General features: G+C 58.7%; 60 protein-coding genes, 1 tRNA gene and 1 pseudogene (2 of these 62 only partly in view). 55 read left to right on the top strand and 7 right to left on the bottom strand.

Annotated elements, in window-relative coordinates:
- The 35 genes from rpoC to bfr all read left to right on the top strand — a co-directional run.
- Positions 1-1954 carry the 3' end of a DNA-directed RNA polymerase subunit beta' gene (gene rpoC, locus WF331_RS13330; protein ID WP_016497743.1) on the top strand. 2246 nt of this gene lie to the left of the window's left edge, so the window shows 1954 of its 4200 coding nt (coding positions 2247-4200); its start codon lies off the left edge, out of view; its stop codon occupies positions 1952-1954.
- Positions 1955-2165: 211 nt separating this feature from the next.
- On the top strand, positions 2166-2537 hold the full coding sequence (gene rpsL, locus WF331_RS13325) for a 30S ribosomal protein S12 (protein WP_003255492.1): 372 nt from the start codon (positions 2166-2168) through the stop codon (positions 2535-2537).
- Between the two features lie 106 nt (positions 2538-2643).
- On the top strand, positions 2644-3114 hold the full coding sequence (gene rpsG, locus WF331_RS13320; RefSeq protein ID WP_008089143.1) for a 30S ribosomal protein S7: 471 nt from the start codon (positions 2644-2646) through the stop codon (positions 3112-3114).
- 30 nt (positions 3115-3144) lie between these two features.
- Positions 3145-5289: an elongation factor G gene (fusA, locus tag WF331_RS13315; protein ID WP_016484652.1), complete on the top strand. Its 2145-nt coding sequence runs from the start codon at positions 3145-3147 to the stop codon at positions 5287-5289.
- Between the two features lie 27 nt (positions 5290-5316).
- Positions 5317-6510 (top strand): elongation factor Tu, encoded by a 1194-nt coding sequence (gene tuf, locus WF331_RS13310; protein WP_016497741.1) that lies wholly within the window; start codon positions 5317-5319, stop codon positions 6508-6510.
- 142 nt (positions 6511-6652) lie between these two features.
- On the top strand, positions 6653-6964 hold the full coding sequence (gene rpsJ, locus WF331_RS13305; protein WP_003186070.1) for a 30S ribosomal protein S10: 312 nt from the start codon (positions 6653-6655) through the stop codon (positions 6962-6964).
- Between the two features lie 80 nt (positions 6965-7044).
- A complete protein-coding gene (gene rplC, locus WF331_RS13300) occupies positions 7045-7680 on the top strand; it encodes a 50S ribosomal protein L3 (RefSeq protein ID WP_003257089.1) in 636 nt (211 codons plus the stop codon).
- A 12-nt stretch (positions 7681-7692) separates the two neighbouring features.
- Complete coding sequence (gene rplD / locus WF331_RS13295; protein ID WP_003255485.1) at positions 7693-8295, top strand: 50S ribosomal protein L4; 603 nt, start codon at positions 7693-7695, stop codon at positions 8293-8295.
- A complete protein-coding gene (rplW, locus tag WF331_RS13290; RefSeq protein WP_003255484.1) occupies positions 8292-8591 on the top strand; it encodes a 50S ribosomal protein L23 in 300 nt (99 codons plus the stop codon). The genes rplD and rplW overlap by 4 nt, the downstream gene beginning before the upstream one ends.
- A 14-nt stretch (positions 8592-8605) precedes the next feature.
- On the top strand, positions 8606-9430 hold the full coding sequence (gene rplB, locus WF331_RS13285) for a 50S ribosomal protein L2 (RefSeq protein WP_008089816.1): 825 nt from the start codon (positions 8606-8608) through the stop codon (positions 9428-9430).
- A 16-nt stretch (positions 9431-9446) separates the two neighbouring features.
- A complete protein-coding gene (rpsS, locus tag WF331_RS13280) occupies positions 9447-9722 on the top strand; it encodes a 30S ribosomal protein S19 (protein WP_003255482.1) in 276 nt (91 codons plus the stop codon).
- Between the two features lie 11 nt (positions 9723-9733).
- Positions 9734-10066 (top strand): 50S ribosomal protein L22, encoded by a 333-nt coding sequence (rplV, locus tag WF331_RS13275; protein ID WP_003103908.1) that lies wholly within the window; start codon positions 9734-9736, stop codon positions 10064-10066.
- Positions 10067-10079: 13 nt separating this feature from the next.
- Entirely contained in the window at positions 10080-10766 is a 687-nt protein-coding gene (rpsC, locus tag WF331_RS13270; RefSeq protein WP_003255481.1) for a 30S ribosomal protein S3, read from the top strand.
- 12 nt (positions 10767-10778) lie between these two features.
- Positions 10779-11192 (top strand): 50S ribosomal protein L16, encoded by a 414-nt coding sequence (gene rplP / locus WF331_RS13265; RefSeq protein ID WP_003255479.1) that lies wholly within the window; start codon positions 10779-10781, stop codon positions 11190-11192.
- Positions 11192-11383, top strand: coding sequence for a 50S ribosomal protein L29 (gene rpmC / locus WF331_RS13260; protein WP_002555481.1), 192 nt, complete (start codon positions 11192-11194; stop codon positions 11381-11383). Before rplP ends, rpmC begins: the two co-directional genes overlap by 1 nt.
- Before the next feature lie 2 nt (positions 11384-11385).
- On the top strand, positions 11386-11652 hold the full coding sequence (rpsQ, locus tag WF331_RS13255; protein ID WP_023534981.1) for a 30S ribosomal protein S17: 267 nt from the start codon (positions 11386-11388) through the stop codon (positions 11650-11652).
- A gap of 23 nt (positions 11653-11675) precedes the next feature.
- Positions 11676-12044, top strand: a complete 369-nt coding sequence (gene rplN / locus WF331_RS13250; protein ID WP_002555479.1) for a 50S ribosomal protein L14 — start codon at positions 11676-11678, stop codon at positions 12042-12044.
- 11 nt (positions 12045-12055) lie between these two features.
- Positions 12056-12370: a 50S ribosomal protein L24 gene (rplX, locus tag WF331_RS13245; protein ID WP_003255476.1), complete on the top strand. Its 315-nt coding sequence runs from the start codon at positions 12056-12058 to the stop codon at positions 12368-12370.
- 20 nt (positions 12371-12390) lie between these two features.
- Positions 12391-12930: a 50S ribosomal protein L5 gene (gene rplE, locus WF331_RS13240; RefSeq protein WP_003255474.1), complete on the top strand. Its 540-nt coding sequence runs from the start codon at positions 12391-12393 to the stop codon at positions 12928-12930.
- Positions 12931-12943: 13 nt separating this feature from the next.
- Positions 12944-13249 carry a 30S ribosomal protein S14 gene (gene rpsN, locus WF331_RS13235; protein ID WP_009681970.1) on the top strand — a complete coding sequence of 102 codons (306 nt, stop codon included), beginning with the start codon at positions 12944-12946 and terminating at the stop codon, positions 13247-13249.
- Positions 13250-13458: 209 nt separating this feature from the next.
- Positions 13459-13851 (top strand): 30S ribosomal protein S8, encoded by a 393-nt coding sequence (rpsH, locus tag WF331_RS13230; protein WP_003255471.1) that lies wholly within the window; start codon positions 13459-13461, stop codon positions 13849-13851.
- Between the two features lie 12 nt (positions 13852-13863).
- Positions 13864-14397 carry a 50S ribosomal protein L6 gene (gene rplF / locus WF331_RS13225; RefSeq protein ID WP_003255469.1) on the top strand — a complete coding sequence of 178 codons (534 nt, stop codon included), beginning with the start codon at positions 13864-13866 and terminating at the stop codon, positions 14395-14397.
- Positions 14398-14407: 10 nt separating this feature from the next.
- Positions 14408-14758: a 50S ribosomal protein L18 gene (rplR, locus tag WF331_RS13220; RefSeq protein ID WP_003255467.1), complete on the top strand. Its 351-nt coding sequence runs from the start codon at positions 14408-14410 to the stop codon at positions 14756-14758.
- Between the two features lie 3 nt (positions 14759-14761).
- Positions 14762-15262 (top strand): 30S ribosomal protein S5, encoded by a 501-nt coding sequence (rpsE, locus tag WF331_RS13215; protein WP_003255465.1) that lies wholly within the window; start codon positions 14762-14764, stop codon positions 15260-15262.
- A gap of 2 nt (positions 15263-15264) precedes the next feature.
- Entirely contained in the window at positions 15265-15441 is a 177-nt protein-coding gene (gene rpmD, locus WF331_RS13210; RefSeq protein WP_016497744.1) for a 50S ribosomal protein L30, read from the top strand.
- A 3-nt stretch (positions 15442-15444) separates the two neighbouring features.
- Positions 15445-15879, top strand: a complete 435-nt coding sequence (rplO, locus tag WF331_RS13205; protein WP_003255461.1) for a 50S ribosomal protein L15 — start codon at positions 15445-15447, stop codon at positions 15877-15879.
- On the top strand, positions 15880-17211 hold the full coding sequence (secY, locus tag WF331_RS13200; protein ID WP_003255459.1) for a preprotein translocase subunit SecY: 1332 nt from the start codon (positions 15880-15882) through the stop codon (positions 17209-17211).
- A gap of 28 nt (positions 17212-17239) precedes the next feature.
- The gene (gene rpmJ, locus WF331_RS13195) at positions 17240-17356 is read left to right on the top strand and encodes a 50S ribosomal protein L36 (protein ID WP_002555468.1); all 117 of its coding nucleotides are present in this window, start codon (positions 17240-17242) and stop codon (positions 17354-17356) included.
- A 131-nt stretch (positions 17357-17487) separates the two neighbouring features.
- Positions 17488-17844, top strand: coding sequence for a 30S ribosomal protein S13 (gene rpsM / locus WF331_RS13190; RefSeq protein WP_003255457.1), 357 nt, complete (start codon positions 17488-17490; stop codon positions 17842-17844).
- 18 nt (positions 17845-17862) lie between these two features.
- Positions 17863-18252 carry a 30S ribosomal protein S11 gene (gene rpsK, locus WF331_RS13185; protein ID WP_003255454.1) on the top strand — a complete coding sequence of 130 codons (390 nt, stop codon included), beginning with the start codon at positions 17863-17865 and terminating at the stop codon, positions 18250-18252.
- Between the two features lie 15 nt (positions 18253-18267).
- The gene (gene rpsD, locus WF331_RS13180; protein ID WP_012270238.1) at positions 18268-18888 is read left to right on the top strand and encodes a 30S ribosomal protein S4; all 621 of its coding nucleotides are present in this window, start codon (positions 18268-18270) and stop codon (positions 18886-18888) included.
- Between the two features lie 22 nt (positions 18889-18910).
- Positions 18911-19912, top strand: coding sequence for a DNA-directed RNA polymerase subunit alpha (locus WF331_RS13175; protein ID WP_003255452.1), 1002 nt, complete (start codon positions 18911-18913; stop codon positions 19910-19912).
- 42 nt (positions 19913-19954) lie between these two features.
- A complete protein-coding gene (gene rplQ, locus WF331_RS13170) occupies positions 19955-20341 on the top strand; it encodes a 50S ribosomal protein L17 (protein ID WP_003255451.1) in 387 nt (128 codons plus the stop codon).
- Positions 20342-20512: 171 nt separating this feature from the next.
- Positions 20513-21952 carry a catalase gene (locus WF331_RS13165; protein WP_340622991.1) on the top strand — a complete coding sequence of 480 codons (1440 nt, stop codon included), beginning with the start codon at positions 20513-20515 and terminating at the stop codon, positions 21950-21952.
- Between the two features lie 163 nt (positions 21953-22115).
- Complete coding sequence (gene bfr, locus WF331_RS13160) at positions 22116-22580, top strand: bacterioferritin (protein WP_003255449.1); 465 nt, start codon at positions 22116-22118, stop codon at positions 22578-22580.
- Positions 22581-22649: 69 nt separating this feature from the next.
- Here the strand turns inward: bfr and uvrA are convergent, their stop codons facing one another.
- A complete protein-coding gene (gene uvrA, locus WF331_RS13155; RefSeq protein WP_241799887.1) occupies positions 22650-25484 on the bottom strand; it encodes an excinuclease ABC subunit UvrA in 2835 nt (944 codons plus the stop codon).
- A 129-nt stretch (positions 25485-25613) separates the two neighbouring features.
- On the opposite strand from uvrA, the gene WF331_RS13150 reads away from it, so the two are divergent.
- The 8 genes from WF331_RS13150 to WF331_RS13115 all read left to right on the top strand — a co-directional run bounded on the left by WF331_RS13150 (position 25614) and on the right by WF331_RS13115 (position 35617).
- Positions 25614-27008, top strand: coding sequence for an MFS transporter (locus WF331_RS13150; protein ID WP_016497748.1), 1395 nt, complete (start codon positions 25614-25616; stop codon positions 27006-27008).
- Positions 27009-27017: 9 nt separating this feature from the next.
- Positions 27018-27569 (top strand): single-stranded DNA-binding protein, encoded by a 552-nt coding sequence (locus tag WF331_RS13145; protein ID WP_016497749.1) that lies wholly within the window; start codon positions 27018-27020, stop codon positions 27567-27569.
- A 143-nt stretch (positions 27570-27712) separates the two neighbouring features.
- Positions 27713-28930: a site-specific integrase gene (locus tag WF331_RS13140; RefSeq protein WP_181098065.1), complete on the top strand. Its 1218-nt coding sequence runs from the start codon at positions 27713-27715 to the stop codon at positions 28928-28930.
- Complete coding sequence (locus WF331_RS13135; RefSeq protein WP_340622990.1) at positions 28920-30473, top strand: site-specific integrase; 1554 nt, start codon at positions 28920-28922, stop codon at positions 30471-30473. The genes WF331_RS13140 and WF331_RS13135 overlap by 11 nt, the downstream gene beginning before the upstream one ends.
- Positions 30466-32481 (top strand): integrase, encoded by a 2016-nt coding sequence (locus WF331_RS13130; protein WP_181098067.1) that lies wholly within the window; start codon positions 30466-30468, stop codon positions 32479-32481. The genes WF331_RS13135 and WF331_RS13130 overlap by 8 nt, the downstream gene beginning before the upstream one ends.
- 3 nt (positions 32482-32484) lie before the next feature.
- A complete protein-coding gene (locus WF331_RS13125) occupies positions 32485-32898 on the top strand; it encodes a hypothetical protein (protein ID WP_181098068.1) in 414 nt (137 codons plus the stop codon).
- Entirely contained in the window at positions 32898-33338 is a 441-nt protein-coding gene (locus tag WF331_RS13120) for a VPA1267 family protein (RefSeq protein ID WP_181098069.1), read from the top strand. The genes WF331_RS13125 and WF331_RS13120 overlap by 1 nt, the downstream gene beginning before the upstream one ends.
- Positions 33335-35617 (top strand): AAA family ATPase, encoded by a 2283-nt coding sequence (locus WF331_RS13115; RefSeq protein WP_340622989.1) that lies wholly within the window; start codon positions 33335-33337, stop codon positions 35615-35617. Before WF331_RS13120 ends, WF331_RS13115 begins: the two co-directional genes overlap by 4 nt.
- A gap of 467 nt (positions 35618-36084) precedes the next feature.
- Here WF331_RS13115 and WF331_RS13110 read toward each other — a convergent pair whose 3' ends face one another.
- Positions 36085-37479, bottom strand: coding sequence for an aminotransferase-like domain-containing protein (locus WF331_RS13110; RefSeq protein ID WP_340622988.1), 1395 nt, complete (start codon positions 37477-37479; stop codon positions 36085-36087).
- A gap of 410 nt (positions 37480-37889) precedes the next feature.
- On the opposite strand from WF331_RS13110, the gene WF331_RS13105 reads away from it, so the two are divergent.
- The 10 genes from WF331_RS13105 (at position 37890) to WF331_RS13060 (ending at position 49819) form a co-directional block, all read left to right on the top strand.
- Positions 37890-38915, top strand: a complete 1026-nt coding sequence (locus WF331_RS13105) for a TauD/TfdA family dioxygenase (protein WP_016497751.1) — start codon at positions 37890-37892, stop codon at positions 38913-38915.
- 31 nt (positions 38916-38946) lie between these two features.
- Positions 38947-39732 (top strand): sulfite exporter TauE/SafE family protein, encoded by a 786-nt coding sequence (locus WF331_RS13100; protein WP_016484669.1) that lies wholly within the window; start codon positions 38947-38949, stop codon positions 39730-39732.
- 24 nt (positions 39733-39756) lie between these two features.
- On the top strand, positions 39757-40518 hold the full coding sequence (locus WF331_RS13095) for an SDR family NAD(P)-dependent oxidoreductase (RefSeq protein ID WP_016497752.1): 762 nt from the start codon (positions 39757-39759) through the stop codon (positions 40516-40518).
- 128 nt (positions 40519-40646) lie between these two features.
- Entirely contained in the window at positions 40647-43715 is a 3069-nt protein-coding gene (gene fdnG / locus WF331_RS13090) for a formate dehydrogenase-N subunit alpha (RefSeq protein ID WP_340622987.1), read from the top strand.
- Positions 43715-44665, top strand: coding sequence for a formate dehydrogenase subunit beta (fdxH, locus tag WF331_RS13085; protein WP_016497754.1), 951 nt, complete (start codon positions 43715-43717; stop codon positions 44663-44665). Before fdnG ends, fdxH begins: the two co-directional genes overlap by 1 nt.
- A complete protein-coding gene (locus WF331_RS13080; protein ID WP_016497755.1) occupies positions 44662-45318 on the top strand; it encodes a formate dehydrogenase subunit gamma in 657 nt (218 codons plus the stop codon). Before fdxH ends, WF331_RS13080 begins: the two co-directional genes overlap by 4 nt.
- Positions 45319-45322: 4 nt before the next feature.
- Entirely contained in the window at positions 45323-46249 is a 927-nt protein-coding gene (fdhE, locus tag WF331_RS13075; RefSeq protein WP_340622986.1) for a formate dehydrogenase accessory protein FdhE, read from the top strand.
- A gap of 121 nt (positions 46250-46370) precedes the next feature.
- Positions 46371-47798: an L-seryl-tRNA(Sec) selenium transferase gene (gene selA / locus WF331_RS13070; RefSeq protein WP_016497757.1), complete on the top strand. Its 1428-nt coding sequence runs from the start codon at positions 46371-46373 to the stop codon at positions 47796-47798.
- Entirely contained in the window at positions 47795-49717 is a 1923-nt protein-coding gene (selB, locus tag WF331_RS13065) for a selenocysteine-specific translation elongation factor (RefSeq protein WP_284364990.1), read from the top strand. The genes selA and selB overlap by 4 nt, the downstream gene beginning before the upstream one ends.
- A 6-nt stretch (positions 49718-49723) precedes the next feature.
- A tRNA-Sec gene (locus WF331_RS13060) sits at positions 49724-49819 on the top strand.
- A 106-nt stretch (positions 49820-49925) separates the two neighbouring features.
- On the opposite strand, the gene WF331_RS13055 is transcribed toward WF331_RS13060, so the two are convergent.
- Together WF331_RS13055 and WF331_RS13050 are read right to left on the bottom strand one after the other, a co-directional pair.
- Positions 49926-50915: an asparaginase gene (locus tag WF331_RS13055; RefSeq protein WP_445324666.1), complete on the bottom strand. Its 990-nt coding sequence runs from the start codon at positions 50913-50915 to the stop codon at positions 49926-49928.
- Positions 50916-50987: 72 nt separating this feature from the next.
- Entirely contained in the window at positions 50988-52430 is a 1443-nt protein-coding gene (locus WF331_RS13050; protein WP_061202630.1) for an alanine/glycine:cation symporter family protein, read from the bottom strand.
- A gap of 178 nt (positions 52431-52608) precedes the next feature.
- On the opposite strand from WF331_RS13050, the gene WF331_RS13045 reads away from it, so the two are divergent.
- Positions 52609-53418 (top strand): helix-turn-helix domain-containing protein, encoded by an 810-nt coding sequence (locus WF331_RS13045; RefSeq protein ID WP_016497761.1) that lies wholly within the window; start codon positions 52609-52611, stop codon positions 53416-53418.
- A gap of 11 nt (positions 53419-53429) precedes the next feature.
- Here WF331_RS13045 and WF331_RS13040 read toward each other — a convergent pair whose 3' ends face one another.
- From WF331_RS13040 to WF331_RS13030, 3 genes and pseudogenes are all read right to left on the bottom strand, one after another.
- The gene (locus WF331_RS13040) at positions 53430-54275 is read right to left on the bottom strand and encodes an alpha/beta hydrolase (RefSeq protein ID WP_284364999.1); all 846 of its coding nucleotides are present in this window, start codon (positions 54273-54275) and stop codon (positions 53430-53432) included.
- Between the two features lie 8 nt (positions 54276-54283).
- Positions 54284-55074, bottom strand: a pseudogene (locus WF331_RS13035) (TSUP family transporter).
- A 149-nt stretch (positions 55075-55223) separates the two neighbouring features.
- Complete coding sequence (locus WF331_RS13030) at positions 55224-55586, bottom strand: hypothetical protein (RefSeq protein ID WP_340622984.1); 363 nt, start codon at positions 55584-55586, stop codon at positions 55224-55226.
- Positions 55587-55848: 262 nt separating this feature from the next.
- Here WF331_RS13030 and WF331_RS13025 point away from each other — a divergent pair, with 262 nt between their 5' ends.
- Positions 55849-56291: the 5' portion of a sugar nucleotide-binding protein gene (locus WF331_RS13025; protein ID WP_340622983.1), read on the top strand. The gene runs 442 nt beyond the window's last position; 443 of the gene's 885 nt are visible here — the first part of the coding sequence; its start codon is at positions 55849-55851; its stop codon lies off the right edge, out of view.

Here is a 56291-nt window from a genome sequence, read left to right as displayed (position 1 = left end):
GCCGGACGGCTCGATCATCGAGACGCCGATCACCGCGAACTTCCGTGAAGGTCTGAGCGTACTTCAGTACTTCATCTCGACTCACGGTGCTCGTAAAGGTCTGGCGGATACCGCCTTGAAGACTGCGAACTCCGGTTACCTGACCCGTCGTCTGGTAGACGTTGCGCAAGACCTGGTTGTGACCGAGATCGACTGCGGTACCGACCAGGGCTTGCTGATGACTCCGCACATTGAAGGCGGTGACGTTGTAGAGCCGTTGGGTGAGCGTGTACTGGGCCGTGTCATCGCCCGTGACGTGTTCAAGCCAGGCACCGAGGACGTCATCGTTCCTGCCGGTACCCTGGTAGACGAGCAGTGGGTCGAGTTCATCGAGCTGAACAGCATCGACGAAGTTATCGTGCGTTCGCCGATCAACTGCGAAACCCGCTTCGGTATCTGCGCCAAGTGCTACGGTCGTGACCTGGCGCGTGGTCACCAGGTGAACATCGGTGAAGCTGTCGGCGTTATCGCTGCACAGTCGATCGGTGAGCCAGGTACCCAGCTGACCATGCGTACGTTCCACATCGGTGGTGCTGCAAGCCGTACTTCGGCTGCCGACAGCGTCCAGGTGAAGAACGGCGGTATGGTACGTCTGCACAACCTGAAGCATGTCGTGCGCGCCGATGGCAACCTGGTAGCTGTTTCGCGTTCCGGTGAGCTGGCCATTGCCGACGAATTCGGTCGTGAGCGTGAGCGTTACAAGCTGCCTTACGGTGCGGTGATTTCGGTCAAGGAAGGTGAAAAGGTCGAAGCTGGCGCCATCGTCGCCAAGTGGGACCCGCACACCCACCCGATCGTTACCGAGCTGAAAGGTACCGTGACCTTCGTGGGCATGGAAGAAAACATCACCATCAAGCGTCAGACAGACGAACTGACCGGCCTGACCAACATTGAAGTACTGGACGTCAAGGATCGCCCTGCCGCAGGCAAGGAAATCCGTCCGGCAATCAAGATGGTCGACGCCAATGGCAAGGACCTGTACCTGCCAGGTACTGACGTACCGGCGCAGTACTTCCTGCCGGCCAACGCCTTGGTGGGTGTTGCTGACGGTGCCCAGATCGGTGTTGGTGACGTTATTGCGCGTATCCCGCAAGAAACGTCGAAGACCCGTGACATCACCGGTGGTCTGCCACGCGTAGCTGACTTGTTCGAAGCGCGTCGTCCGAAAGAAGCCTCGATTCTGGCTGAAGTCAGCGGTACCATCGCGTTCGGTAAAGAGACCAAGGGCAAGCGTCGTCTGGTCATCACTCCGACCGACGGTAGCGATCCGTACGAAGAGCTGATTCCGAAGTGGCGCCACCTGAACGTCTTCGAAGGCGAACAGGTAAACCGCGGCGAAGTTATCTCCGACGGCCCGAGCGATCCGCACGACATCCTGCGTCTGCTGGGTGTGAGCGCGCTGGCGAAGTACATCGTCAACGAGATCCAGGACGTTTACCGTCTGCAAGGCGTTAAGATCAACGACAAGCACATCGAGACCATCCTGCGTCAGATGCTGCGCAAGGTCGAGATCTCGGAGTCGGGCGATTCCAGCTTCATCAAGGGCGACCAGATGGAACTGACTCACGTACTGGTCGAGAACGAGCGTCTCGCCGGCGAAGACAAGTTCATCTCGAAGTTCACTCGCGTGCTGCTGGGTATCACCAAGGCGTCGCTGTCGACCGAGTCGTTCATTTCCGCGGCTTCCTTCCAGGAAACTACCCGCGTACTGACCGAAGCGGCGGTAACCGGCAAGCGCGACTACCTGCGCGGCCTGAAAGAGAACGTCGTCGTGGGTCGTCTGATCCCGGCGGGTACTGGTCTGGCCTACCACAGCGAGCGCAAGCGTCGCCGTGAAGCCGACAAACCGCTGCGTGTAAGCGCCAGTGAGGTGGAAGCCGCACTGACCGAAGCGCTGAACTCCAGCGGTAACTAAGTACAGGGCAGGGCCCCGGCAAGCCTCGCTCGGCCATCGGTGACATGAATTGTTGCCGATGATCGGGCGAGGAGGGCCGGGGCCTTGTCTTGACTGGGTGCAAGATCCTCCGTAGACTTTTGTACCCTTAAATTTGGTGAGGCTCCGTCTCGCCAATTTTTGGCTTTCTTGCAAGACAATAGAGTCGCAAGACAATCAGTGGAGCTAGTAGATGGCAACTATCAACCAGCTGGTACGTCAGCCGCGTAAGCGTTCGGTCGAGAAATCCGACGTTCCTGCGCTGCAGAACTGCCCGCAACGTCGTGGCGTGTGCACCCGTGTGTACACCACCACGCCGAAAAAACCTAACTCGGCACTGCGTAAAGTATGCCGTGTGCGTCTGACCAACGGTTTCGAGGTTTCCTCGTACATCGGCGGTGAAGGCCACAACCTGCAAGAGCACAGCGTCGTCCTGATCCGTGGCGGCCGTGTAAAAGACTTGCCAGGTGTTCGTTACCACACCGTTCGCGGCTCTCTGGATACTTCGGGCGTTAAAGGCCGTAACCAGGGTCGTTCGAAGTACGGTACCAAGCGTCCGAAGTAATCGGCCGTTTGCACATATCCATTTTTTTGAGTCGATAAGAGTAAGGTCGGGCAGGGGTCGTAGACCCGCGTCCCGGGCTAACCTGAAGACCGTTTGAGGGCTTATCATGCCAAGACGTCGTGTAGCAGCAAAACGTGAGATTCTGGACGATCCTAAATACGGATCCCAAATCCTCGCCAAGTTCATGAACCACGTGATGGAAAGCGGCAAGAAGGCCGTGGCCGAGCGCATCGTTTACGGTGCACTGGACAAGGTCAAAGAGCGCAAGAACAGCGACCCCCTGGAAATCTTCGAGAAAGCTCTCGACGCCATCGCTCCGCTGGTCGAAGTAAAGTCCCGTCGTGTCGGCGGTGCCACTTACCAGGTTCCGGTTGAAGTTCGTCCATCCCGTCGTAATGCTCTGGCAATGCGCTGGCTCGTAGACTACGCCCGCAAGCGTGGCGAGAAGTCGATGGCTCTGCGCCTGGCTGGCGAGCTGCTGGATGCCGCTGAAGGCAAAGGTGCTGCAGTCAAGAAGCGTGAAGACGTTCACCGTATGGCTGAAGCCAACAAAGCGTTCTCGCACTACCGCTTCTAATTCAGGCATCAATCATTCTGCGAGGGCTTTATGGCTCGTACTACAGCAATTAACCGCTACCGTAACATTGGTATCTGTGCCCACGTTGACGCGGGCAAGACCACCACTACCGAGCGGATCCTGTTCTACACAGGCCTGAGCCACAAGATGGGCGAGGTGCATGATGGCGCCGCGACCACCGACTGGATGGTGCAGGAGCAGGAGCGGGGTATCACCATTACCTCCGCTGCCGTTACCACCTTCTGGAAAGGTTCTGTTGGTCAGTATGACAACTACCGTGTAAACGTTATCGATACCCCCGGCCACGTTGACTTCACCATTGAAGTAGAGCGTTCGCTGCGCGTACTCGACGGCGCGGTCGTTGTGTTCTGCGGTACCTCCGGCGTCGAGCCTCAGTCCGAAACCGTATGGCGTCAGGCCAACAAGTACGGCGTTCCACGTGTTGTCTACGTGAACAAGATGGACCGTGCCGGTGCTAACTTCCTGCGCGTCGTAGGTCAGATCAAGAACCGTCTGGGTCACACCCCGGTTCCTGTTCAGCTGGCCATCGGTTCGGAAGATAACTTCCAGGGTCAGGTCGACCTGATCAAGATGAAGGCTATCTACTGGAACGACGACGACAAAGGCACCACTTATCGCGAGGAAGAAATTCCTGCCGATATGCTGGAGCTGGCTCAAGAGTGGCGCTCCAACATGGTTGAAGCGGCTGCCGAGTCCAGCGAAGAGCTGATGAACAAGTACCTGGAAGGCGAAGAGCTGACCGTCGAAGAGATCAAAGCCGGTCTGCGCGCGCGCACCCTGGCCAGCGAGATCGTACCGGCTGTCTGCGGTTCGTCGTTCAAGAACAAGGGTGTTCCCCTGGTTCTCGACGCCGTCATCGACTACCTGCCTGCTCCGACCGAGATCCCTGCAATCCAGGGTATCAACCCGGACGACAAGGAGCTGGACAAAGAAGATCCGGCTGTTCGTAAAGACGTGCGTCACGCTGACGACGACGAGCCGTTCTCGGCTCTGGCGTTCAAGATCGCGACTGACCCGTTCGTGGGTACTCTGACCTTCGTTCGCGTCTACTCGGGCGTTCTGACCTCCGGTGACTCCGTCATCAACTCGGTCAAGGGCAAGAAAGAGCGCGTTGGTCGTATGGTGCAGATGCACGCCAACCAGCGTGAAGAGATCAAGGAAGTGCGCGCTGGCGACATCGCTGCACTGATCGGCATGAAAGACGTGACCACGGGCGAAACCCTGTGCAACGCCGACAAGCCAATCATCCTTGAGCGTATGGACTTCCCAGAGCCGGTCATTTCGCTCTCCGTTGAGCCGAAAACCAAGGCTGACCAGGAGAAGATGGGTATTGCACTGGGCAAGCTGGCCCAGGAAGACCCGTCGTTCCGCGTCAAGACCGACGAAGAGACTGGTCAGACCATCATCTCGGGCATGGGTGAGCTGCACCTGGACATCCTCGTTGACCGCATGAAGCGCGAGTTCAACGTCGAAGCCAACATCGGCAAGCCGCAGGTTTCGTACCGCGAGAAGATCACCAAGTCCAACGTCGAGATCGAAGGCAAGTTCGTTCGTCAGTCGGGCGGTCGTGGTCAGTTCGGTCACTGCTGGATCCGTTTCTCGGAGCCAGATCAGGACGAAAAAGGCAACATCACCGAAGGTCTGGTGTTCTCCAACGAAGTCGTTGGTGGTGTGATTCCTAAGGAATTCATCGCCCCGATCCAGAAGGGTATCGAAGAGCAGATGAAGAACGGCGTTGTTGCCGGCTATCCTCTGATCGGCCTGAAGGCCGCGGTATTCGATGGTTCGTATCACGACGTCGACTCCAACGAAATGGCGTTCAAAATCGCCGCTTCGATGGCGACCAAGCAACTGGCCCAGAAGGGCGGTGGCGTGGTTCTCGAGCCGATCATGAAGGTTGAAGTTGTAACCCCGGAAGACTACCTGGGTGACGTGATGGGTGACCTGAACCGTCGTCGTGGTCTGGTCCAGGGTATGGATGAATCGGTCTCTGGCCGTGTCGTCCGCGCTGAAGTACCGCTCGGAGAGATGTTCGGTTACGCAACCGACGTTCGTTCCATGTCTCAGGGTCGCGCAAGCTACTCCATGGAATTCTCCAAATACGCCGAAGCTCCGTCGAACATCGTCGAAGCACTCGTTAAAAAACAAGGCTAATCCCCTTTAGGCAAGAGGTTCACTGTCGTGGCTAAAGAAAAATTTGATCGTTCCCTTCCCCACGTTAACGTCGGCACTATCGGCCACGTTGACCACGGTAAGACCACTCTGACCGCAGCTCTGACTCGCGTCTGCTCCGAAGTTTTCGGTTCGGCAGTCGTTGAGTTCGACAAGATCGACTCGGCTCCGGAAGAAAAAGCGCGCGGTATCACCATCAACACCGCTCACGTCGAGTACAACTCGAACATTCGTCACTACGCTCACGTTGACTGCCCAGGTCACGCTGACTACGTGAAGAACATGATCACCGGTGCTGCCCAGATGGACGGCGCGATCCTGGTTTGCTCGGCCGCCGATGGTCCGATGCCACAAACCCGTGAGCACATCCTGCTGTCCCGTCAGGTTGGCGTTCCGTACATCGTGGTCTTCCTGAACAAGGCTGACCTGGTAGACGACGCTGAGCTGCTGGAACTGGTCGAGATGGAAGTTCGCGACCTGCTGTCCACCTATGACTTCCCAGGCGACGACACTCCGATCATCATCGGTTCGGCTCGTATGGCGCTGGAAGGCAAAGACGACAACGAAATGGGCACCACCGCTGTCAAGCGTCTGGTTGAAACTCTGGACAGCTACATCCCAGAGCCAGAGCGCGCTATCGACAAGCCGTTCCTGATGCCAATCGAAGACGTATTCTCGATCTCGGGTCGTGGTACCGTTGTTACCGGCCGTATCGAGCGTGGTATCGTCCGCGTTCAGGATCCGCTGGAAATCGTTGGTCTGCGTGACACCACCACCACCACCTGCACCGGTGTTGAGATGTTCCGCAAGCTGCTGGACGAAGGTCGTGCTGGCGAGAACTGCGGCGTTCTGCTGCGTGGTACCAAGCGTGACGACGTTGAGCGTGGCCAGGTTCTGGTCAAGCCAGGTTCGGTCAAGCCGCACACCAAGTTCACCGCAGAAGTCTACGTCCTGTCGAAGGAAGAAGGCGGTCGTCACACTCCGTTCTTCAAAGGCTACCGTCCTCAGTTCTACTTCCGTACCACTGACGTGACCGGTAACTGCGAACTGCCGGAAGGCGTTGAAATGGTAATGCCAGGTGACAACATTCAGATGACTGTTACCCTGATCAAGACCATCGCAATGGAAGACGGTCTGCGCTTCGCTATCCGTGAAGGCGGTCGTACCGTCGGCGCCGGCGTCGTAGCCAAAATCATCGAGTAATCACTCGACCGATTGAAAAAGGCCTCCGCTCAGCGGGGGCTTTTTTTATTGGGTTGACACTAAATTGGGGCGTCTATAGAATCACGCCTCCTTTTAGCGGGCGTAGTGCGTCCGTTGGGAACAGCCTGGAGTCTGAAATCCAATGCAAAATCAGCAAATCCGTATCAGGTTGAAGGCTTTCGACCATCGCCTGATCGACCAATCCACCCAGGAAATCGTGGAAACCGCGAAACGTACTGGTGCACAAGTGCGTGGTCCGATTCCACTGCCTACCCGCAAAGAGCGTTTCACCGTTCTGGTCTCCCCGCACGTCAACAAAGACGCGCGTGACCAGTACGAGATTCGCACTCATAAGCGTGTTCTGGACATCGTCCAGCCAACGGATAAAACCGTTGACGCGCTGATGAAGCTTGATCTGGCGGCAGGTGTGGAAGTTCAGATCAGCCTCGGCTAAGACTTCGGTCTAGTCGTGTAACGCTCTGAAATGGGCGGCCATAGCGGGTGAAAGCCCCGTACACTCATGAGGTTTACAACATGACTATTGGTGTAATCGGTCGCAAATGCGGTATGACCCGCATTTTCACCGAAGAAGGTGTCTCCATTCCGGTCACGGTCATTGAGATCGAACCGAATCGCGTCACCCAGTTCAAAACTGAGGAAACCGATGGCTACCGTGCAGTGCAAGTCACTGTCGGCGAGCGTCGTGCTTCGCGTGTGACTGCCGCTCAGGCAGGCCACTTCGCCAAGGCTAACGTTGCCGCTGGTCGCGGTGTTTGGGAGTTCCGTCTTGAAGAAGGCGATTTCCAGGCTGGCGATCTGATCAAAGCTGAACTCTTCACTGCAGGCCAGCTGGTAGACGTTACTGGTCAGTCCAAAGGTAAAGGCTTCGCCGGTACCATCAAGCGCTGGAACTTCCGTGGTCAGGACAACACCCACGGTAACTCCGTGTCGCACCGTGTGCCTGGTTCCATCGGCCAGTGCCAGACTCCTGGTCGTGTGTTCAAGGGCAAGAAAATGTCCGGTCACATGGGCGCCGAGCGCGTGACTGTTCAGTCCCTGGAAGTAGTTCGCGTAGACGCTGAACGCAACCTGCTGCTCGTCAAGGGTGCCGTTCCTGGCGCTACTGGCGGCGACGTGGTTGTACGTCCAGCTGTCAAGGCTCGCGGTTAAGGGGAAACTGACATGCAACTCAATGTAAATGACGCTCAGGCGATCGAAGTTTCCGAACTGACTTTCGGTGGCGAATTCAACGAGACGCTGGTTCACCAAGCAGTCGTGGCCTACATGGCCGGCGGCCGTCAGGGCACCAAGCAGCAAAAGACCCGTTCCGACGTGGCTGGTGGCGGTAAGCGCCCATGGCGTCAGAAGGGTACTGGTCGTGCTCGTGCTGGTACCACTCGTGGTCCGATCTGGCGTGGCGGTGGTGTAACCTTCGCAGCTCGCCCTCAAGATCACTCGCAGAAGCTCAACAAGAAGATGTACCGCGCAGCTCTGCGCTCCATCCTCGCTGAGCTGGTGCGTAGCGACCGTCTGGTCGTGGTTCAGGACTTCGCTGTTGAAGCACCGAAAACCAAAGATCTGCTGAACAAGCTGAACGGCATGGGTCTGAGCGACGTACTGATCGTCTCCGACGCTGTTGATCAGAACCTGTACCTGGCTGCTCGCAACCTGCCGCACGTCGATGTACGTGACGTACAGGGTTCCGACCCGGTCAGTCTGATCGCATACGAGAAAGTGTTGATCACTGTCTCGGCCGTGAAGAAATTCGAGGAGCTGCTGGGATGAACCAGGAACGCGTATTTAAAGTCCTCCTTGGCCCGCACGTTTCCGAGAAGGCTACCGTTCTGGCTGAGAAAAAAGGCCAGTTCGTATTCAAGGTTGCTACCGATGCAACCAAGCTGGAAATCAAGAAAGCTGTCGAAGGCCTGTTCAACGTAAAAGTTGAAAACGTGTCGACTGTTAACGTTCTGGGTAAAACCAAGCGTACCGCACGTGGTCTGGGCAAGCGCAATGACTGGAAGAAGGCGATCGTCTCCCTTCAGCCAGGCCAAGATCTCGATTTCAGCAGCAGTGCTGAGTAAGGAAGGGGTGCATCATGGCAATCGTTAAATGCAAACCGACTTCCCCTGGCCGCCGTTTCGTGGTCAAGGTGGTCAACAAGGAGCTGCACAAAGGCGCTCCTCACGCACCGCTGCTCGAGAAGAAATCGAAGTCTGGTGGTCGTAACAACAATGGCCGTATTACCACTCGTCACGTTGGTGGTGGTCATAAGCAGCATTACCGTCTGGTCGACTTCCGTCGCAACGACAAAGATGGCATCCCAGCCACTGTCGAGCGTATCGAATACGATCCAAACCGTACTGCTCACATCGCCCTGCTGTGCTACGCAGACGGTGAGCGTCGCTACATCATCGCCCCTAAAGGCGTGAGCGCTGGCGACCAGCTGATCGCAGGTGCCCTGGCCCCAATCAAGGCCGGTAACTCCCTGCAGCTGCGCAACATCCCAGTAGGTAGCACCATTCACGGCGTCGAACTGAAGCCGGGTAAAGGTGCTCAGATCGCTCGTTCCGCTGGTGCTTCGGCTCAGCTGATCGCTCGTGACGGCGTATACGTGACTCTGCGTCTGCGTTCCGGTGAAATGCGTAAAGTGCTGGCTGAGTGCCGTGCGACCCTGGGCGAAGTCTCGAACTCCGAGCACAGCCTGCGTTCGCTGGGTAAAGCAGGTGCCAAACGCTGGCGCGGCGTTCGCCCAACCGTTCGTGGCGTTGCCATGAACCCGGTTGACCACCCACATGGTGGTGGTGAAGGTCGTACCTCCGGTGGTCGTCATCCGGTATCGCCATGGGGCTTCCCAACCAAGGGTGCTAAAACCCGTGGTAATAAGCGTACCGACAACATGATCGTCCGTCGTCGCAAGTAACTAGAGGGATACGACAGTGCCACGTTCTCTGAAAAAAGGTCCTTTTATCGATCTTCACCTGTTGAAGAAGGTCGAAGTGGCGGTGGAGAAGAACGATCGCAAGCCAGTTAAAACCTGGTCGCGTCGCTCGATGATCCTGCCACAAATGGTCGGTCTGACCATCGCGGTTCACAACGGTCGCCAGCATGTTCCAGTTCTCGTGAACGAAGACATGGTCGGCCACAAACTGGGCGAGTTCGCCGGTACCCGCACCTATCGCGGGCACGTGGCTGACAAGAAAGCCAAGCGTTAAGGGGTAAGGAAATGGAAGTAGCCGCTAAGTTGTCGGGCGCTCGCATCTCCGCCCAGAAAGCCCGCTTGGTCGCCGACCAGATCCGCGGGAAGAAGGTGGGCGAAGCGCTCAACCTGTTGGCCTTCAGCAGCAAAAAAGCCGCTGAAATCATGAAGAAAGTCCTCGAGTCGGCCGTAGCCAACGCCGAACACAACGAAGGCGCAGACGTTGATGACCTGAAGGTCTCCACCGTCTTCGTCAACGAAGGGCGTTCGCTGAAGCGTATCATGCCACGTGCCAAAGGCCGTGCTGATCGCATCGTCAAGCGGTCTTGCCATATCACTGTCAAGGTTGCGGACAAGTAACGGAGTCGATCAGATGGGTCAGAAAGTACATCCCACTGGCATTCGCCTGGGAATCGTCAAGGAGCACACCTCCGTCTGGTACGCAGACGGTGCTACTTACGCAGATTACCTCTTGAAGGATCTGAAAACGCGTGAGTACCTCCAAGACAAACTAAAAAGCGCGTCCGTAAGCCGTATCGATATTCATCGTCCGGCTCAAACTGCACGCATCACCATCCACACTGCTCGTCCCGGTATCGTTATCGGCAAGAAAGGTGAAGATGTTGAGAAGCTGCGTCAGGACCTGACCAAGCAGATGGGTGTGCCTGTGCACATCAACATCGAAGAGATCCGCAAGCCGGAACTCGACGCTATGCTGGTTGCGCAGAGCGTAGCTCAGCAGCTGGAACGCCGCGTAATGTTCCGTCGCGCCATGAAGCGCGCCGTACAGAACGCCATGCGTATTGGTGCCAAGGGCATCAAGATCCAGGTGAGCGGTCGTCTCGGCGGTGCCGAGATTGCTCGTACCGAGTGGTATCGCGAAGGTCGTGTGCCTCTGCACACCCTGCGTGCCGATATCGACTACAACACCTACGAAGCTCACACCACTTACGGTGTGATCGGTGTGAAGGTTTGGATCTTCAAAGGCGAAGTTATTGGTGGTCGCCAAGAAGAACTGAAACCACAAGCACCAGCGCCTCGTAAAAAAGCTGCTAAGTAAGGGGTACGCCAAATGTTGCAACCAAAGCGTACAAAATTCCGCAAGCAGATGACCGGCCACAACCGTGGTCTGGCACTGCGCGGTAGCAAAGTCAGCTTCGGCGAATTCGCCCTGAAAGCTGTTGCTCGCGGTCGCCTCACCGCTCGCCAGATCGAGTCCGCACGTCGTGCGCTGACCCGTCACGTTAAACGTGGCGGCAAGATCTGGATCCGTGTGTTCCCGGACAAGCCGATCTCCAAGAAGCCTCTCGAGGTTCGTATGGGTAAAGGTAAGGGCTCCGTGGAATACTGGGTTGCCCAGATCCAGCCAGGCAAAGTCCTGTACGAGATCGAGGGTGTTTCTGAAGAGCTGGCGCGCGAAGCTTTCGCCCTGGCTGCTGCAAAGCTGCCTCTCGCCACCTCCTTTGTTAAGCGGACGGTGATGTGATGAAAGCGAATGAACTTCGTGAAAAATCGGCACAGCAGCTGAACGAGCAACTGCTCGGCTTGCTGCGTGACCAGTTCAATCTGCGTATGCAGAAAGCAACTGGCCAGTTGGGGCAGTCGCACCTGCTCTCGCAAGTTAAGCGTGACATCGCTCGCGTGAAAACTGTGCTCAACCAGCAGGCAGGTAAGTGATCATGGCTGAAGCTGAAAAAACCGTCCGTACGCTGACTGGCCGTGTCGTCAGCGACAAAATGGACAAGACCATCACCGTTCTGATCGAGCGTCGCGTAAAGCACCCGATCTACGGTAAATACGTTAAGCGTTCGACTAAGCTGCACGCGCACGACGAAACCAACCAGTGCAAGATCGGCGACAAGGTTTCGATTACCGAAACCCGTCCGCTGGCCAAGACCAAGTCCTGGGCACTGGTTGAAGTCCTCGAACGCGCTGTTGAAGTCTAAGGGCTAGGGGTCGGAGAAATTTTATGATTCAGACTCAATCCATGCTCGATGTGGCCGATAACAGCGGCGCTCGTCGCGTCATGTGCATCAAGGTGCTCGGCGGCTCGCACCGTCGTTATGCCGGCATCGGTGACATCATCAAGGTTACTGTCAAGGAAGCAATTCCGCGCGGTAAGGTCAAAAAAGGCCAAGTGATGACCGCTGTTGTCGTGCGCACCCGTCACGGTGTTCGTCGCGCTGACGGTTCCATCATTCGTTTCGACGGCAACGCTGCTGTTCTGCTGAACAACAAGCAAGAGCCGATCGGCACTCGCATCTTCGGGCCAGTGACCCGTGAACTTCGTACTGAGAAGTTCATGAAGATCGTCTCGCTCGCCCCTGAAGTGCTGTAAGGAGATCCGACATGCAAAAGATTCGTCGTGACGACGAGATCATCGTGATCGCCGGCAAAGACAAAGGTAAGCGCGGTAAGGTGCTGAAGGTTCTCGCTGATGACCGTCTGGTCATCGGTGGTGTGAACCTGGTCAAGCGTCATACCAAGCCTAACCCGATGGCGGGCGTTCAGGGCGGTATCGTCGAGAAAGAAGCGCCTCTGCACGCTTCCAACGTTGCCATCTTCAACGGCGAAACCAACAAGGCTGACCGCGTTGGTTTCAAAGTAGAAGACGGTAAGAAAATTCGTGTCTTCAAGTCGACCCAAAAAGCGGTTGATGCTTGAACACTGCTAGGTAGAAGACCATGGCACGACTGAAAGAGATTTACCGGAACGAAATCGCTCCTAAGCTTAAGGAAGAACTTAAGCTGTCGAACGTGATGGAAGTTCCGCGCGTTACCAAAATCACCCTGAACATGGGTCTGGGCGAAGCGATCGGCGACAAGAAAGTCATCGAGCACGCAGTAGCTGACCTGGAAAAGATCACCGGTCAAAAGCCGGTCGTGACTTTCGCTCGCAAATCCATCGCTGGCTTCAAAGTCCGCGAAGGGTGGCCGATCGGTGTCAAGGTGACCCTGCGTAGCGACAAGATGTACGAATTCCTGGACCGCCTGCTGGCGATCTCCCTGCCTCGGGTTCGCGACTTCCGCGGCCTGAATGCCAAGTCCTTCGATGGCCGTGGCAACTACAGCATGGGCGTGAAAGAGCAGATCATCTTCCCGGAAATCGATTACGACAAGATCGATGCTCTGCGCGGTTTGGACATCACCCTGACCACCACTGCTCGTTCGGACGACGAAGGCCGCGCTCTGCTGCGTGCTTTCAAGTTCCCGTTCCGCAACTGATTGGAGTAGGAAAATGGCCAAGAAGAGCATGAAAAACCGTGAGCTGAAGCGTCAGCTGACGGTAGCCAAGTTCGCTAAGAAGCGTGCTGAGCTGAAAGCGACCATCGTCAACGTTAATGCCTCTCCAGAAGAGCGTTTCGCTGCCGTTGTCGCTCTGCAGAAGCAGCCACGTGACGCTAGCGCCTCGCGCCTGCGCAACCGTTGCCGCCTGACCGGTCGTCCTCACGGTGTATACCGTAAGTTCGGCCTGGGCCGTAACATGCTGCGTCAAGCTGCAATGCGCGGCGACGTACCAGGTCTGGTCAAGGCCTCCTGGTAATCGCTGTCGGTGTGATCCCGGTGGAAGGGGAGCAATCTTCCGACCGCCGGTGACCTCGCCAAGAAACAAGCCCCTATATGGGGCTTGTTTCGTTTCTGCCTTGTGTCTAGAATGACCGGCTCACCCGAGCCTGGGTTTTTTACCGAATCCGCTCAGGTGGTTGTCATAGCCGCAAGGCTAATAATTCTTGTATCAGGAGCATCTAGCCCATGAGTATGCAGGACCCGTTAGCGGACATGCTAACTCGCATCCGTAATGCCCAGATGGCTGAAAAGTCCGTCGTAAGCATGCCTTCTTCTACCCTGAAGGTCGCGGTTGCCAAAGTTCTGAAGGACGAAGGTTACATCGCTGGCTACCAGGTAACTGGTGAAGCCAAGCCTTCCCTGTCGATCGAACTGAAGTACTTCGAAGGCCGTCCGGTCATCGAGGAACTGAAGCGCTCCAGCCGTCCAGGCCTGCGCCAGTACAAGGCCGTCACCGATCTGCCGAAAGTACGTGGCGGTCTGGGCGTGTCTATTGTCTCCACCAACAAAGGTGTGATGACTGATCGCGCTGCGCGCGCTGCCGGTGTCGGCGGCGAAGTTCTGTGCACAGTGTTCTAAGGGGGGATAGACATGTCTCGCGTCGCTAAGAACCCCGTTAAGCTGCCGTCCGGTGTCGAAGTCAAATTCGCAGGTCAGCAGCTTTCGGTGAAGGGTGCCAAGGGCACTCTCGAACTGAACGTTCACTCGTCTGTTGAAGTTACCGAAGAGTCTGGTGAGCTGCGTTTCGTCGCTCGCAATGGTGACCAGCAAGCTCGTGCCATGGCCGGTACCACCCGCGCTCTGGTTAACAACATGGTCCAGGGCGTAAGCCAAGGCTTCGAGCGTAAGCTCCAGCTGGTCGGTGTTGGTTACAAGGCACAGGCTAAAGGCACCGTCCTGAACCTGGCCCTGGGCTTCTCTCACCCAGTGGACTACGAACTGCCAGCCGGTATCACCGCTGAAACGCCTAGCCAGACCGACATCCTGATCAAGGGTATCGACAAGCAGCTGGTAGGTCAGGTGGCCGCTGAAATCCGCGACTTCCGTCCGCCAGAGCCTTACAAAGGCAAAGGTGTGCGTTACGCGGACGAAGTAGTCCGTCGTAAAGAAGCCAAGAAGAAGTAGGGCCTAGTAAATGACCGACAAAAAAGTTATTCGACTGCGTCGCGCTCGCAAAGCACGTCTCAAGATGCACGAACTCGAAGTCGTGCGCCTGTGCGTGTTCCGCTCCTCGCAGCACATCTACGCCCAGGTCATTTCGGCCGACGGCAGCAAGGTTCTGGCAAGCGCCTCGACCTTGGACAAAGACCTGCGTGATGGCGCCACTGGCAACATCGACGCGGCCACTAAGGTTGGCAAGCTGGTAGCTGAGCGTGCGAAAGCCGCCGGTGTATCTCAAGTTGCCTTTGACCGTTCCGGCTTCAAGTACCATGGCCGCGTCAAAGCGCTGGCTGATGCTGCTCGTGAAGGCGGGCTGGAGTTCTAAGTTATGGCAAATAACGATCAAAAGCGCGACGAAGGCTACATCGAGAAGCTGGTTCAGGTTAACCGCGTTGCCAAGACCGTAAAAGGCGGCCGTATCTTCACCTTCACCGCGTTGACCGTGGTTGGTGATGGTAAAGGTCGTGTGGGCTTCGGCCGTGGCAAATCGCGCGAAGTACCTGCTGCGATTCAGAAAGCCATGGAAGCTGCTCGCCGCAACATGATCCAGGTAGACCTGAAGGGCACCACCCTGCAGTACGCCACCAAGGCTGCCCACGGCGCCTCGAAGGTTTACATGCAGCCTGCCTCGGAAGGTACCGGTATCATCGCTGGTGGCGCAATGCGTGCTGTCCTGGAAGTTGCTGGTGTTCAGAACGTTCTGGCCAAGTGCTACGGTTCGACCAACCCAGTGAACGTGGTTTACGCCACTTTCAAGGGTCTGAAAGCCATGCAATCTCCTGAATCCATTGCTGCCAAGCGCGGCAAGAGCGTCGAGGAGATCTTCTGATCATGGCAACCGTAAAAGTAACGCTGATCAAGAGCGTCTCGGGCCGTCTGCCTAACCACAAACTGTGTGTTAAGGGCCTGGGTCTGCGTCGCATCGGTCACACTGTAGAAGTCCTGGATACTCCCGAGAATCGCGGGATGATCAACAAGGCTTACTACATGCTGCGCGTCGAGGGTTAATCGATGAAACTCAATGATCTGAGTCCAGCGCCGGGTTCCCGTCGCGAGAAGCATCGTCCGGGTCGTGGTATCGGTAGCGGTCTGGGTAAGACCGGCGGCCGTGGCCACAAAGGTCAGACCTCCCGTTCGGGTGGTTCGATCGCTCCGGGCTTCGAAGGCGGTCAACAGCCGCTGCACCGTCGTCTGCCGAAATTCGGCTTCGTTTCCCTGAAAGCCATGGATCGCGCAGAAGTGCGTCTGTCCGAGCTGGCCAAAGTGGAAGGCGACGTGATCTCCGTGCAATCCTTGAAGGATGCCAACGTGATCAACCAGCACATTCAGCGTGTGAAAATCATGCTGTCTGGCGAAGTTACTCGCGCAGTCACCATCAAGGGCATCGCAGCCACCAAGGGTGCGCGTGCGGCTATCGAAGCAGCTGGCGGCAAATTCGAGGAATAAATGGCTAAGCAAGGTGCTCTCTCTTCGCTCGGTAAGGGCGGGATGTCGGAACTCTGGGCTCGTCTGCGCTTTCTGTTCATGGCGATCATCGTCTATCGGATAGGTGCGCATATCCCGGTTCCTGGCATCAATCCGGACCGTCTGGCGGATCTGTTTCGGCAGAATGAGGGGACCATTCTTAGCTTGTTCAACATGTTTTCCGGTGGCGCGCTTGAGCGCATGAGCATCTTTGCACTGGGGATCATGCCGTACATTTCGGCATCGATCATCATGCAGCTGATGACGGCGGTCAGCCCGCAACTGGAGCAGTTGAAGAAGGAAGGTGAAGCTGGCCGTCGCAAGATCAGCCAGTACACCCGCTACGGCACCGTTATCCTGGCACTGGTTCAAGCCATTGGCATGTCCATTGGCCTGGCCAACCAGGGCGTGGCGTTTTCTGCGGGCCTGGGCTTCCATGTCGTTGCCGTCTCCACTTTCGTGGCAGGCGCGATGTTCATGATGTGGCTGGGCGAGCAGATCACCGAGCGCGGTGTGGGCAACGGTATCTCGATGTTGATCTTCGCAGGTATCGTTGCCGGTCTTCCGAGAGCAATCGGGCAGTCTTTCGAGTCTGCACGCACAGGCGATATCAACATTTTCGCCCTGGTCGCAATCGGTTTGCTGGCAGTAGCGATTATCGGTTTTGTGGTGTTCATTGAGCGTGGTCAGCGTCGTATCGCCGTTCACTACGCCAAGCGTCAGCAGGGCCGTAAGGTCTTTGCTGCGCAGACCAGCCACTTGCCGCTGAAAGTGAACATGGCGGGGGTTATCCCGGCCATTTTCGCGAGCAGCATTTTGCTGTTCCCGGCTTCGCTGGGTGCCTGGTTCGGTCAGTCCGAAGGTATGGGCTGGCTGCAGGACATCTCGCAGTCGATCGCTCCTGGTCAGCCGTTGAACATTTTGCTGTTTAGTGCAGGGATCATTTTCTTCTGCTTCTTCTACACAGCGTTGATGTTCAATCCGAAAGACGTAGCGGAAAACCTGAAGAAGTCCGGTGCCTTTATTCCGGGTATCCGTCCTGGTGAGCAGTCTGCGCGCTACATTGATGGCGTTCTGACTCGTTTGACCATGTTCGGTGCTCTTTACATGATGGCCGTCTGCCTTCTGCCCCAGTTCCTGGTGGTGGCAGCAAATGTGCCGTTCTACCTTGGCGGGACCTCGTTGCTGATTGTGGTAGTGGTTGTGATGGACTTCATGTCCCAAGTACAATCGCACCTCGTTTCGCACCAGTACGAATCCCTGATGAAGAAAGCCAACCTGAAAGGCTACGGCGGCAGCGGTTTGCTGCGTTGATACGCCCCTAAGGTTCGAGGAGTCGGTAATGAAAGTTCGTGCATCGGTGAAAAAGCTGTGCCGTAACTGCAAGATCATCCGTCGCGAAGGCGTCGTTCGAGTGATCTGCAGCGCGGAACCGCGTCACAAACAGCGCCAAGGCTGAGTGTGATCTGCGCTTCAAACCCAGCAGCTAGTGTGCTGCTGGGTTGATTATTCGTTTCTACAGCGATATTATCTCGCGCCCTATTTCTTGGCTTCCGGGGCGTAGGTAGCTGTCAATTGGAGTCCCACTGAATGGCCCGTATTGCAGGCGTCAACATTCCAGATAACAAGCATACTGTTATCTCGCTGACCTACATCTATGGTGTCGGTCGCACAACTGCACAGAAGATTTGTGCAGACGCTGGTGTAAACCCAGCCGCTAAGATCAAGGATCTGAGCGACGAGCAAATCGAAACCCTGCGTGGCGAAGTTGCGAAGTTCACCACCGAAGGTGACCTGCGTCGTGACATCAACATGAAGATCAAGCGCTTGATGGACCTGGGTTGCTACCGCGGCCTGCGTCATCGTAAAGGTCTGCCGGTTCGCGGTCAGCGCACCAAGACCAACGCACGCACCCGTAAGGGCCCGCGTAAGCCGATCCGCAAGTAACCGCCCAGGAATATAGACATGGCAAAACCTGCTGCTCGTCCTCGTAAGAAAGTCAAAAAGACAGTGGTTGATGGCATCGCCCACATCCACGCTTCTTTCAACAACACCATCGTGACCATCACCGACCGTCAGGGCAATGCTTTGTCCTGGGCGACCTCCGGTGGTTCGGGTTTCCGTGGTTCGCGCAAATCCACTCCGTTCGCAGCCCAGATTGCTGCTGAACGTGCTGGTCAAGCTGCGCTGGAATACGGCCTGAAGAACCTCGACGTCAACGTCAAGGGTCCAGGTCCGGGTCGTGAATCCGCCGTTCGTGCACTGAACAGCTGCGGCTACAAGATCGCCAGCATCACCGACGTGACGCCAATCCCGCATAACGGGTGCCGTCCGCCGAAGAAGCGTCGCGTGTAATCAGGAGACAGAAGAATGGCACGTTACATTGGTCCAAAATGCAAACTGTCTCGTCGTGAAGGCACCGATCTGTTCCTGAAGAGCGGCGTTCGCGCTCTGGAATCGAAGTGCAACATCGAAGCAGCCCCAGGTATCCACGGCCAGCGCCGTGGCCGTCAGTCCGACTACGGTACCCAGCTGCGCGAGAAACAAAAAGTCCGTCGTATCTACGGTGTTCTGGAGCGTCAGTTCCGCGGTTACTACCAAGCTGCAGCCTCGAAAAAAGGCGCAACCGGTGAGAACCTGCTGCAACTGCTCGAGTGCCGTCTGGATAACGTCGTCTACCGTATGGGCTTCGGTTCGACTCGTTCCGAATCCCGTCAGCTGGTTTCGCACAAAGCGATCAGCGTCAACGGTAAGACTGTAAACATTCCATCCTACCAAGTTCGTCCGGGTGACGTGGTCGCGGTCCGCGAGAAGTCGCTGGCCCAGCTGCGCATTGTTCAAGCCCTTGAACTGTGCGCCCAGCGTGGCCGCGTTGAGTGGGTTGACGTGGATGCTGCTAAAAAGTCGGGCGTTTTCAAGAACGTTCCTGCTCGCAGCGACCTGTCTGCCGACATCAACGAAAACCTGATTGTCGAGCTCTACTCCAAGTAAGGGCTAGAAAATAGGTGCATCCATGCAGATTTCGGTAAATGAGTTCCTGACTCCCCGCCACATTGATGTGCAGGTAGTCAGTCCGACCCGCGCCAAGATTACGCTCGAGCCTCTCGAGCGTGGTTTCGGCCATACCCTGGGCAACGCGCTGCGCCGCATCCTGTTGTCCTCCATGCCTGGCTGTGCAGTAGTCGAGGCCGAGATCGATGGCGTACTCCACGAGTACTCCGCGATCGAAGGTGTACAGGAAGACGTAATTGAAATCCTGTTGAACCTGAAAGGCCTGGCTATCAAACTGCACGGTCGTGACGAAGTTACGCTGACCTTGTCGAAAAAGGGTTCGGGGGTGGTTACCGCTGCCGATATTCAGCTGGATCACGATGTCGAGATCGTCAACCCCGATCACGTAATCGCGAACCTGGCGTCGAACGGCGCCCTGAACATGAAGCTCACTGTAGCTCGTGGTCGCGGTTACGAGCCGGCTGACTCCCGTCAAACCGACGAAGACGAAAGCCGTAGCATTGGCCGTCTGCAGTTGGACGCTTCGTTCAGCCCGGTGCGTCGTATCGCCTATGTGGTCGAAAACGCCCGTGTTGAACAGCGTACCAACTTGGACAAGCTGGTCATTGATCTGGAAACCAACGGTACCCTGGATCCTGAAGAGGCTATCCGCCGCGCTGCGACCATCCTGCAACAGCAGTTGGCCGCGTTCGTCGACCTCAAAGGTGACAGTGAGCCCGTCGTAGTCGAGCAGGAAGACGAGATCGATCCGATCCTGCTGCGTCCGGTTGACGACCTGGAACTGACTGTACGTTCGGCCAACTGCCTCAAGGCGGAGAACATCTACTACATCGGCGACCTGATTCAGCGTACCGAAGTAGAGCTGTTGAAGACTCCTAACCTGGGCAAGAAGTCCCTGACTGAAATCAAGGACGTCCTGGCCTCTCGTGGTCTGTCTCTCGGCATGCGCCTCGACAACTGGCCGCCTGCAAGTCTTAAGAAAGACGACAAGGCGACCGCCTGATCGTCGTAATCACCGAACGTAGTGTTTGGTAAGGAATGAATCATGCGTCATCGTAAAAGTGGACGTCACCTGAGCCGTACCAGCTCTCACCGCAAGGCTATGTTCCAGAACATGGCAGTGTCGCTGATCGAGCACGAGCTGATCAAAACCACCCTGCCGAAAGCCAAGGAACTGCGCCGCGTTGCCGAGCCGCTGATCACCCTGGCCAAGGAAGACAGCGTTGCTAACCGTCGTCTGGCCTTCGACCGTACCCGTTCGAAGTCCGCTGTTGGCAAACTGTTCAACGACCTGGGCAAGCGCTACGCCACCCGTCAGGGCGGCTACCTGCGCATCCTGAAGTGCGGTTTCCGCGCTGGCGACAACGCGCCTATGGCGTACGTCGAGCTGGTTGATCGTCCGGTCGGCGGTGCTGTAGAAGCTGCTGAGTAAGACGTTCTGTCTGCTACAAAAAACCGGGCCTAGTGCCCGGTTTTTTGTGTCTGCCTGTATTGTTAATTTCTATTGATACAAGTCATGTAATGAATTTGTCCCTGTGACCTTGCTCGTCAATACTCTCTCCAAGCCGATTAGCCGGCGCTTGAAGACCGATAAGGAGAGCCCATGAGCAAGATTCTTACCACCGCCAGCGGTGCACCAGTAGCCGACAACCAGAACTCCCGTTCCGCCGGCCCGCGTGGCCCGCTGTTGCTCGAGGACTTCCACCTGATCGAGAAGCTCGCACATTTCAACCGCGAGAACATTCCTGAGCGCCGCGTACACGCCAAAGGCTCGGGCGCCTATGGCACCTTTACCGTCAACCGCGATATAACCCACTACACCAGCGCAAAGCTGTTTGAGCAGATCGGCAAGCAAACAGATACCTTCCTGCGGTTCTCCACTGTTGGCGGTGAACGTGGCTCTGCAGATACCGAGCGAGATCCTCGTGGCTTTGCCGTCAAGTTCTACACCGAGGAAGGCAACTGGGACATCGTGGGTAACAACACGCCAGTGTTCTTCATTCGCGACCCGCTGAAGTTTCCGGACTTTATCCACACCCAGAAGCGCCATCCGCAATCCAACCTGAAGAACGCCCAGATGATGTGGGATTTCTGGTCGCACTCGCCCGAGGCGCTGCACCAGGTCACCATCCTGTTCTCGGACCGTGGTATTCCGGACGGCTATCGCCATATGCACGGCTTCGGCAGCCACACGTACAGCTTGATCAACGCCAAGGACGAGCGTACCTGGGTCAAATGGCATTTCAAGACCCAGCAAGGTATCAAGAACCTCGCGCCGGCAGATGCTGCACGCCTGGCGGGTACTGACCCGGACTACGCCCAGCGCGACCTGTTCGAAGCCATTGAACGTGGCGACTACCCGCGTTGGACCGTATGCATTCAGGTCATGAGCGAAGCCGAGGCAGCCAGCCGCTACGAGAACCCCTTCGACGTCACCAAGACCTGGTCGCAGAAGGATTATCCGTTGATAGAGGTGGGCGTGCTGGAGCTCAACCGTAATCCGCTCAACTACTTCGCCGAAGTCGAGCAGGCTGCGTTCGGGCCGAGCAACATGGTGCCAGGGGTTGGCCTGTCGCCGGACCGCATGCTGCAGGGCCGTGTATTCGCTTACGCAGACGCACACCGCTACCGTGTGGGCACCAACCACCAGCACTTGCCGGTGAATGCCCCACGCTGCGCAGTCAACAGCTACCAGCGCGACGGCTCCATGGCCACTGGCAGTTACGGCAGTGCACCGAACTACGAGCCCAACAGCTACGCTGAGGCACCGAAGCAGTCGCCACGCCATGCTGAACCCGCGCTGGCCCTGAACGGTTCGGCAGACCGTTACGATCACCGTGAGGACACCGACTACTTCAGTCACGCCGGCGCGTTGTTCCGCCTGATGAGCGATGAGCAGAAGGCACTGCTGATCAGCAACATTGCCGGCACCATGGCAGGTGTCAGCGAAGACGTGATCCAGCGCCAGTTGCAGTACTTCTTCAAGGCTGACCCGGCCTATGGCGAAGGGATTGCCAAGGCGTTGGGCATCAACCTGGCCTGACTCTAAGTGATAAGCAGAACCGCCCTCATTTGGGCGGTTTTTCAATGAATATCACTACTGTTTAACCGATTTTTTGCTTCTGATTGCGGGTTTTTCAGTGACCGCAGGCAAAAGCTGGTTCACACTATGTGGCATAGACGTTTTCACATGGAGAACCAGGGCGATGCAAGGCCACCCAGATGTAATCAACTACCTCGTCACGCTGCTGAAGGGCGAACTGGCGGCACGCGACCAGTACTTCATTCATTCGCGCATGTACGAAGACTGGGGCCTGTCCAAGCTCTACGAACGCATCAACCACGAGATGGAAGAAGAGACGCAGCACGCCGATGCCCTGATGCGTCGCATCCTCATGCTCGAAGGCACCCCCGACATGCGTGCGGACGACCTTGAGGTCGGCAGCACCGTGCCGGAGATGATCGAGGCTGACCTCAAGCTCGAGTACAAAGTGCGTGGCGCCCTGTGCAAAGGCATCGAGCTGTGTGAGCTGCACAAGGACTACGTGAGCCGTGACATCCTCCGTGCGCAATTGGCGGATACCGAAGAAGATCACACCTACTGGCTGGAGAAGCAGCAAGGGTTGATCAAGGCCATTGGCCTGGAAAACTACCTGCAGTCGCAGATGTAAGTTACCCACAACTCAAAAAAGCCCCTGGCACCAACGGTACCTGGGGCTTTTTCATTGCAGTCGCAACACTCAGGCCCGATCCCGCTCCAGCAGCGGTTTCAGGTAATGCCCGGTATACGATTGTTTCATCCCGCTCAGCTCTTCAGGTGTACCGCAGGCAATGATCTGGCCACCTTTGGAGCCACCCTCCGGCCCCAGGTCTACCAACCAGTCGGCGGTCTTGATCACATCCAGGTTGTGCTCGATCACCACCACGGTGTTGCCGTGGTCGCGCAGGCGATGAAGGACGTCCAGCAGCTGCTGGATATCAGCAAAGTGCAGGCCTGTGGTCGGTTCATCGAGGATGTACAGGGTCTTGCCGGTATCGCGCTTGGATAGCTCGCGTGACAGCTTTACCCGCTGCGCTTCACCGCCAGACAGTGTGGTCGCCGACTGCCCCAGCTTGATGTACGAAAGCCCCACATCCATCAGCGTTTGCAGCTTGCGCGCCAGCGCCGGTACCGCGTCGAAGAACTCGCGGGCATCCTCGATGGTCATTTCCAGCACCTCGTGGATGTTCTTGCCCTTGTACTTGATCTCCAGGGTTTCGCGGTTGTAGCGCTTGCTCTTGCACACGTCGCACGGCACGTAGATGTCTGGCAGGAAGTGCATCTCCACCTTGATCAGGCCGTCCCCCTGGCAAGCCTCGCAGCGGCCACCCTTGACGTTGAACGAGAAGCGCCCGGGGCCGTAGCCGCGTGAGCGCGATTCCGGCACGCCGGAGAACAGCTCGCGGATCGGCGTGAAGATGCCGGTGTAGGTCGCCGGGTTCGAGCGCGGGGTGCGGCCGATCGGGCTCTGGTCGATATCCACCACCTTGTCCAGGTGCTGCAAGCCGTCCATGCTGCTGTACGGGGCCGCCTCCAGGGTGCTTGCTCCATTGAGGGCAGTGGCTGCCAGCGGGAACAGGGTGTTGTTGATCAGCGTCGACTTGCCCGAGCCGGATACCCCGGTTACACAGGTCAGCAGCCCGATCGGGACTTCCAGGTCGACGTTCTGCAGGTTGTTGCCGCGCGCGCCTTTGAGCTTTAGCTGCAGCTTCTTGTTGCGCGGTGTGCGCTTGGCTGGCACGACAATCTTCTTGCGCCCGGACAGGTACTTGCCGGTCAGCGAGTCAGGGTGGTCCATGACCTCCTGCGGCGTGCCCTCGGCGACGATCTGGCCGCCGTGCACCCCGGCACCCGGGCCAATGTCGACCACGTAGTCGGCCAGGCGAATGGCGTCCTCGTCATGCTCCACCACAATCACCGTGTTACCCAGGTCGCGCAGGTGGTTGAGGGTGGCCAGCAGGCGGTCGTTGTCGCGTTGATGAAGGCCGATGGACGGTTCATCGAGGATGTACATCACCCCGACCAGGCCGGCGCCGATCTGGCTGGCCAGACGAATACGCTGCGCTTCGCCACCGGACAGGGTATCGGCGCTGCGGTCGAGGGTGAGGTAGTCGAGGCCGACGTTGACCAGGAACTGCAAGCGTTCGCAGATTTCCTTGAGAATTTTTGAGGCAATCTCGCCGCGGCGGCCGGTGAGGGTCAGCTCGCCGAAATAGTTGCTGGCTTCACCGATCGGCAGGTTGGTCACCGCTGGCAGGGTCTTTTCGCCAACCCATACATGCCGCGCCTCGCGGCGCAGGCGGGTGCCGCGGCAATCCGGGCAGGGCTGGGTGCCGAGGAACTTCGCCAGCTCTTCACGCACAGTGGCCGATTCGGTCTCGCGGTAGCGGCGCTCAAGGTTTGGCACGATGCCTTCGAACGGGTGCGAGCGCTTGACGATGTCGCCACGGTCGTTGAGGTACTTGAAGTCGACAGTCTGCTTGCCACTGCCTTGCAGGATGACCTTCTGGTGCTCGGCCGACAGCTCGCCGAACGGTTCTTCCAGGCTGAAGCCGTAATGCGCGGCCAGCGAGCCAAGCATCTGGAAATAGTACACGTTGCGCCGGTCCCAGCCACGGATCGCGCCTTCGGCCAAGGTGAGTTCGGCATTGACCAGGCGCTTGGTGTCGAAGAACTGTTTGACCCCCAGGCCATCACAGGTCGGGCAGGCGCCAGCCGGGTTGTTGAAGGAGAACAGCTTCGGTTCCAGCTCGCTGATGGCATGGCCGCAGACCGGGCAGGCGAAGCGGGCGGAGAAAATCATCTCTTCGCCTTCTTCGTCGTCCATTGGCGCTACCAGGGCGATGCCGTCAGCCAGCTTGAGTGCGGTCTCGAACGATTCGGCCAGGCGCTGCTGCAGGTCGGCGCGGACCTTGAAGCGGTCCACTACCACATCGATGCTGTGCTTCTTCTGCTTGTCCAGCTTCGGCAGTTCATCAAGCTCGTAAAGCTTGCCGTTTACCCGTGCGCGGACGAAGCCCTGTGCGCGCAGCTCGTCGAACACCGCCAGGTGCTCACCCTTGCGCTCGCGCACCACCGGTGCCAGCAGCATCAGCTTGCTGCCTTCCGGGCGCTCCAGCACCAGGTCGACCATCTGGCTGATCGTTTGCGCCTCCAGCGGGATATCGTGGTCCGGGCAACGAGGGGTGCCGACGCGGGCATAGAGCAGCCGCAGGTAGTCGTAGATTTCGGTGATGGTGCCAACCGTGGAGCGTGGGTTGTGCGAGGTCGATTTCTGCTCGATGGAAATGGCCGGCGACAGGCCTTCGATGGTGTCGACGTCGGGCTTTTCCATCATCGACAGGAACTGCCGGGCGTAGGCCGACAGCGACTCCACGTAGCGGCGCTGGCCTTCGGCGTACAAGGTATCGAACGCCAGGGACGACTTGCCGGAACCGGACAGGCCGGTGATCACGATCAGCTTGTCCCGGGGCAGGGTCAGGTCGATGTTCTTCAGGTTGTGGGTACGTGCCCCACGAATCAGGATCTTGTCCACTGCGGCCTCGCTTGGCGGGCATAAACAAGGAAGTATACGGCGCGCCAGTATGACGCGGCAAAGCGTCGCGTAGATGCCGTCAAGCTGTCGGACTGATAGAATCGCCGCCGGTTCACACGAGGTTAATCCATGCACGACACCCACAACGAGCGCATGAGTGGCGGCGAAACCCGCGCCGCTGGCGGCCTTGCCCTGGTCTTTGCCTTTCGTATGCTGGGCATGTTCATGGTCTTGCCGGTGCTGGCCACCTACGGCATGGACCTGGCCGGCGCCACGCCAGCGCTGATCGGCCTGGCCATCGGTGCCTATGGCCTGACCCAGGCGGTATTGCAGATCCCGTTCGGCATGATTTCCGACCGCATCGGCCGTCGGCCGGTGATTTACCTGGGGCTGGTGATCTTTGCCTTGGGCAGCGTGCTGGCGGCCCAGGCCGATTCCATCTGGGGGGTGATCGCCGGGCGTATCCTGCAGGGCGCGGGGGCGATTTCTGCCGCAGTCATGGCGCTGCTGTCCGACCTCACTCGCGAGCAACACCGGACCAAGGCCATGGCCATGATCGGCATGAGCATCGGCCTGTCGTTCGCGGTCGCCATGGTCGTCGGCCCATTGCTGACAAGTGCCTTTGGTTTGTCAGGATTGTTCCTGGCCACGGCGGGTCTTGCCCTGGTCGGCATCCTCTTGGTCGCGTTTGTCGTGCCCAACTCGCACAGCATCCTGCAGCACCGCGAGTCGGGTGTAGCGCGCCAGGCCATCGGCCCGACCCTGCGCCATCCGGACCTTCTGCGCCTGGACGTGGGCATTTTTGTGCTGCACGCCATTCTCATGGCCAGCTTCGTCGCATTGCCACTGGCCTTCGTCGAGCGCGGGGGCCTGCCCAAAGAGCAACACTGGTGGGTGTACCTGACCGCGTTGTTCATCTCATTTTTTGCAATGGTCCCGTTCATCATCTACGGCGAAAAGAAGCGCAAGATGAAACGTGTGTTGGCCGGTGCGGTCAGTGTCCTGCTGCTGACAGAGATATACTTCTGGGAGTGGGCTGACGGTTTGCGCGGACTGGTGATTGGCACCGTGGTATTCTTTACCGCATTCAACCTGCTGGAGGCTTCGCTGCCTTCGCTGGTCAGCAAGGTGTCGCCTGCCGGTGGCAAGGGGACGGCAATGGGGGTTTATTCCACTAGCCAGTTCCTTGGCGCTGCCTTGGGAGGAATCCTCGGTGGCTGGTTGTTCCAGCACGGCGGGCTGAACATGGTGTTCCTCGGTTGTGCGGTACTGTGTGCCATCTGGCTGGTCGTCGCGCTTCGCATGAACGAGCCGCCCTATGTGACCAGCCTGCGCATGCCGCTGACGCCAGAGGCAGTCCGGGAAGCCGGCCTGACCGAGCGCCTGATGGCCGTGCCGGGTGTGACCGACGCCGTTGTGGTGGCTGAAGAAGCCGCCATCTATATCAAACTGGATACGAAAATTTTGGACCGTACGACCCTCGAGCGCCTGGTTAACCCGGCCTCTTCGGCGTGCGAAGCCTAGGAGAACGTTATGGCCCGTGGGGTTAACAAAGTCATTCTGGTCGGCACCTGTGGCCAGGATCCCGAAGTCCGCTACCTGCCCAACGGTAACGCCGTGACCAACCTGAGCCTGGCCACCAGCGAGCAGTGGACCGACAAACAGTCGGGCCAGAAGGTCGAGCGTACCGAGTGGCACCGTGTGTCGCTGTTCGGCAAGGTTGCCGAAATTGCCGGCGAGTACCTGCGCAAGGGTTCGCAGTGCTACATCGAAGGCAAGCTGCAGACCCGCGAGTGGGAAAAAGACGGTATCAAGCGCTACACCACCGAGATCATCGTCGACATCAACGGCACCATGCAGCTGCTTGGCGGCCGTCCGCAAGGCCAGCAGCAAGGCGGCGACCCGTACAACCAGGGTGGCGGCAACTACAACCAGGGTGGCGGCCAGCAGCAACAGTACAACCAGGCACCGCCTCGCCAGCAGGCCCAGCGTCCGCAACAGGCCCCTCAGCGCCCAGCGCCCCAGCAGCCTGCACCGCAGCCGGCCGCTGACTTCGACAGCTTCGATGACGATATTCCGTTCTAATTACCACCAGAGACCTTTTTGTTAGGTTTCTCCCCAAAGCCCCCGCCATGCGGGGGCTTTGTCGTTTTGGTGCCGTAAAAAAATTCTTGACGCTATTTCTCAACAATCCTACCTTGAATTTACGTTAGAAATTCGAGGTGAACATGGAGTTAGCGATCAGACGCTTTAAGGGGGAGGCAGGAGAGAGGTTTTCGATCCTGGTCGATGAGTCCGGCATGCCTCTCTACTACCCCGCGCTCTACGCTACCGCCGAACTCAGGGGAGCATCTCTGTCGATCAACACCATCCATAGCGCTCTGCATGCGATCAAGGCGATCTACGCTTGGCAGGAATACTACGGCATCGATTTGGAATCGCGCTTTAAGCGAAGCGAGCTGCTTCAGGCCCATGAAGTCCATTCATTGAGGGACTTCATGCAGAAACCCATGGATAGCATGCTGCCCGAAGTAGAAACGGTGGTAGCGATCAATCGTCAGGTCAAGAGGGTGTCTAAGGATACTCAGTACAACCGTATGACCATCGGTGCAGAGTATCTGGGGTTTCTCGCCGGGAGGCTGCTACCGACGACTTCGAACAGCGCCAAAGAAATCGCTGCCATGGTCTCTCAGGTCAAGGCTAATCGTCCTAAATTTGGCGACAAGACCGAAAAGGATCGTTCGGCTGCCACCTTGGATGACAACGTACTTGATGCGCTTGAGGAGATGCTTGCTCCAGGTAATCTGTCAAACCCGGTAGCGGATATCGGCTTGCAGTATAGAAACGCACTGATGTTCATCATCCTTCGCGTGACCGGGATGCGGCGCGGGGAATTACTGAATCTGAAAATTGAAGACTTCGATTTCGCTAGGAATACGGTCAAGGTTGTGCGTCGGGCTGACTCTGGTGGTGATCCGAGGACTTATCAACCGCTTACAAAGACGAAGGAACGAACTATTCCACTGATTCCTGAGTTGATGGATAAGATTCACAGCTACGTCACCAAGTATCGAAATGGAGTGCCGGGAGCTCGTAAGCATGGATATCTCTTTGTCGTTCACCGTCCTGGTAGAACTTTAGGGTGGCCTCTCTCAAATTCGGGCTTCGGTAAGTTTATTGAAATGGTATCCGGCCTGATTGATGACACTACTGGATTGCATGCTCATGCTCTTCGTCATCAGTGGAACTACGTTTTCTCGAAGAAGTGCGAAGCTAGTGGTTGGACGCCTGAGAAGATAGAGAAAATGCGATCTTATATCATGGGTTGGAGTGAGACCTCCGGCACTGCTCAGACATATAACAAGAAATATGTCAGAGAGGCTGCTGATAAGGCTGTGGTGGCTATGCAAGAAAAATATTTGAGGGCAGATTCTAATGGTCGCTGATGAGAGCCAGGCACTTGCGCAGGTAGTCGTTGTTGAGAGTCAGGAACCCGTAAAATATCAGCGGCAAGCTTTTCTCTCGAAAGATGGTTACGAAGTTTCTATTTATTCAGGCTATTGGCGGTTGAATAAAGACACTGCGTTTAACTTTGAAATTCCTGTTTGGATAGGCGATGATCTCGATGATTCATTTCGTCAGATTCTTGCGTTTTATGGTGAGACTTGTTCGGCTCAATATGTCGCTAGTATCTATGGTCGCTTCAGGAACTACATGGGGAATACGGCTGGCGGAATTCTCTTTAGCCCAGAGTCGCTGATTTCCTACCGGGATGCGTTAGGTAAGAAAAATGAGTGGCAACTTAGTTCAATGCGAGCCTTTATTAGGACTTGGATTGCTCTCGGGTATTCAGGGATTCCTTCTGAAACACTTTCAATGCTTGAGAAGTGGCGAATCAAAGGAAACGAAAAGGGCTATGCAGTTCAATCTATGTGCCCAGAAAGTGGCCCTTTCACTGACATTGAGATGAATGGAATTGTAGCCGGTGTGCTCGACTCCTATGCGAGGGGAACACTGGGGCTGCGAGATGCGTGCTATGCAATGACTCTTGCCATGACTGGTCGTCGCCCAATTCAGTTGGTCTCATTGAAGGTGAAGGATTTGGTTGTCGTAGGGGGGAAGTATTATATCAACTTCCCTCGCGGCAAGCAGAAGCATGCGGAGTTTCGCTCCGAATTTAAAAAATTTGAGATTGTTGAAGACCTCTGGGTTCTTCTCCAGTCTCAAGCCAATGCTGTGAAACTGATTTTTGAAGAGCGGCTTGGCGAAGAGCTTTCAGTAGACCTTGTTGGTGAGTTACCACTTTTTCACTCGCTCCACAGGTACGACGCTTCAGAGAAGCTGAAGTCTCAATTGGAAGGTGACTTCTTGCACGCCAGAGTGCTGGAAGTTAACGAGACGATGAGATCTGTGAAAAAGGTCATCAACGTCGTCAGTGAACGTACAGGGGCGATTACGCACTTGAATGCCTATCGCTTCCGTTACACCTTGGGCACAAACCTAGCTCGCGAGGGTAAAGGTGAATACATAATCGCAGAGGCGCTTGATCACTCAGATATTCAGAATGCTGGTGTTTATGTGAAGAACATACCCGACATCGTGAAGCGCATCGATAAAGCTGTTGCTTTGCAATTGGCTCCGATTGCACAAGCCTTCCTGGGTGTAGTTGTCGTAGACGAGACAAAGGCTCGCCGTGGCAGTGATCCTTGCAGCCGCGTGTGCAGTGCCGGTGGGAACGTCGGCACATGTGGTAGTTACGGTTTTTGCGGGGCTCTCGCACCGATTGCCTGTTACACCTGCGCTCACTTTCAGCCCTGGCTGGACGGCCCACATGAGCTTGTATTGGATGATCTAATTCGTGAGCGCGACAACGTCTGCGGTGCCACTGGCGATCTGAAAATCGCCTCTGTCAATGACCGGCTCATTCTTGCCGTGAGCAATGTCGTCACTCGGTGCAACGCTATGAAGAGAGACCTTTTGAATGTCTAACGTCTTCCTATTTGTACCCAAGGCTGAGCTCACCAGCCGGAAAAAATTGGAGGAGTTCATTCTCATGTGCCGTGACCGGCTCACCGTGTTTGGTGATGACCTAGATTGGTACAGTCACGCTTGGCCAGGTGTCGGTAACTTCACCAAAAAAGGCGCTCCAGCTCGCGGGTACACACAAGAACAATTGCTGGATCAAGAAATCATTCCCTTCGCGAAAGCGTTTGTTCGATATCAGCAAGGTCACAACCCGAGCAAGCTTAAGAATGAGTTCAAAGCCATCAGGTGTATTGAGGCTGCACTCTTGGAAATCAAAGGCCGCGCTGACATCACTCTGACTGACATCAGCGTTTTGAACGAGGCAGTGCAGGTCGCACGCTCCTATGAAGCCACGGCATATCAGGCGGGTATCAGTCTGGTGAGGCTTGTCGAATTTCTGAATGAAAGTGGCATCGTTCAAACGCCAATCATTTGGAAAAATCCGATCAAGAAGCCATTGGAGATTCACCGCACTGACGCAGCGGGCAAAGAGCGACGCCAGGCGAAAATGCCCGAAAACTACTTGCTCGACTCGATGGCGGAGATTTTTGGCAACGATCTACTTGGCGCACGAGATCGCTTCACTTCATCGATATTTGCTCTATGCATGTGCGCGCCGTCGAGGATCACGGAGGTACAGGATCTCCCAGTTAACTGTTTGTATCGGGCAGCCGACAGTGAAGGAACGATGCGCCTTGGGCTGAGATATTATGGCGGCAAAGGGTTCGAGTCCGATATCAAATGGCTTCCTACTCCAATGGAGCAGGTCGCTGAAGAGGCCGTGCGCCGCCTTACAGAAATGTCCGAACCAGGTCGCAAACTCGCGAAATGGTTGGAGACCAACCCAGCAGAATTCTACCGCCATGAAAACTGCCCGGATGTAGGTGAAGATCAGCCACTCACAAATGAGCAGGCCTGCTTGGCTATGGGGTTTGATCCTGGTGAAAGGCCTTCAGATGCAACCTTCCGGTTGAAGAGTGGCATGAAGTCATACAAGCCCATTTCAGCCTTCTATGCCGAGAACGGGTACGTGACGCTGCGGCTCCTAAACGACTACATGCATAGCAAGCTTCCCAAGGGGTGGCCGTGGTTGAATGAAGAGCGGCACATCAAATATTCTGAAGCACTGTGCTGTTTCCGACAGAACGAACTCCGCATGGATATGCCACCTCGACCGATCATCGTATGGGCACCAGGTAAAAGTACGTTCACAACTGACATCAACTACATCAGCGGTCAGGAACACAGCATCTGGGAGCGCAACGGCTACAAAAACCCGGACGGTAGTCCTATCTCGATGTCGTCACACCAGATTCGCCACTACCTAAACACTTTGGCTCAGCGCGGTGCGATGGGGCAGTTGGACGTTGCGAAATGGTCGGCTCGAGCGAATATCCATCAGAACGCTACCTACAACCATATGACTGACGACGAGCACGTTGAGATGGCTCGGGAGGTTGGGGTTGGGGTCGCATTGACCAAGATCCGAGAAAACTCTCCAGTCACGCTGGCGGATCTCGACGCTGCAGGTGAGGGAATCGCTCACATCACTATTTTTGGCTTCTGTGTGCATGATTATTCGATGCTGCCATGCCAGAAGCACCGGGATTGCCTCAACTGCACAGAGCAAGTCTGTGTGAAAGGCGATGACAGCAAGCTTCAACGGCTCAAGAGCCATCGTGACGCGATTCGTGCTCAACTCGCAAAGGCGCAGGCCGCAAACCAAGACGGTATCTATGGGGCTGATCGCTGGAGCCAGCATCAGATCAAGACCCTGGAGCGGGCTGATCAACTAATCCAAATCCTTGAAGCGAAAGACACTCCAGACGGCACGATCATCCGCCTTAGCAATGACCAGGAGTTCAGCCCACTGAAGCGCGCCATTGCTGCCCGTTCAACAGCGCCGAGTTTGCCTGCGCCGAAAAAGGACGAGCCGGATATGGATGAACTCCGCGCTCTGATGGGGATGTAGTTGATGGCTAAGCATCTGAATGAAAGAGATGTAGAACTGGTTGTTGGCCTCATTGACAGCTGGGAGGGCAAACTCACCTGGGATGCTCTCAGTGACGCTGCTGAGCCTTTGATCGGAACACGTCCAGTAAGGCAAACGCTGGCTCAGCAGGAGAAAATCAGGAGCGCTTTCGATCACCAGAAGGAAAGATTGAAGTCGGGCTTTGTTAAGTCAAAGCCCCCGGCGAGCCTTAGAATCGCGGAGCAGCGGATTCGTCGACTGGAGGCTGAGAATTCCCGCCTGGAACGTGAGAACGAGCGGCTGCTCGAGCGATTTATTCGCTGGCAGTACAACGCCCATAAATTCAACGTTTCGGCTGAGAAGCTCGATGCCCCACTGCCGTTCGTGGATCGCGAATCGTCCGAGGAGAAGTCCTGATGGCTAATGGACAACAGGACGGCAAGGAGAACTATGCCGCCTTCATGGCCTGGACAACCTCAAAGTCAGATGACGACTTTCGTGAGTACGTTCACCGGGGCAAGCTGAAACGATCTGAGATCGCGGCGGAGTGTGGATTCTGTAAAAGCTCTATCACACAGAACCCAGCGATTCGAGCAGCCTTGGAAGGACTTGAGAACGAGCTCCGGGGCGCCGGGATACTGCCCCCACTGACCACCTCGCTACCTGCCGGTCAAAAGCCTGAACCGGCACTGCGGGATGCTGATGCAAAGCAGCGCCGTATGGATGGGCAACGCCTGAACTCCTTGGAACAAGAGAATGCAGCTCTCCGTGCAGAGCTCCAGGCGGCAAAGCAGATGCTGGATCGTCATGCCCTGATCACTGAGTTTTTGGTTGAAACTGGACGGATGCCACGATGAACACCATCGCTCCTGCTCTCATCAGTGTCAGCGTTCGGATCACGAGCATCCGCTCATCCAACAGAAAAGGGTGCATCGCCTTCGGCCACCGAATGGACGCAGCTCTTGGTATCAATGATCGCTCAAGCCCGGTGGTGATTAGGGTTCCGGATGCCATTGCCAAGCTTTCTGACATCGCAGTAGGGGCGATCTTTGAGGTTTATGGTGAGGCAAGTACCGTTCTGCGCGCTCACGGTGCTTTTTCGATCAACGAATTAACTGTGGATGCCCAGGATATCCGGCTTGTGCGCCCTAGTGGGTCGCAAGTCATCCAGTGGCTTGGGGATAACGTTAAGGGTGTTGGAGAGGTGAAGGCCACCCGTCTGTGGGACGCCCTGGGAGAGCGTCTATACGAAGCCCTCGATCAGGCTGATCATCAGGCGGTCGAGCTGATCATTCCGTCAGAAGATGTTCGCAATGGGATGTTCGGGCGGTGGGCTCAGGACGGTGACGCTAAGACCTTGCGATTTGTCCAGGACAGGCAGATCCCACTGGACATCGCTCGTAAGGCGATCCGCTTTCACAAGAAAAACACGATCTCCGCCCTCACCAGTGATCCCTATCGGCTGCTCAGCTTCACGGGTACGTGGGACTGTGTTGACGGCATCGCTAGGCACAGCTTTGGCCTTGGCCTCGATGACCCACGACGGCTGACTGCAGCACTGGAAGAGACCCTGTACCGTGTCTCTGAAAAAGGCCATACATGCAGCTCGTTGAATGACCTACAGGCTTCCGTTACCGCACTCATCAGGCCGCATTCGGCTCCGACCTCTGCGCTTTCAAAAGCGTTGATGGTCGGTTCGCAGGCTGGTCAGTTTGTCTTCAAGGATCTGCCTGAGCTGGGGCCAGTGCTATTCGCTCCTGGTACTTGGTTGATGGAGCGGCGCTGCGCTCAGTTCATTAGAGACTTGATCCTCACTCCATCAATACAGCCGTCCTTGTTTAAGGTGGATGTCGATGAGGTGATCTCGAGTTTCGAGGGCAGGGAACGTACCCATCTTGGCTTGCCAGCTTTTTGTTTGAACCAAGCCCAGCGGGATGCCGTTGCCACATCGTTCTCGGCAAGATTCAGTGTGATCACCGGTGGAGCGGGAGTCGGGAAGACCACCGTGCTCAAGGCGCTCTATGAAGCCCTGGATACGACGGGGCGCCCTCGCTTCCAAATGGCTTTATCAGGCCGAGCTACCGCTCGAATGATCGAGGCTACCGGCCAGGAGGCTAAGACAATCGCAGGATTTCTGCGGACTGTGACGGACAAGGATATGGGGCAGGCGCCGGTCATCGTCATCGACGAGGCCTCTATGCTCGACCTGGTGACATTCTACCGCCTGGTTCAGAAGCTGCCGCCTCAATGCCAGGTCATCCTTGTAGGCGACCCCTACCAGCTACCCCCCATTGGTGCTGGGCTCATCCTGCATGTCCTGTGCAACTTGATCGGTATCCCGAAGACAGAACTGATTGAGGTCAAACGCCAGGCCAAAGACTCGGCTATCCCTGCTGTGTCCCGGCAGATCAGGAACGGCGATGTACCCGCTTTCAGCTCAGATGAGACGGACGATGTGGTCTTTCTGGCGTGTGCCGATGAAGACATCATTCCGACTGTAATCAGGCTCTACGAGCAGGACAGGGCCAATACCCAAATCTTGTCTGCAACCAGATCATGCCGACACGCAGGTGTTGATGCCCTCAATCGTATCTGCCACACCAAATACGCTGACCACAGTAAGCAGTTGTTCGTGGAAAACCCCGAGACGGGTGAGATCGAGTCCACTGGACTGTGCGTAGGTGACTTGGTCATGTACACCGCGAATGATTGGGTTCGCGACCTTCAAAACGGCTCGCTTGGACGTATTGACGATATCTTTGATACCCCCAGAACTGTCGACGTCGGCGACGAGGAAAGGCCACGTGTCTGCACCGCCGTAGGCATGGCAACGTTCGATGGTGTGCGGCACTACCTGTTGGACAGCGATGTGGACTCGCTTGAGCTCGCCTACTCAATCACTGTGCATAAGGCTCAGGGCTCTCAGTTCAAGCGCGTCATCATCCCAGTGCGTCAGTCCCGCATCCTCGACCGTACTTTCGTCTACACGGCAGCAACCAGGGCACAGGTGCAGGTAGTACTGGTAGGCGACATGAAAGCTGTTCAGGACGCTATCAGGCTTCCGCCGAAAGCATTTTCAAGGCGGGTTGGCCTATCGGCGCTGCTGGAAGCAGAGCTAGCTGGGGAGGTGGCCTGAGCCACCGCACCTTGAAGGCGAGAGCTTGGCATGACCGTTCGTCGGCTTTTGTGCTGGGCTCAAGCCATCTGCACAGATCGGTCACCTGCTACGTTTTTGTTAGGTTTTCAGCCGCCATCAGCAGTGGCCTGAAGGAAATCTAACAAAAAACCGAACGGTTTCTGTGGCAGTTTTGAGTACCTTGTGATCCTTACCCAATGAAATGAAGGGTTTCACTCACTCACTCGCTCAGCCAGTCGACTTTTCGGTGTTTATAACCGTTCTGATTCGAGCGGTCACGCGTCCGCTACATCGAAAACCCAGGGCATTACCCTGGGTTTTTTTATGCGCGCCCACTCCGATACTGAGCGGGCGCCGCGCCCCGCCGCCGAGGCAAGCTTCATGTTGAGGACTCGGCGTTGCGCCACTGAAGCCAATGCCGCCGGCGTGTCAGCGGATTCGAGAGCATCCGTCGGCCTCGCTCATTGCTAGTAGAAAAGCCGTGGTTCGGATGAATCCAGCAAGCTGGCGAGCTTGGTCAAGGCAAAGCTGAGTTCGGCGCGGCTTGGCGTCATCAGGGCGATACGCACGCCACAGCTGGTGGGTGTGCGCTCAGGCAGAAACTGGCTGCCGCTGACCACGGTGACGCCATTGTTGCGCGCCAGGTTGGCGAATTCATCGCTGGTCCATGGTTCAGGGAGTTCCAGCCAAATATGGAAACTGTTGGGCTGGCTGCGAATCTTGTACCTGCCAAGGATTTCCTGTGCCATAAGCTGCCGTGCGGCGGCTTCTTCCTGCTGCTCCCGCACCAGCTGATCGGCCGTACCGCTGTTGATCAGGTTGCTGGCCAACTGAGCCATCAGCGGGGAGGGCATCCAGACGCTGCTGCGCACCATGGACGACAACCGTGACAGCGTTTGTGGCGGCGCGTAGAGGTAGCCGATACGCAGGGCCGGCAGCACGCTCTTGGACAGGCTGGTCAGGTACACCGAGCGCTCAGGTGCGTAGGCGGCCAAGGGTTTGTAGTCAGGCGCCGGTTCGAGGAAACCGTAGATATCGTCATCCACGATAAACAGGTCGAACTCGCGGGCAATCTGCGCGATAGCCTCGCGACGCGCGTGCGGCATTACCGAGTTGGTCGGGTTTTGGTGAGTGGTCACACACACCAGCAGCGACGGGCGGTGCTCCTGGCAGGCGGCCCGCAAGGCCTCGGGAATCAGACCGTGCTCGTCCATGGCTACCCCGCGCAAACGGCGGCCCATGCTGTGGGCAAGGGAAATGATGCCGGGGTAGCAGAGCGACTCGCAGAGGATCACATCATCGCCTTTCGACAAGCTGCTGATGGCCACCAGCAGCCCATGTTGAGCGCCGGAGGTCAGCACCACCTGTTGCGCGCGAGCGTCGGGCAGCCAGCGCTGAATCCAGGTAGCGCCAGCCTGCTTGTGCGTCGCATGGCCACCGTCAGTAACGTAGTCGAGCACTTGGTCAAGGTCGGGGGATGACGCCAGCTCGGTAATTGCTCTGCGCAGCCAGTCGGCCATGTGCGCATCGTTGGGCTTGATGATCGAAAGGTCAATCTGGCCGCTTTCATGCTTGAGCGCTGCGGGCCGCAAAGGTGCGGTGGGGGCAGGCGCAGGCGCCGGCCGTTGCTGCAGGACGAAAGTACCCCGGCCAACCTCGCCAACCACCAAACCCCGTTTGGCGGCTTCGTCATAGGCGCGTCCGATAGTGCCAGGCGTCACCTGCAATGACTCGGCGAGATCCTTGAGTGTTGGCAGGCGGTCGCCTGGCGCCAGACGGCCGTTGCCAATGTCCTGTTCAAGAGCATCGGCAATCATCAGGTAGACCGGCTGCGCCAGGTCGCTGTAGTGAGGAACCCACATGGAAATGGCACCAGAATCTGCAAGAACGCGGAAGCCTAGCACGAAAGCTCTTATCGGGGTAATCGCGTTTCCGATGTGTGGATTAACTCTATTGATGCGAATCGGCGCGTATCACTGCGGGCTCGCTTTGGCACGGTGCGCACGCGCGTGATCACGCGTTAAAAGCGCTGCTCAAAGAAATCTTTTGAAATCAATAAGTTGATTAAGTCGATTCAATGATGATGGCAATCGGCCAATTAAAACAATTGAATCGAGCTTATTTTTGTAATTACAATGATTGAGTCGATGCAATGTGGTGGTGCCTGGAGTGGCACCTCGCGCTCGTATCGCCCAAGTGTGAACGGTTTCAAAAACTGCCGCGTCTGCCCGGCATAGCAAGACACCGAATGGCCAATGGAATAGCACCTGAAATGGAAAGCGCACACCTGCAACAAGCAGCCGAGCCTCAGACCTCACTCGAAATCCGCCTGCCCTGGGTTGTCTCCAGCGCCTGGCAAACCTTGCTGAGCAATACGCCGCTCGATTTCGAAACCAGCAAAGAGCTTTACCCGCAACTCAAGGAGCAGGCTCAAGAGGTCCTGGGTAAAGCACTGTGCCAGCAAATCCGGGGTTTCGTTGAGGATCCGCAACTGACCAGCATGATTGTGCGTAATTGCCCACGCGATCGCGATGTGCCTCCGACCCCTTACTCTGGTGTGCTCAGCCCGCGCAGCACGCCGATTGCCTGTCTGGTCAGCCTGACCATGCAGAACCTGATGGGCATCAACCCGGTTGTCTACGAGGGTGAAAATGACGGGCGTCTGTTTCGCCATGTAATCCCGGCCCGTACATCATCCAGCCAAAAGAGTTCGCATGGCTCGCGGCTGCGCTTCTCCTATCACGTCGACAATCCCGACCTGCCATTGTCCTCCGAGCCGCTGGGTAGTGTTTCCTGCTGCCCGGAATACCTGTCGTTCTTCGGCATGCGCTGTGATCCGCGTATCAGTACCACCTTGGTCAACCTTGACGCAGTGATCGCGTCGCTGCCCTTGGCCACCGTGCGTGAACTGTGCGAAGCGCAGTTCGAAATCCGCCGCCCTGATTCGTTCACCGGTAACCGCCGTTGCACCGCTGAGTTGCCAGTGCTGGTGCGCGGCCATTCAGGCGAGTGGCTGTGCCGCTTCGACAGCGAGAACACCCACGGGCTGAACCTGCGAGCCGAGCAGGCCTTGGCCACCCTGCGCGTTCTGTTGGAAACCCGGCGTTTCGATGAGCCTCACCTGCTGCTGCCAGGCGATTTCATGATCTTCAAGAACCAGCGCGTGCTGCATGCCCGCGATGGTTTCGAGCCGCAGAACGACGGTGCTGACCGTTGGCTGCTACGGGTGTTCGCGGTCAACGACCTGAACCGGGTGCGCTTTGCCCGGGCCGATCACCTTTACGAAGTGCTCTCCTGATCTCTCTTCATTTTTCGACGGAATTACTGCTATGGAACTGTTAGGCGCTTACTGGGCGGAACACTGGCTGCTGGCGATCCTGCTGCTGGGCGCCATTGCCTTTGTCGCGGGCTTTGTGGACAGCATTGCCGGGGGCGGCGGGTTGTTTTTGGTGCCAGGGTTTTTGCTGGTGGGCATGCCGCCTCAGGTAGCGCTGGGGCAGGAGAAACTGGTAAGTACGCTGGGTACGCTGGCTGCCATCCGCAACTTCCTGGCCAACAGCAAGATGGTCTGGCAGGTGGCACTGGTTGGCGTACCTTTCTCACTGCTCGGCGCCTATCTGGGGGCGCACCTGATTGTCTCGATCTCTCAGGAAACCGTGGGCAAGATCATCCTGGCATTGATCCCTTTCGGCATTCTGATTTTCCTCACTCCCAAGGACCGCCCGATAGAGGAGCGAGTGCTGTCGGCGCGGATGCTCTACACCGTCGTGCCGTTGACCTGTCTGGCCATCGGCTTTTACGACGGCTTCTTCGGCCCAGGTACCGGCAGCATGTTCATCATCGCTTTTCACTACCTGCTGCGCATGGACCTGGTTTCCAGCTCGGCCAACTCCAAGACCTTCAACTTCGCCTCCAACATCGGTGCGCTGGTCGCATTCATCATGGCCGGCAAGGTTGTCTATCTGCTGGCGTTGCCGCTGGTGGCGTGCAACATCCTCGGCAATCACATGGGCAGTGCACTGGCACTGCGCAAAGGGAACGACGTGGTACGCAAGGTGTTGGTGTTCTCCATGCTGTGCCTGTTCACCAGCCTGGGCGTGAAGTACCTGGTCTGACAATACCTCTGGGAGACAAACCTGATGAAAACTGCATTCGTGACTGGCGCCTCCTCAGGCTTTGGCCGAGCCATATGCCGCACCTTGGTTGCCAAGGGCTACCGTGTGATCGGTGGCGCCCGCCGCCTGGACAAGCTGCAGGCACTGGAGCATGAGCTTGGCGACAACTTCATTCCACTGGCGCTGGATGTGACTGATGGGCAGTCGATCAGCGCAGCAGTTGCGCAGATCAACGAAGCTGCGTCGAGCATCAATGTGCTGGTCAACAACGCAGGTCTGGCGCTGGGTATCGAGCGGGCTCCGGCCTGCAGCGCCGAGAACTGGCAGCGCATGATCGACACAAACATCACCGGCCTGGCCATGGTCACCCACGCGGTGTTGCCACAGATGGTCGAAGCCGACAGTGGCATGATCATCAACATGGGTTCGATTGCCGGCACTTACCCCTACCCGGGCGGTAATGTTTATGGCGCAAGCAAGGCATTCGTGCGTCAGTTCAGCCTGAACCTGCGCGCCGATCTGGCAGGCACCCGCGTGCGGGTCAGCAACATCGAACCTGGGCTGTGTTCCGGGACCGATTTCTCGGTGGTACGCCTGAACGGCGACCTGAATGCGGTGGATGCGTTGTACCGTGATGTGCAGGCAATCCTGCCCGAGGACATTGCCGCCACGGTTGCCTGGATCGCCGAACAGCCGCCACACGTAAACATCAACACGCTCGAAATCATGCCGGTGGCGCAGAGCAGTGCGGCCTTGAACGTGGCGCGCAATCTACCGCTGTGCTGACCGGGATCAATCGCACTTTCGGCATTCTTGACTAGTCTTAACGGTTGGCGGCATGACTTTGCCGCCACCGTGATGACCCGAGGTGCCGGCAACGCCCCGAGCGCCCGAAAACTGATCAGGAGTGCACGATGGACCTCAACCGTCGGCAATTCTTCAAGGTCGCCGCAGTTGGCCTTGGAGGCTCGAGCCTGGCGGCGTTGGGCATGGCCCCGACGCCGGCCTTCGCCGAGCAGGTGCGTCACTTCAAGCTGGCGCACACCAAAGAAGCCCGTAACACCTGCCCCTACTGCTCGGTCGGCTGTGGCCTGATCCTGTACAGCCAGGGCGATGCGGGCAAGAACGTCAAACAGAGCATCATCCATATCGAAGGTGACGCCGACCACCCGGTCAACCGCGGCACCCTATGCCCGAAAGGCGCCGGCCTGCTGGACTTTATCCACAGCCCAAGCCGCCTGCAGTACCCCGAGGTACGCAAGCCGGGTAGCAAGGAGTGGGTGCGGGTCAGCTGGGACGAGGCGCTCGACCGCGTCGCCGACCTGATGAAGCAGGACCGCGACGCCAACTTCATCGAGAAGAACGCCCAGGGGCAAACCGTCAACCGCTGGCTTACCACCGGTTTTCTTGCTGCCTCCGCCGCCTCCAGCGAGGCTGGCTACCTGACCCACAAGGTCGTCCGCGCAACAGGCATGCTGGGGTTCGATAACCAGGCACGTGTCTGACATGGCCCGACGGTGGCAAGTCTTGCCCCGACGTACGGCCGTGGCGCCATGACCAACCACTGGTCCGATATCGCCAACGCGAATCTGGTCCTGGTGATGGGTGGCAACGCAGCAGAAGCGCACCCGTGCGGCTTCAAATGGGTGACCGAGGCCAAGGCGCACAACAAGGCGCGGCTGATTGTGGTCGACCCACGGTTTACCCGTACCGCTTCGGTGGCGGACTACTACGCGCCGATCCGCACCGGTACCGACATCGCCTTCATGGGCGGGCTGATCAATTACCTGCTGAGCACCGACAAGATCCAGCACGAATACGTGCGCAACTACACCGACGTGTCGTTCATCGTCAAAGAGAGCTATGGCTTCGAGGACGGGCTGTTCAGCGGCTACGACGAGGCCAAGCGCGTGTACGCCGACAAATCCGGTTGGGGTTACGAGCTGGGCGAGGACGGTTTTGCCAAGGTCGACCCGACCCTGCAGCACCCGCGTTGCGTGTTCCAGCAGATGAAGCAGCATTACAGCCGCTACACCCCTGAGCTGGCGAGCATGATCTGTGGCATGCCACAGGACGCCATGATGAAGGTCTGGGAAGAGATCGCCACCTGCTCGGTACCGGGCAAGACCATGACGATTCTCTATGCACTGGGCTGGACGCAACACTCCATCGGTGCGCAGATCATCCGCAGCGCGGCCATGGTCCAGCTGCTGCTGGGCAACGTCGGTATGCCAGGTGGCGGGGTCAACGCACTGCGCGGGCATTCCAACATCCAGGGCCTGACCGACCTCGGCCTGCTGTCGAACTCGCTGCCGGGTTACCTGACCCTGGCTGGGGATGCCGAGCAGGACTACGCCACCTACATCGACAAGCGCGCATCCAGACCGCTGCGCCCGGGGCAACTGTCGTACTGGCAGAACTACGGCAAGTTCCACGTCAGCCTGATGAAGGCGTGGTACGGCGCCAACGCCACGGCAGAAAACAACTGGGGTTATGACTGGCTGCCCAAGCTCGACGTGCCTGCCTATGACGTGCTGCGCATGTTCGAGATGATGAGCCAAGGCAAGGTCAACGGCTACGTGTGCCAAGGCTTCAACCCGATCGCTGCGCTGCCGGACAAGAACCGCGTGACTGCGGCATTGGGCAAGCTCAAGTGGCTGGTGATCATGGACCCGCTGGCTACCGAAACCTCGGAGTTCTGGCGCAACGCCGGGCCATTCAACGATGTCGATACGGCCAGTATCCAGACCGAAGTGATCCGCCTGCCCACCACCTGCTTCGCCGAGGAGGATGGCTCGTTGGTCAACAGCAGCCGCTGGCTGCAATGGCACTGGAAGGGGGCCGACGGCCCGGGTGAGACCCGTACCGACGTGCAGATCATGAGCGAGCTGTTCCTGCGCATGCGCCAACGCTACCAGGCCGAGGGCGGCGCCTACCCTGACGCGATCATGAACATCAGCTGGCCGTACAGGATTCCTGAAGAGCCATCCCCGGAGGAGCTGGCCAAGGAGATGAACGGCTGGGCAGTCACCGACCTTACCGACGCCACCGGCGCCACGCTCAAAGCCGGCCAGCAGCTGTCGGGCTTCGGGCAGTTGAAGGACGATGGCAGCACCGCGTCCGGCTGCTGGATCTTCGCCGGCAGCTGGACCGAGCAGGGCAACCAGATGGCCCGTCGTGACAACAGCGACCCCTACGGCATGCATCAGGTGCAGAACTGGGCCTGGGCCTGGCCGGCCAACCGCCGCATCCTCTACAACCGTGCCTCCAGCGACCCGCAAGGCAAGCCGTGGGACCCGGAGAAAAAGCGCCTGGTGTGGTGGAACGGCAAGGCCTGGACCGGCACCGACGTGCCGGACTTCAAGGTCGACTCGCCACCGGAAGCGGGTATGAACCCGTTCATCATGAACCCTGAAGGCGTGGCGCGCTTCTTCGCCATCGACAAGATGGCCGAAGGCCCGTTCCCCGAGCATTACGAGCCATTCGAAACGCCGATTGGCATCAACCCGCTGCACCCGCAGAACAAGAAGGTGGTCAGCAACCCGGCCGGGCGCATCTTCGACTCGGTGTGGGACACCCTCGGCACCCACGACGAGTTCCCCTATGCGGCGACCACCTACCGGCTCACCGAGCACTTCCACTTCTGGAGCAAGCATTGCCGGCTCAACGCCATTGCCCAGCCGGAGCAGTTCGTCGAGATCGGCGAGGTACTCGCCAATGAGAAAGGCATCAAGGCCGGCGACCGGGTGCGAGTGTCGAGCAAGCGCGGGCATATCGATGCGGTGGCAGTGGTGACCAAGCGGATTCGCCCGCTGCAGGTCAACAACCAGACCGTGCACCAGATCGGCATCCCGTTGCACTGGGGCTTCACCGGTGCAACGCGGCATGGCTACCTGACCAACACGCTGGTGCCATTCCTGGGTGACGGCAACACGCAGACGCCAGAGTCCAAGTCGTTCCTCGTCAAAGTGGAGAAACTCTGATGGCCAGCCAAGACATCATCGCCCGCTCGGCCACCACCACCGTACCGCCTTCGGTACGCCAGCAGCAGGAAGTCGCCAAGCTGATCGATACCACCAAGTGCATCGGCTGCAAGGCCTGCCAGGTGGCGTGTTCTGAGTGGAACGAACTGCGTGACGAGGTCGGCCACAACCACGGCACCTACGACAACCCCCAGGACCTCACTGCCGAGACCTGGACCCTGATGCGCTTCACCGAGCACGAGCGCGACGACGGCAACCTGGAGTGGCTGATCCGCAAGGATGGTTGCATGCACTGCGCCGACCCAGGTTGCCTGAAGGCCTGCCCGAGCCCGGGGGCGATCATCAAGCACGCCAACGGCATCGTCGACTTCAACCAGGACCACTGCATCGGTTGCGGTTACTGCATTACCGGCTGCCCGTTCAACATCCCGCGCATCTCGCAGAAGGACCACAAGGCGTACAAGTGCACGCTGTGTTCCGACCGCGTGAGCGTGGGCCTGGAGCCGGCCTGCGTGAAAACCTGCCCGACCGGGGCGATCGTGTTCGGCAGCAAGGACGAGATGAAGGTGCACGCCGCCGAGCGCATCGTCGACCTGAAGTCGCGGGGCTACGACAAGGCCGGGCTGTACGACCCGGATGGCGTCGGTGGCACCCACGTGATGTACGTGCTGCACCATGCCGACACGCCGAGGCTGTACGCCGGCCTGCCGGACCAGCCGGTGATCAGCCCGCTTGTGGGGCTGTGGAAGGGCTTCACCAAACCGCTGGCGCTGCTGGCCATGGGCGCGGCGGTATTGGCCGGGTTCTTCCACTACGTGCGGGTAGGCCCGCAGCGGGTAGAGGAGGACGAGCACCCAGCGCCGCCCGATGACAGCGTGCACCAGGTAGACCCGGCGGTGCATGTCTACGATCCGAAGCAGCCCGGTGGGCAAGGGGAGCAGCGGCCATGAACGACAACAAACCCATCCTGCGCTACAACGCCAACGAGCGGACCAACCACTGGATTGTCGCCATCCTGTTCTTCATGGCCGGGCTTTCCGGGCTGGCGCTGTTTCACCCGGCGCTGTTCTGGTTAAGCCATCTGTTCGGCGGTGGGCCGTGGACGCGCATCCTGCACCCGTTCATGGGTGTGGCGATGTTCGTGTTTTTCCTCGGCCTGGTGTTCCGCTTCTGGCGCGCCAACTTCATCACCGCCAACGACCGCCTGTGGTTGCGTCGCATTGATCGGGTGATGGTCAACCGCGAAGACGGCGTGCCCCCCATTGGTAAATACAACGCCGGGCAGAAGCTGCTGTTCTGGACGCTATTGTTGTGCATGCTGGTGTTGTTGATCAGCGGCGTGGTGATCTGGCGGGCCTATTTCAGTCACTTCTTTGATATAGGCTCGATTCGCCTGGCATCGCTTGCCCACGCACTGGCGGGCTTCGTGCTGATCCTCAGCATCATCGTGCACATCTACGCCGGCATCTGGATCAAGGGTTCGATCGGCGCCATGCTGCATGGCTGGGTCAGCCGTGCCTGGGCGCGCAAGCACCATGCGTTGTGGTACCGCGAAGTGACCGGCGACAAGACGCCGGGCAATCACGGACGAAAAGAAGGATGAGCGCTTGAGCACGATACTTGAACCTGGGCAGATCGAGGCATCGGCGGTAGCGCCGCCGTTCCTGCATCTGCCCCCCGCCAATCTGTTCGAACTGCGCGCTGCGCGCCTTGAGCAACTGGCCGATGGCAATGCCCTTGGCGACTATCTGCGGCTGATCGCGCAGTTGTGCCGCATCCAGCAGCAGCTTCTGGGTAACCCGCCCGGTGGTATGCCGGTGGCCGAGGAGCGTCAACGCCTGTGCATAAGTCATGGCTTGCCGCCGCTGGCGGCCGACAGCCTGGTGCGTGAAGGGCCTTGGCTTGTCTGGTTGCAGGCCTTGCTGGAGCACTGCAGCGGCGCTACAGGCGGCCCGTTGGGTGAAGCATTGCAGGTGCTGCGCAGCAGCGATGACCATCAGCGCAAGGGCTGGGGCATCGCCTTGCTGGCGGGCCAGTACGACGCGGTGCCTGCGGCATTGGTGCCGTTTTTGGGCGCTGCGTTGCAGGCGGCCTGGTCCAGTTGGTTGCTGGCGGTGCCGGCGCCGGAGCTCAAACCCGCCGGTAGCCTGGCCCAGTGTCCGGCGTGCGGTTCGCCGGCAATGGCCGGGGTGGTGCGTAACCGCGGCAAGCACAATGGCTTGCGCTATCTGGCCTGTTCGCTGTGTGCCTGTGAATGGCATGTGGTGCGGGTCAAGTGTGTGTACTGCGAGTCGAGCAAGGACTTGCGCTACACCAGCCTGGAAGATGACCGCCATGCGCCGGGCAAGGCACCGCTGCGAGCGGAGTGCTGCCCGGTGTGCAGTACGTACCTGAAGCAGAATTATCTGGAAAACGACGCGGCGGCCGAGCCGCTGGCCGACGACCTGGCCAGCCTGGTGCTGGATATGCGCCTGGACGAGGAGGGCTTCCATCGCCTGGCGCCCAACCTGATGCTCGCGCCGGGTAGTGGTTGAGTGTCTACACTGGACACCGAGTTGCCTTCTTCGCGGGTAAACCCGCTCCGCGGACCCTGTGGGAGCGGGTTCACCCGCGAAGAGGCCAGTACAGACACCGGATCAGCCAAGGTAGTACCGCATGTCTTCAAGCCTCGCCAGCCACACCCTACGCCTGCCTTCCATCGACACCCTCCTGCGCCACCCGGCCGGCCTCGCACTGATCGACCGCCACGGCCGCGACGCGGTCCTGTCCACCCTGCGCCAGCTGCTCGACGACCTGCGCGCCCCCGCCCGCAACGGTGAACTCACCCCCGCCGAACTGGCCCCCGAAATCCTCTTGGGCCGCACCGGCGAACGCCTGGCCGTTCAGCAGCGCAGCCAGGTCCGCCGCGTGCTCAACCTTACCGGCACCGTACTGCACACCAACCTCGGTCGTGCACTGTTGCCCGAAGAAGCCATCGAGGCCATGCAAACCGCCGCCCGCTATCCTCTCAATCTGGAATTCGACCTGGCTACCGGTAAGCGCGGCGACCGTGACGATTTGATCGAAGGTTTGATCCGCGAGTTGACCGGCGCCGAAGCCGTCACCGTAGTCAACAACAATGCCGCCGCTGTGCTGCTGGCGCTCAACAGCCTGGGCGCGCGCAAGGAGGGCATCATCTCCCGCGGCGAGCTGATCGAGATCGGCGGTGCCTTTCGTATCCCCGACATCATGGCCCGTGCCGGTGTGAAGCTGCACGAGATCGGCACCACCAACCGCACCCACGCCCGCGACTACGAAGCTGCCATCGGCCCACGTACCGGCCTGCTGATGCGCGTGCATTGCAGCAACTACAGCATCCAGGGCTTCACCACCCAGGTGCCCACGGCCGAGCTGGCGCGCATCGCCCACCAACATGAGCTGCCGCTGCTCGAAGACCTCGGCAGCGGCAGCCTGCTAGACCTTACCCGTTGGGGCTTGCCCGCCGAGCCGACGGTGCGTCAGGCACTGGCTGACGGCGCCGATATCGTCACCTTCAGTGGCGACAAACTGCTGGGCGGGCCGCAAGCCGGGATCATCGTCGGTCGCAAGGACTTGATTGCCAGGATCAAGAAAAACCCGCTAAAGCGTGCGCTGCGCGTCGACAAGATCACCCTCGCTGCACTCGAAGCGGTGCTGGCGCTGTACCGTAACCCCGACCGTCTGGCCGAGCGCCTGCCCAGCCTGCGTCTGCTGACCCGCAGCCAGGCCGAGATACAGGCCCAGGCCGAGCGCCTGGCCCCTGGGCTAAAGGCTCACCTCGGTGAGCAGTGGGCTGTCAGCGTGGAGCCCGCGCTGGGCATGATCGGCAGTGGCAGCCAGCCGGTGGCGCGCTTGCCCAGTGCAGCCCTGTGCCTGCGCCCGCAGGTGTCGAAGAAGTTGCGAGGCCGCAGCCTGCATGTGCTGGAACGGGCACTGCGTGAACTGCCGGTGCCGGTGCTTGGCCGTATCGATGACGACGCCCTGTGGCTGGACCTGCGCCAACTGGATGACGAGCTCCAGTGGCTGGCGCAGTTGCCCGCCCTGCAACTGGGGCCGGTGCAGTGATCGTCGGTACCGCCGGCCATATCGACCACGGCAAGACCGCACTGCTGCAGGCGTTGACCGGGCAGGCCGGCGACCAGCGCCAGGAGGAGCGTGCCCGCGGCATGACCATCGATCTGGGGTATCGCTACGCGGCGTTGGCCGAGGGCGCACCGCTGACTGGCTTCATCGACGTGCCGGGCCACGAGCGCTTTATCCACAACATGCTGGCCGGTGCCCACGGTATCGACCTTGTGTTGTTGGTGGTGGCTGCCGACGACGGGGTCATGCCGCAGACCCGCGAGCACCTGGCGATCATCGAGCTGTTGGGCATTCCTCAGGCCTTGGTGGCGATCAGCAAATGTGACCGGGTCGAGCCGGCGCGCCTGGCCGAAGTGCGGGCGCAAGTCAGCGAACTGCTGGCGCCCGGGCCGTATGCCGGTGCGCGGCAGTTTCCCGTCTCCAGCATCAACGGGGAAGGCATAGACGCGTTGCGTCAGGCCTTGCTGGAGGCCGAAGCAGCGGTGCGCAAGCGCAGCGCTGGTGGCGGTTTTCGCCTGGCCGTCGACCGCGCTTTCGCGGTTACCGGTGCCGGCGTGGTGGTCACGGGCACGGCGCTGGCCGGGCGGGTCAGTGCCGGCGACACCTTGTTGCTGGGCAAGGCCGGCAAACCGGTGCGGGTGCGTGGTCTGCATGCGCAGAACCAGGCCGCGCTGGTGGCCGAGGCAGGCCAGCGAGTGGCGTTGAACATCACGGCCGAACGGCTGGCGATGGAGCAGGTGCATCGGGGCGACTGGCTGGTGCCCGAGTGGCTGCACGCGCCCAGCGTACGCGTCGATATCGAGTTGAACCTGCTGCCGGGCGAGCCCCGTACGTTTGAACATTTCAGCGCTGTACACGTGCACCTCGGCACCCAGGATGTAACGGCCCGCGTGGCCTTGCTCGAAGGTGAGTCCTTGGCAGCGGGGCAGCGTATGTTCGCCCAGTTACTGCTCAATGCGCCGTTGCAGGCCGTGCACGGCGATCGCCTGGTGCTGCGTGACCAGCGAGCCCAGCGCACCTTGGGGGGCGGCAAAGTACTCGACCCGTTCGCGCCAAGCCGGCAGCGCCGCAGCGATGAGCGCCTGCGCCAGCTGCAGGTGCTGCGGGATGCCGACGACCTGGAACAGGCCCTGCCTGCGCTGCTAGCCAGCGCTCCCGGTGGCATCGATCCCCAGCGGCTTGAGCGGCAGTTCAATCGCCTGCGCGCAACCTGGCAGTTGCCAGAAGGGGTATTGGTGGTGGCCACGCGGCAGGGGCAGCTGCTGTTCGCCAACGCCCAGTGGCAGGCGCTGAAGCAACAGGTGCTGGAGCACTTGGCGCGTTTTCATGAGCAAGAGCCTGACCAACTGGGCCCGGACCGTGACCGCCTGCGTCGCTTTGCGGCCTTGCCGCTGGAGCGCCCGGCATTCGTCAGCCTGCTGGATGAACTGCTCGATGACGGCGCCATCGCCAGCAGCGGGCCTTGGCTGCATTTGCCCGATCACAAGGTGCAGTTGAGCGAAGCCGACAGTGCGTTGTGGGCGCGCTTGCAGCCGAGGTTGCTGGCGGGACAATACGATCCGCCCTGGGTCAGGACGCTGGCAACTGAGGAGAATTGCGCCGAAGCCGACGTGCGCCTGCTGCTGCGCAAGCTGGCTAGGCTTGGTGTGGTGCACCAGGTGGTGCGTGACCTGTTCTACCCAGAGGCGACGCTACAGCGCATGGCAGAGCTGTTGCTGGGGCAGGCCAGCGAAACGCCGATAGTGCAGGTGGCCGCGTTTCGCGATATGTTGGGCATCGGTCGCAAGCGCAGTGTGCAGATTCTGGAATATTTCGACCGCATCGGCCTGACCCGGAGGGTGGCCGACCAGCGTCACATCCGCGCCGACAGCGCCCTGGCCCAGCAGCAGGCCAGGCACTGAGTTCAAGGAAGGCAATCGCGCCCGGTGGCGCGGCCGGGCTTCAAACCCGGTTGGGGACGGCAGCCGTTCCCGGGCAGGTTCGACTCCCGCTGCCTTCCGCCATTTTCATTCGCCTTTCGGGGCTCTACGGGGCGCTTCACAGCGTTTGGGACTTGCACGGGACCTGTGGGAGCGTGTTCACCCGCGAAGAGGCCCTGAAGGGTGAAGCCTAAGCCCGCTCCCCACACAGATCCAGGGCAAACCACTGTTCTGCAGTATCCACATCCAACCCCGCCCCCAGCAGCGCAACCATCTTGCCCAGCGCCGCCTCACGGGTCATGCCACCGCCACTGACCAGCCCGGCCCCACGCAAGCGGTTACCCGCCGCATAGGTATCGAACACCACCGAACCCTCAGGGCACTGGCTGATCGCTGCCAACATCACGCCACGCTGGCGCGCCGCCCGCAGCACATTCAGCAGCGCCTGGTCATCCGACGGCCCGGTACCGCTGCCGTAGCACTCCAGCAGCAAACCCTGCACACCACTGTCGATCAAGGCCTGCAAGTGCCCGGCCTGCAGCCCGGGGAACACCGGCACTATCGCCAGGTTGACCGGCTGGCGCGGGTGCTTGTAGCCAAGCTCGGCGGGAATCGCCCCGGCCCGCTCGCCGTCGCGATGGCGCGGCAACGCAGCAAAGGCATCGAACGCCTCGCTGCGAAGCTTCGACGCCCGGCAGCCATGCAGCAGCTGATCGTGGAAGTACAGCTGCACGCCATTCTCCAGCCCTTGTTCGAACTGGCGCAGCGCACCGCACAGGTTGGCCCAGGCATCGCTGTCTGCGGCACCTGCCGGCAGCATCGAGCCGGTCAGCAGCACCGGGACTGGCACGCCCAGCAGCAAAAACGACAACGCCGCGGCGCTGTAAGCCATGCTGTCGGTGCCATGCAACACCAGCACGCCATCATGGCCTGCCACATCCACCGCTTCGACGATGGCATCGCGCATCGCCAGCCAGTTGTGCTGTTGCATGTTGGCGCTGTCGAGCAGTGGGTTCAGCTCCTGAAGCGACCAGTGCACCTGGGGGGCGTCGGCCATCTTGGCAAAGTGCTCACGCATCCGCGCTTCGAAGCCACCGGCTGGCGCCAGGCCTTCCGGGGTTTCGAGCATGCCGATGGTGCCACCGGTATAGAGAACGAGAAGATTCTTTACTGCACGCATGGAAAACATCCGTAGCGGTGAGCCGAGAAAGAAAAGCCGCCCGCGGAAGGGGCGGCTGGGCAGGAGAGGATATCAGCGCTGCGGCTGAGCCTGGACGGCTGCTTTGTCAGCGGCTGTTTCCACCTGTGGATTGGCAGGCCAGGCATTGCGGTCCAGGTCCAGGTCGGCGAACTTGCTCGAGTCGAACACAGGCTGGCCGATACCGGCTTTGCGCTGGTCGTCGTAGTCGCGCATCACGCGCAGGCCGACCTTGAACAGCAGGGCCAGGGCCACCAGGTTGACGAAGGCCAGGCAGGTCATGGTGATGTCGGCGAAGGCGAACACGGTCGACAGGTCTTGCATCGAGCCCCACACCACCAGTGCCAGCACCAGGCCACGGAACACCATCAGCACCACGCGGTTGCGGGTGAGGAACTGCAGGCTGTTCTCGCCCAGGTAGTAGTTGTAGAGGATGCAGGTGAACACGAACAGCGACAGCGCCACGCTGACGAACACACGGCCCCAGTCACCGACCACGGCGGCCAGCGAGTTCTGGGTCAGGACAATGCCGTCACCCTCGAAGCCCGGGGTGTAGAAGCCCGACAGCAGGATCAGCAGCGCGGTGCAGGTGCAAATCACGAAGGTGTCGAGGAACACACTGAAGGCCTGGACCACGCCCTGGGCGCCCGGGTGTTTCACGGCAGCCACGGCGGCGACGTTCGGCGCACTGCCCAGGCCGGCTTCGTTGGCGAACACACCACGCTTCACACCCATGACGATGGCGCTGCCGAGCAGGCCGCCAAACGCCGGGTCGAGGCCGAAGGCGCTCTTGAAGATGGTTTCCAGCATGGCCGGCACGTGTTCGATCTGGGTGCCGATCACGTACAGGGTCACGCCGATGTAGGCCAAGGTCTTGATCGGTACCAGCAGGTCCGACACGGCGGCGATGCGCTTGATGCCGCCGATGAAGGTGATGGCCAGCAGCACTGCCAGGACGATACCGGTCTGGCTTGGGGCAAAGTCAAAGGCGTTCTGCAGCGAGTGGGTCACGGTGTACGACTGCAGGCCGATGAAGGCGAAGCCGTAGGTGACCAGCAGCAGGATCGAGAACACGATGGCCATGCTTTTGCGCTTCAGGCCATGCTGGATGTAGTAGGCCGGGCCGCCACGGTACAGGCCGTCGCCGTCGGCGCGCTTGTAGACCTGGGCCAGGGTGCATTCGAAGAAGCTGCTGGACATGCCCACCAGTGCGGTGACCCACATCCAGAACACGGCGCCCGGGCCACCCAGGGTCACGGCGATACCGACACCGGCAATGTTACCGGCGCCAACGCGGCCGGCCAGGCTCAACATCAGGGCCTGGAAGGAGCTCAGCTGGCCTGCCTGGCCACGCAGCGATTCCTTGAAAACGGTGAACATGTGGCCGAAATGGCGGAACTGAACGAAACGCGAACGGATAGTGAAGTAGCTACCCAGCCCTACGATCAGCACGATGAGGAGTTTCCCCGAAAGGAAATCGTTGAGTACTTCGAGCATTGGAAAATGACCTCGATTCTTATTCTTCGTGTGGAATGACCAGCGGACGGCAGGCGCACCGCTATTCGTTGGGGCGAATGGTTGGCCATGACAAGAGTCGTTACAATTTCGCGGGTTGCTCTGAATTGATGCTAGTTGATGCTACAATGGCGTCATTCGCGTCACCTGGGTTCCGCACATGAGCGACCATTTCGCCACCAACCTCAAACTGGCCTGCAGCCACTACCGCTCTATCTCCGAAGTTTGCCGGCAGCTCTCTATCAACCGCGCGCAGTTCAACAAGTACCTGAGCGGTCAAAGCCGTCCGACGGCTTTCAACCTCAAGCGCATTGGCGATTTCTTCGGGGTCGAGGATTACGAACTGAACCTGCCGGCCGAGCAGTTCGCCCGGCTGATCGGCGCACGGGTGTCCACCTTGGCCGAGCAGCCCAGCGACCCGATCAGCGAACTGTTCCGCCCGCTGCATGATCATGCGGGCAACCTGTCGCGCTATTGCGGTTATTACTTCGAGTATTCCAACTGCATGTCGGTGCCGGGCACGATCCTGGTGTCGCTGGTGCACCTGTGGGAAGAGCGCGGCCGTTTCCTGTTCGAGCGCCAGGAGCGCCAGGAGCGTTCCAGTGCCACTGACCAGCATGCCGAGGTGCGCTGCCGCTACTTGGGCGCGGCGTTTCAGCTGCAGGACCGGGTGTTCCTCATCGACTACGAGTCGCTCACCTTCAACGAAATGAGCCAGACCATTCTCATCCCCAGCTTCAAAAGCCGCATCACCCGCCTGAACGGCCTCAAGGCCGGGGTTTCCAGCGGCGACCGTCGCAACCCGGCCTGCACCCGCGTGGTGTGGGAGTACCTGGGCGAGGAGATCAATCGCATCAATGCCTATCGTCAGGTAAAACTGTACCGGCCGGATGACCCACGTATAGATGATGATGTGCGTGAGCGGTTGAGTGTGGGGCCGTTGCGCAACAGTTTGTTCGAGATCGAGTAATGCTCAACAAGTCAGGCGTCTTCGAGGATGAATCCCGCCACGGCGCGGGCAACCTGATCCGCAATGGCTGGCGTACTGCGTAAGTGGGAAGCGATGCCATGGTCGCAGTCGGTAAGAAACAGGCATTGCAAACGCGCTGCTGGAACTGATTGCATCAGGGCCTGGGTAACTTCTTCGGGAACCGGGCTGTAGCGCTCGGCACCGTCCAGCCACAGGCTACCTGCACTGGTCCCTGGGCCTTTGCCGAATCGTTGTGAGTTGAGCCCGTCATACTCGCCAATCACCATCAGCACTCTGCCTTGGAACTGCTTGAGGAAGGCGTAGCTGTCGCTGTCCAGAAAGCCGTAGGGTTTGCTGATGGCTGTGGTGAATGCCGGGCCAAACGGCGCCCGGTGGGCATCATCTGGATAAACCGCTGGGCAGATCAACACGATCCTGTCCACTTGCGGCAACCGTGCTGCAAGTTTCAGCGTGATTGCCGCGCCCAGGCTGTGGCCGATCAGTGTTCGGCATCGAGGAGCGATATGCGTATGAAACCGCTGTGCCTCTTTGAGGTTGGTAGCCAGTGACGGTGCCACTGCGCCTGGCTCGCTGGCGAGGCTGTGACCAGAAAGATTGCCGGTGAGCGACCCGATGCCAGCGGCTTGCAAGCGATAGAGCAGTGGGTTGAGCCGGGTAAAGTCCGAGCGCGCGCCACCCAGCACCAATGCCGGCGCTGCGCGCTCGGTATCAGGTACCAGCAACCGGGCCTGTTGCTGGTAGTTCCCAAACGCTTCGTTGATAAACAGTTCTTTGCCCGGGGCGGGTTCGTCAAATTGCCATTTCAGACGCTGAGAAGATCCCTTTTGCAAGTGCATGGCGCCCTCTAGAAAAACTGATCGAGCCACTCGCCGAGTGGATTGCCCGTGTCGAGCAGTAGTTTGAATGCCATGATGATGCAGACACTGACCAGCAGCGGCTTTATGAGGCGAGAGCCGAAACGAACTGCGCAGCGCGCACCTAATTGTGCGCCCAGAAAGGCGGCAATCGCCATTGCCAGCGCCAGCGGCCAGATGATCGCTCCGCTGAGTAAAAATACTGACAACGCGCCCAGGTTGCAGGCTGCGTTCAAAAGCTTGCTGGTGCACACGGCTTGTATCAGCTGTTGGCCTAGTAGCACTACGCAGGCCAGCATGAAGAACGAGCCGACGCCAGGGCCGAAGATACCATCATAAAACCCAATGATTGGCGCAACCGTTACGCAGAACAGGCTACTCGATAACGTCGCCTTACGCGTTTGCTCATTCGGCTTTGGACTAAAGGCAAAGTAGATTGCTATCAGGATCAGCAAGGGTGGGACACATGCCTGCAAAAAGCTTTTGGGCACGTAGGTTATGGACAAGGCCCCCAAGCCCCTCCAATAAACGACATCACCGCCATTGGGCTGCCTCGCCTCCAGTCGATCATGCCTTTTCGGGCGAACGCGCATGTAGCCGAAACGGTAGCCGAAGCGGCTTGGGCTTTATTCGTGGCAATTGCTGCCAAGGGCTCTATACCGGCGATAAATAGCACCGGGAGCGTGATCAAGCCTCCGCCTCCGGCGATCGCATCGAAAAAGCCGGCCATGAGTGCAACGAGCGCGAGTATCAGAACAAGCGTCAAATCGAATTCGATCATCGTTTTTCTCAGTGATTAACCACGAACCAGAAGGGGGTCTTCAACGAGAACCAGCGGTTCTGCTAAGGGGGAGTATCCGAATTGACGGATGAGCAGGCGCCGGTTGTCCTGGACCCTGTCGCGACCGTGCAAGGCTCGGCTGTTGTTGATCAACAATGCGTTATCAGGCTGGAGGACGAACGCCAGCGGTTGTGTGTTATCGAAGCGAGGTATAGGCAGCGAGGGCTTTGCGCCAGGTCGCAGATTTCGGGTAGGTGTTCAGGTATCGGCTCGTCGGCACAACGCATTTGCCTGAACATCAAGGTTGACACGTTGCCTTCGTCGAAGCGCTGCAGCAGCGAACGTTGTTTTTCATCCAAGCCTTTTTCGAGCTGATCGGCGAAGGCACGAGCTTCAAATGCTGCACCCTTGGCTTCCGGTCCGCCCAAGTCCGCAATGGTTTGACTTGCAAGGGCTATGGCCCGACTTTGGTCCGGGCGGAAATCCAGGTATGCGGCTTCGGGATGGGGCATTGAACGTTCCTTGTACTTGTTGTGAGGAGGCTCCCCGCCAGGCAAGCAAGAGAGTCAACTATTCAATGCAGTTACGCCTCTGCGGGGAAGTCAGCTCTTTCCTGATGCGTCGTAGGATTTTTCTCTGTCGGCTGTGTCGTGCAGTGAAACTCCAGATCCACGACTCCCCTGAGGCCTTGGCGAGGCTCGACGTTGGACTTCCCCGCCCGGAAACCGCAAAATGGCCCCTTTCCTTCATCAACCTCTCGGATCTGCTGACTCTATGCGTATGCGCCTAATGCTGTTGGGTGGTGGCAATGCCCTCGGGCAAGCGCTGATTCGTCTTGGGGCCGAGGAGGACATTGCTTTCCTGGCGCCGCGCCCGCCCGAGAACGGCTGGACGCCGGCCAACCTCACTCAGTTGCTCGACGATCACCGCCCCGACGCCCTGGTCAACCTGGCCTATTACTTCGACTGGTTCCAGGCCGAGTCGGTCAGCGAGCAACGCCTGGCTCAACAGGAGCGGGCAGTGGAGCGGCTGGCAGAGCTGTGCCAGCACCACCAGATCACCCTGGTGCAGCCATCCAGCTACCGGGTATTCGATGGTTCGCGGGCCACCGCCTACAGCGAAAAGGATGAGCCAGTACCGCTTGGCCTGCGTGGCCAGGCTTTGTGGCGCATCGAACAGAGTGTGCGCGCAACCTGCCCGCAGCATGTGCTGCTGCG

Origin of the sequence: Pseudomonas sp. YNh (genome assembly GCF_037993085.1) — a bacterium.
Classification (GTDB): domain Bacteria; phylum Pseudomonadota; class Gammaproteobacteria; order Pseudomonadales; family Pseudomonadaceae; genus Aquipseudomonas; species Aquipseudomonas putida.
This window is presented reverse-complemented; position numbering and strand designations above follow the sequence as displayed.

Coding starts and splice junctions, on each gene's coding strand:
- rplC (WP_003257089.1), top strand. CDS start 7,045: ATGACTATTGGTGTAATCGGTCGCAAATGCGGTATGACCCGCATTTTC.
- WF331_RS13145 (WP_016497749.1), top strand. CDS start 27,018: ATGGCCCGTGGGGTTAACAAAGTCATTCTGGTCGGCACCTGTGGCCAG.
- rplF (WP_003255469.1), top strand. CDS start 13,864: ATGTCTCGCGTCGCTAAGAACCCCGTTAAGCTGCCGTCCGGTGTCGAA.
- rpsM (WP_003255457.1), top strand. CDS start 17,488: ATGGCCCGTATTGCAGGCGTCAACATTCCAGATAACAAGCATACTGTT.
- rpmJ (WP_002555468.1), top strand. CDS start 17,240: ATGAAAGTTCGTGCATCGGTGAAAAAGCTGTGCCGTAACTGCAAGATC.
- rplW (WP_003255484.1), top strand. CDS start 8,292: ATGAACCAGGAACGCGTATTTAAAGTCCTCCTTGGCCCGCACGTTTCC.
- fusA (WP_016484652.1), top strand. CDS start 3,145: ATGGCTCGTACTACAGCAATTAACCGCTACCGTAACATTGGTATCTGT.
- WF331_RS13080 (WP_016497755.1), top strand. CDS start 44,662: ATGAACGACAACAAACCCATCCTGCGCTACAACGCCAACGAGCGGACC.
- WF331_RS13045 (WP_016497761.1), top strand. CDS start 52,609: ATGAGCGACCATTTCGCCACCAACCTCAAACTGGCCTGCAGCCACTAC.
- WF331_RS13095 (WP_016497752.1), top strand. CDS start 39,757: ATGAAAACTGCATTCGTGACTGGCGCCTCCTCAGGCTTTGGCCGAGCC.
- secY (WP_003255459.1), top strand. CDS start 15,880: ATGGCTAAGCAAGGTGCTCTCTCTTCGCTCGGTAAGGGCGGGATGTCG.
- rplV (WP_003103908.1), top strand. CDS start 9,734: ATGGAAGTAGCCGCTAAGTTGTCGGGCGCTCGCATCTCCGCCCAGAAA.
- WF331_RS13120 (WP_181098069.1), top strand. CDS start 32,898: ATGGCTAATGGACAACAGGACGGCAAGGAGAACTATGCCGCCTTCATG.
- rplE (WP_003255474.1), top strand. CDS start 12,391: ATGGCACGACTGAAAGAGATTTACCGGAACGAAATCGCTCCTAAGCTT.
- rpsK (WP_003255454.1), top strand. CDS start 17,863: ATGGCAAAACCTGCTGCTCGTCCTCGTAAGAAAGTCAAAAAGACAGTG.
- rpsJ (WP_003186070.1), top strand. CDS start 6,653: ATGCAAAATCAGCAAATCCGTATCAGGTTGAAGGCTTTCGACCATCGC.
- WF331_RS13125 (WP_181098068.1), top strand. CDS start 32,485: ATGGCTAAGCATCTGAATGAAAGAGATGTAGAACTGGTTGTTGGCCTC.
- WF331_RS13175 (WP_003255452.1), top strand. CDS start 18,911: ATGCAGATTTCGGTAAATGAGTTCCTGACTCCCCGCCACATTGATGTG.
- rpsC (WP_003255481.1), top strand. CDS start 10,080: ATGGGTCAGAAAGTACATCCCACTGGCATTCGCCTGGGAATCGTCAAG.
- rpsE (WP_003255465.1), top strand. CDS start 14,762: ATGGCAAATAACGATCAAAAGCGCGACGAAGGCTACATCGAGAAGCTG.
- rpsQ (WP_023534981.1), top strand. CDS start 11,386: ATGGCTGAAGCTGAAAAAACCGTCCGTACGCTGACTGGCCGTGTCGTC.
- rplP (WP_003255479.1), top strand. CDS start 10,779: ATGTTGCAACCAAAGCGTACAAAATTCCGCAAGCAGATGACCGGCCAC.
- rpmC (WP_002555481.1), top strand. CDS start 11,192: ATGAAAGCGAATGAACTTCGTGAAAAATCGGCACAGCAGCTGAACGAG.
- WF331_RS13100 (WP_016484669.1), top strand. CDS start 38,947: ATGGAACTGTTAGGCGCTTACTGGGCGGAACACTGGCTGCTGGCGATC.
- rplD (WP_003255485.1), top strand. CDS start 7,693: ATGCAACTCAATGTAAATGACGCTCAGGCGATCGAAGTTTCCGAACTG.
- rplB (WP_008089816.1), top strand. CDS start 8,606: ATGGCAATCGTTAAATGCAAACCGACTTCCCCTGGCCGCCGTTTCGTG.
- selA (WP_016497757.1), top strand. CDS start 46,371: ATGTCTTCAAGCCTCGCCAGCCACACCCTACGCCTGCCTTCCATCGAC.
- WF331_RS13055 (WP_445324666.1), bottom strand. CDS start 50,915: ATGCGTGCAGTAAAGAATCTTCTCGTTCTCTATACCGGTGGCACCATC.
- WF331_RS13050 (WP_061202630.1), bottom strand. CDS start 52,430: ATGCTCGAAGTACTCAACGATTTCCTTTCGGGGAAACTCCTCATCGTG.
- WF331_RS13110 (WP_340622988.1), bottom strand. CDS start 37,479: ATGTGGGTTCCTCACTACAGCGACCTGGCGCAGCCGGTCTACCTGATG.
- WF331_RS13140 (WP_181098065.1), top strand. CDS start 27,713: ATGGAGTTAGCGATCAGACGCTTTAAGGGGGAGGCAGGAGAGAGGTTT.
- rplQ (WP_003255451.1), top strand. CDS start 19,955: ATGCGTCATCGTAAAAGTGGACGTCACCTGAGCCGTACCAGCTCTCAC.
- rpsN (WP_009681970.1), top strand. CDS start 12,944: ATGGCCAAGAAGAGCATGAAAAACCGTGAGCTGAAGCGTCAGCTGACG.
- WF331_RS13030 (WP_340622984.1), bottom strand. CDS start 55,586: ATGCCCCATCCCGAAGCCGCATACCTGGATTTCCGCCCGGACCAAAGT.
- rplR (WP_003255467.1), top strand. CDS start 14,408: ATGACCGACAAAAAAGTTATTCGACTGCGTCGCGCTCGCAAAGCACGT.
- WF331_RS13130 (WP_181098067.1), top strand. CDS start 30,466: ATGTCTAACGTCTTCCTATTTGTACCCAAGGCTGAGCTCACCAGCCGG.
- fdxH (WP_016497754.1), top strand. CDS start 43,715: ATGGCCAGCCAAGACATCATCGCCCGCTCGGCCACCACCACCGTACCG.
- rpsG (WP_008089143.1), top strand. CDS start 2,644: ATGCCAAGACGTCGTGTAGCAGCAAAACGTGAGATTCTGGACGATCCT.
- WF331_RS13105 (WP_016497751.1), top strand. CDS start 37,890: ATGGAAAGCGCACACCTGCAACAAGCAGCCGAGCCTCAGACCTCACTC.
- rplN (WP_002555479.1), top strand. CDS start 11,676: ATGATTCAGACTCAATCCATGCTCGATGTGGCCGATAACAGCGGCGCT.
- rpmD (WP_016497744.1), top strand. CDS start 15,265: ATGGCAACCGTAAAAGTAACGCTGATCAAGAGCGTCTCGGGCCGTCTG.
- rpsH (WP_003255471.1), top strand. CDS start 13,459: ATGAGTATGCAGGACCCGTTAGCGGACATGCTAACTCGCATCCGTAAT.
- WF331_RS13165 (WP_340622991.1), top strand. CDS start 20,513: ATGAGCAAGATTCTTACCACCGCCAGCGGTGCACCAGTAGCCGACAAC.
- WF331_RS13040 (WP_284364999.1), bottom strand. CDS start 54,275: ATGCACTTGCAAAAGGGATCTTCTCAGCGTCTGAAATGGCAATTTGAC.
- rpsL (WP_003255492.1), top strand. CDS start 2,166: ATGGCAACTATCAACCAGCTGGTACGTCAGCCGCGTAAGCGTTCGGTC.
- WF331_RS13135 (WP_340622990.1), top strand. CDS start 28,920: ATGGTCGCTGATGAGAGCCAGGCACTTGCGCAGGTAGTCGTTGTTGAG.
- rplX (WP_003255476.1), top strand. CDS start 12,056: ATGCAAAAGATTCGTCGTGACGACGAGATCATCGTGATCGCCGGCAAA.
- bfr (WP_003255449.1), top strand. CDS start 22,116: ATGCAAGGCCACCCAGATGTAATCAACTACCTCGTCACGCTGCTGAAG.
- rpsD (WP_012270238.1), top strand. CDS start 18,268: ATGGCACGTTACATTGGTCCAAAATGCAAACTGTCTCGTCGTGAAGGC.
- WF331_RS13150 (WP_016497748.1), top strand. CDS start 25,614: ATGCACGACACCCACAACGAGCGCATGAGTGGCGGCGAAACCCGCGCC.
- rplO (WP_003255461.1), top strand. CDS start 15,445: ATGAAACTCAATGATCTGAGTCCAGCGCCGGGTTCCCGTCGCGAGAAG.
- WF331_RS13115 (WP_340622989.1), top strand. CDS start 33,335: ATGAACACCATCGCTCCTGCTCTCATCAGTGTCAGCGTTCGGATCACG.